The 57,671-nt window shown below is 66.2% G+C and carries 42 protein-coding genes and 2 pseudogenes (1 of these 44 running past the window's edge); 17 read left to right on the top strand and 27 right to left on the bottom strand.

Features of this window, described 5'->3' with window-relative positions; all coding sequences use genetic code 11:
* The 16 genes and pseudogenes from ACW2Q0_RS20335 to ACW2Q0_RS20260 form a co-directional block, all read right to left on the bottom strand.
* On the bottom strand, positions 1 to 16,004 hold the 5' portion of the coding sequence (locus ACW2Q0_RS20335) for an amino acid adenylation domain-containing protein (protein WP_457192434.1). It extends 3,259 nt beyond the left edge of the window; the window shows 16,004 of its 19,263 coding nt (coding positions 1-16,004); its start codon is at positions 16,002 to 16,004; its stop codon lies off the left edge, out of view.
* Positions 16,005 to 16,105: 101 nt separating this feature from the next.
* The gene (locus ACW2Q0_RS20330) at positions 16,106 to 16,513 is read right to left on the bottom strand and encodes a 3-hydroxyacyl-ACP dehydratase FabZ family protein (RefSeq protein WP_457192432.1); all 408 of its coding nucleotides are present in this window, start codon (positions 16,511 to 16,513) and stop codon (positions 16,106 to 16,108) included.
* Positions 16,513 to 16,866, bottom strand: a complete 354-nt coding sequence (locus ACW2Q0_RS20325; RefSeq protein WP_457192430.1) for an ApeI family dehydratase — start codon at positions 16,864 to 16,866, stop codon at positions 16,513 to 16,515. Before ACW2Q0_RS20325 ends, ACW2Q0_RS20330 begins: the two co-directional genes overlap by 1 nt.
* Positions 16,842 to 17,879, bottom strand: coding sequence for a beta-ketoacyl synthase N-terminal-like domain-containing protein (locus ACW2Q0_RS20320; protein ID WP_457192428.1), 1,038 nt, complete (start codon positions 17,877 to 17,879; stop codon positions 16,842 to 16,844). Before ACW2Q0_RS20320 ends, ACW2Q0_RS20325 begins: the two co-directional genes overlap by 25 nt.
* Positions 17,876 to 19,078 (bottom strand): beta-ketoacyl-[acyl-carrier-protein] synthase family protein, encoded by a 1,203-nt coding sequence (locus ACW2Q0_RS20315; RefSeq protein WP_457192529.1) that lies wholly within the window; start codon positions 19,076 to 19,078, stop codon positions 17,876 to 17,878. Before ACW2Q0_RS20315 ends, ACW2Q0_RS20320 begins: the two co-directional genes overlap by 4 nt.
* Complete coding sequence (locus tag ACW2Q0_RS20310; RefSeq protein ID WP_457192426.1) at positions 19,078 to 19,356, bottom strand: acyl carrier protein; 279 nt, start codon at positions 19,354 to 19,356, stop codon at positions 19,078 to 19,080. The genes ACW2Q0_RS20315 and ACW2Q0_RS20310 overlap by 1 nt, the downstream gene beginning before the upstream one ends.
* 433 nt (positions 19,357 to 19,789) lie before the next feature.
* Positions 19,790 to 19,989: pseudogene (locus ACW2Q0_RS20305) on the bottom strand (helix-turn-helix domain-containing protein); the annotation flags it as partial.
* Complete coding sequence (locus tag ACW2Q0_RS20300; RefSeq protein ID WP_457192528.1) at positions 19,932 to 20,183, bottom strand: group II intron maturase-specific domain-containing protein; 252 nt, start codon at positions 20,181 to 20,183, stop codon at positions 19,932 to 19,934. The pseudogene ACW2Q0_RS20305 and the gene ACW2Q0_RS20300, both read right to left, overlap by 58 nt.
* 729 nt (positions 20,184 to 20,912) lie before the next feature.
* Positions 20,913 to 21,650, bottom strand: a complete 738-nt coding sequence (locus ACW2Q0_RS20295; protein ID WP_457192424.1) for a hypothetical protein — start codon at positions 21,648 to 21,650, stop codon at positions 20,913 to 20,915.
* A gap of 208 nt (positions 21,651 to 21,858) precedes the next feature.
* Entirely contained in the window at positions 21,859 to 22,242 is a 384-nt protein-coding gene (locus ACW2Q0_RS20290) for a hypothetical protein (protein WP_457192422.1), read from the bottom strand.
* A gap of 166 nt (positions 22,243 to 22,408) precedes the next feature.
* Positions 22,409 to 23,458, bottom strand: coding sequence for an acyl-CoA dehydrogenase family protein (locus ACW2Q0_RS20285; protein WP_457192420.1), 1,050 nt, complete (start codon positions 23,456 to 23,458; stop codon positions 22,409 to 22,411).
* Entirely contained in the window at positions 23,458 to 24,606 is a 1,149-nt protein-coding gene (locus ACW2Q0_RS20280) for an acyl-CoA dehydrogenase family protein (RefSeq protein ID WP_457192418.1), read from the bottom strand. Before ACW2Q0_RS20280 ends, ACW2Q0_RS20285 begins: the two co-directional genes overlap by 1 nt.
* Positions 24,607 to 24,625: 19 nt before the next feature.
* A complete protein-coding gene (locus tag ACW2Q0_RS20275) occupies positions 24,626 to 25,780 on the bottom strand; it encodes an acyl-CoA dehydrogenase family protein (RefSeq protein WP_457192416.1) in 1,155 nt (384 codons plus the stop codon).
* A complete protein-coding gene (locus tag ACW2Q0_RS20270; RefSeq protein ID WP_457192527.1) occupies positions 25,777 to 26,592 on the bottom strand; it encodes a crotonase/enoyl-CoA hydratase family protein in 816 nt (271 codons plus the stop codon). Before ACW2Q0_RS20270 ends, ACW2Q0_RS20275 begins: the two co-directional genes overlap by 4 nt.
* Before the next feature lie 40 nt (positions 26,593 to 26,632).
* Entirely contained in the window at positions 26,633 to 28,126 is a 1,494-nt protein-coding gene (locus ACW2Q0_RS20265; RefSeq protein WP_457192414.1) for a carotenoid oxygenase family protein, read from the bottom strand.
* A gap of 39 nt (positions 28,127 to 28,165) precedes the next feature.
* Positions 28,166 to 30,097: a flavin-containing monooxygenase gene (locus tag ACW2Q0_RS20260; RefSeq protein WP_457192412.1), complete on the bottom strand. Its 1,932-nt coding sequence runs from the start codon at positions 30,095 to 30,097 to the stop codon at positions 28,166 to 28,168.
* A gap of 205 nt (positions 30,098 to 30,302) precedes the next feature.
* On the opposite strand from ACW2Q0_RS20260, the gene ACW2Q0_RS20255 reads away from it, so the two are divergent.
* From ACW2Q0_RS20255 to ACW2Q0_RS20240, 4 genes are all read left to right on the top strand, one after another.
* A complete protein-coding gene (locus ACW2Q0_RS20255) occupies positions 30,303 to 31,064 on the top strand; it encodes an enoyl-CoA hydratase/isomerase family protein (protein WP_457192410.1) in 762 nt (253 codons plus the stop codon).
* Positions 31,065 to 31,275: 211 nt separating this feature from the next.
* Complete coding sequence (locus tag ACW2Q0_RS20250) at positions 31,276 to 32,070, top strand: enoyl-CoA hydratase/isomerase family protein (protein ID WP_457192407.1); 795 nt, start codon at positions 31,276 to 31,278, stop codon at positions 32,068 to 32,070.
* A 1-nt stretch (position 32,071) separates the two neighbouring features.
* On the top strand, positions 32,072 to 33,217 hold the full coding sequence (locus ACW2Q0_RS20245; RefSeq protein ID WP_457192405.1) for an acyl-CoA dehydrogenase family protein: 1,146 nt from the start codon (positions 32,072 to 32,074) through the stop codon (positions 33,215 to 33,217).
* Positions 33,214 to 34,344 (top strand): hypothetical protein, encoded by a 1,131-nt coding sequence (locus ACW2Q0_RS20240; RefSeq protein WP_457192403.1) that lies wholly within the window; start codon positions 33,214 to 33,216, stop codon positions 34,342 to 34,344. The genes ACW2Q0_RS20245 and ACW2Q0_RS20240 overlap by 4 nt, the downstream gene beginning before the upstream one ends.
* Positions 34,345 to 34,377: 33 nt before the next feature.
* Here the strand turns inward: ACW2Q0_RS20240 and ACW2Q0_RS20235 are convergent, their stop codons facing one another.
* On the bottom strand, positions 34,378 to 35,121 hold the full coding sequence (locus ACW2Q0_RS20235; RefSeq protein ID WP_457192401.1) for a hypothetical protein: 744 nt from the start codon (positions 35,119 to 35,121) through the stop codon (positions 34,378 to 34,380).
* Between the two features lie 503 nt (positions 35,122 to 35,624).
* Entirely contained in the window at positions 35,625 to 36,113 is a 489-nt protein-coding gene (locus tag ACW2Q0_RS20230; RefSeq protein WP_457192399.1) for a PaaI family thioesterase, read from the bottom strand.
* Between the two features lie 230 nt (positions 36,114 to 36,343).
* Here ACW2Q0_RS20230 and ACW2Q0_RS20225 point away from each other — a divergent pair, with 230 nt between their 5' ends.
* From ACW2Q0_RS20225 to ACW2Q0_RS20195, 7 genes are all read left to right on the top strand, one after another.
* On the top strand, positions 36,344 to 37,543 hold the full coding sequence (locus ACW2Q0_RS20225) for a thiolase family protein (RefSeq protein WP_457192397.1): 1,200 nt from the start codon (positions 36,344 to 36,346) through the stop codon (positions 37,541 to 37,543).
* A 16-nt stretch (positions 37,544 to 37,559) separates the two neighbouring features.
* Positions 37,560 to 38,324 (top strand): SDR family NAD(P)-dependent oxidoreductase, encoded by a 765-nt coding sequence (locus ACW2Q0_RS20220; protein ID WP_457192395.1) that lies wholly within the window; start codon positions 37,560 to 37,562, stop codon positions 38,322 to 38,324.
* Positions 38,321 to 39,109: a crotonase/enoyl-CoA hydratase family protein gene (locus tag ACW2Q0_RS20215; RefSeq protein WP_457192393.1), complete on the top strand. Its 789-nt coding sequence runs from the start codon at positions 38,321 to 38,323 to the stop codon at positions 39,107 to 39,109. Before ACW2Q0_RS20220 ends, ACW2Q0_RS20215 begins: the two co-directional genes overlap by 4 nt.
* Positions 39,106 to 40,287, top strand: coding sequence for a CaiB/BaiF CoA transferase family protein (locus tag ACW2Q0_RS20210; protein ID WP_457192391.1), 1,182 nt, complete (start codon positions 39,106 to 39,108; stop codon positions 40,285 to 40,287). Before ACW2Q0_RS20215 ends, ACW2Q0_RS20210 begins: the two co-directional genes overlap by 4 nt.
* Entirely contained in the window at positions 40,281 to 41,102 is an 822-nt protein-coding gene (locus tag ACW2Q0_RS20205; protein WP_457192389.1) for an alpha/beta fold hydrolase, read from the top strand. The genes ACW2Q0_RS20210 and ACW2Q0_RS20205 overlap by 7 nt, the downstream gene beginning before the upstream one ends.
* Before the next feature lie 39 nt (positions 41,103 to 41,141).
* Positions 41,142 to 42,467 carry a phosphotransferase family protein gene (locus ACW2Q0_RS20200; RefSeq protein WP_457192387.1) on the top strand — a complete coding sequence of 442 codons (1,326 nt, stop codon included), beginning with the start codon at positions 41,142 to 41,144 and terminating at the stop codon, positions 42,465 to 42,467.
* 100 nt (positions 42,468 to 42,567) lie between these two features.
* The gene (locus tag ACW2Q0_RS20195; protein WP_457192385.1) at positions 42,568 to 42,780 is read left to right on the top strand and encodes a hypothetical protein; all 213 of its coding nucleotides are present in this window, start codon (positions 42,568 to 42,570) and stop codon (positions 42,778 to 42,780) included.
* A 99-nt stretch (positions 42,781 to 42,879) separates the two neighbouring features.
* Here the strand turns inward: ACW2Q0_RS20195 and ACW2Q0_RS20190 are convergent, their stop codons facing one another.
* The 7 genes from ACW2Q0_RS20190 to ACW2Q0_RS20160 form a co-directional block, all read right to left on the bottom strand.
* Positions 42,880 to 43,746 carry an SDR family NAD(P)-dependent oxidoreductase gene (locus tag ACW2Q0_RS20190; RefSeq protein WP_457192383.1) on the bottom strand — a complete coding sequence of 289 codons (867 nt, stop codon included), beginning with the start codon at positions 43,744 to 43,746 and terminating at the stop codon, positions 42,880 to 42,882.
* 19 nt (positions 43,747 to 43,765) lie between these two features.
* On the bottom strand, positions 43,766 to 45,187 hold the full coding sequence (locus tag ACW2Q0_RS20185; RefSeq protein ID WP_457192381.1) for an aldehyde dehydrogenase: 1,422 nt from the start codon (positions 45,185 to 45,187) through the stop codon (positions 43,766 to 43,768).
* Positions 45,188 to 45,218: 31 nt separating this feature from the next.
* Complete coding sequence (locus ACW2Q0_RS20180) at positions 45,219 to 46,430, bottom strand: cytochrome P450 (protein ID WP_457192379.1); 1,212 nt, start codon at positions 46,428 to 46,430, stop codon at positions 45,219 to 45,221.
* On the bottom strand, positions 46,427 to 46,624 hold the full coding sequence (locus ACW2Q0_RS20175; protein WP_445094118.1) for a 4Fe-4S domain-containing protein: 198 nt from the start codon (positions 46,622 to 46,624) through the stop codon (positions 46,427 to 46,429). The genes ACW2Q0_RS20180 and ACW2Q0_RS20175 overlap by 4 nt, the downstream gene beginning before the upstream one ends.
* Positions 46,625 to 46,727: 103 nt before the next feature.
* Entirely contained in the window at positions 46,728 to 47,600 is an 873-nt protein-coding gene (locus ACW2Q0_RS20170; protein WP_457192377.1) for an enoyl-CoA hydratase/isomerase family protein, read from the bottom strand.
* A complete protein-coding gene (locus ACW2Q0_RS20165; protein WP_457192375.1) occupies positions 47,597 to 49,240 on the bottom strand; it encodes an AMP-binding protein in 1,644 nt (547 codons plus the stop codon). Before ACW2Q0_RS20165 ends, ACW2Q0_RS20170 begins: the two co-directional genes overlap by 4 nt.
* A gap of 147 nt (positions 49,241 to 49,387) precedes the next feature.
* Positions 49,388 to 50,575: an NAD(P)/FAD-dependent oxidoreductase gene (locus ACW2Q0_RS20160; RefSeq protein ID WP_457192373.1), complete on the bottom strand. Its 1,188-nt coding sequence runs from the start codon at positions 50,573 to 50,575 to the stop codon at positions 49,388 to 49,390.
* 367 nt (positions 50,576 to 50,942) lie between these two features.
* Here ACW2Q0_RS20160 and ACW2Q0_RS20155 point away from each other — a divergent pair, with 367 nt between their 5' ends.
* The 3 genes from ACW2Q0_RS20155 (at position 50,943) to ACW2Q0_RS20145 (ending at position 54,831) form a co-directional block, all read left to right on the top strand.
* A complete protein-coding gene (locus tag ACW2Q0_RS20155) occupies positions 50,943 to 51,545 on the top strand; it encodes a TetR family transcriptional regulator (protein ID WP_445094122.1) in 603 nt (200 codons plus the stop codon).
* 486 nt (positions 51,546 to 52,031) lie between these two features.
* On the top strand, positions 52,032 to 53,072 hold the full coding sequence (locus ACW2Q0_RS20150) for a porin PorA family protein (RefSeq protein ID WP_457192370.1): 1,041 nt from the start codon (positions 52,032 to 52,034) through the stop codon (positions 53,070 to 53,072).
* A 556-nt stretch (positions 53,073 to 53,628) separates the two neighbouring features.
* Entirely contained in the window at positions 53,629 to 54,831 is a 1,203-nt protein-coding gene (locus tag ACW2Q0_RS20145; protein ID WP_457192368.1) for a hypothetical protein, read from the top strand.
* Between the two features lie 229 nt (positions 54,832 to 55,060).
* Here ACW2Q0_RS20145 and ACW2Q0_RS20140 read toward each other — a convergent pair whose 3' ends face one another.
* Positions 55,061 to 55,246: a hypothetical protein gene (locus ACW2Q0_RS20140; protein WP_457192366.1), complete on the bottom strand. Its 186-nt coding sequence runs from the start codon at positions 55,244 to 55,246 to the stop codon at positions 55,061 to 55,063.
* Positions 55,247 to 55,363: 117 nt separating this feature from the next.
* Here ACW2Q0_RS20140 and ACW2Q0_RS20135 point away from each other — a divergent pair, with 117 nt between their 5' ends.
* Positions 55,364 to 56,221 carry a hypothetical protein gene (locus tag ACW2Q0_RS20135; RefSeq protein ID WP_457192533.1) on the top strand — a complete coding sequence of 286 codons (858 nt, stop codon included), beginning with the start codon at positions 55,364 to 55,366 and terminating at the stop codon, positions 56,219 to 56,221.
* Positions 56,222 to 56,233: 12 nt separating this feature from the next.
* On the opposite strand, the pseudogene ACW2Q0_RS20130 reads toward ACW2Q0_RS20135, so the two are convergent.
* A pseudogene (locus ACW2Q0_RS20130) lies at positions 56,234 to 56,479 on the bottom strand (TY-Chap domain-containing protein); the annotation flags it as partial.
* Between the two features lie 225 nt (positions 56,480 to 56,704).
* Between ACW2Q0_RS20130 and ACW2Q0_RS20125 the strand changes: the two are divergent.
* Together ACW2Q0_RS20125 and ACW2Q0_RS20120 are read left to right on the top strand one after the other, a co-directional pair.
* Positions 56,705 to 57,130, top strand: coding sequence for a DUF6301 family protein (locus ACW2Q0_RS20125; RefSeq protein ID WP_457192364.1), 426 nt, complete (start codon positions 56,705 to 56,707; stop codon positions 57,128 to 57,130).
* A 49-nt stretch (positions 57,131 to 57,179) separates the two neighbouring features.
* Positions 57,180 to 57,611 carry a TY-Chap domain-containing protein gene (locus ACW2Q0_RS20120; RefSeq protein ID WP_457192362.1) on the top strand — a complete coding sequence of 144 codons (432 nt, stop codon included), beginning with the start codon at positions 57,180 to 57,182 and terminating at the stop codon, positions 57,609 to 57,611.
* Positions 57,612 to 57,671 lie beyond the last annotated feature (60 nt).

Here is a 57,671-nt window from a genome sequence, read left to right as displayed (position 1 = left end):
GGCCGCGCGGGCCGCGGCCGATCGACCGGCAGCGGCAGCTGATCGGGCAGTCCCGCCAGTTCGCTACGCCAGTAATCGAATTGCTGGGCCACCAGACTACCGGGATCCGACGGCTCACCAAGCAGTTCGCGCTGCCATAGCGCGTAGTCGGCGTACTGCACCGGCAACGGCCGCCACTGTGGTGCCCCGCCATGGGTGCGCGCCCGATAGGCCGTACCGAGGTCGCGCAGCAACGGCGCCAGCGACCAGCCGTCGCCCGCGATGTGATGAACAACCAGCATGAGCACGTGATCACCTGCGGCGCAACGAATCACCAATGCACGCACCGGCGCCTCGGCGGCGAGATCGAACTCGTGCCCCGCCTCGGCCGCCACCAGATCCGCGAGTTCGTTCTCGGAGGCCGCGGTCCGCACCGAGACCGGGACATCGACCTGCGCCGGGGGCAGGACCAGCTGCACCGGCGTGCCGTCGACCTCGTCGAAAACGGTGCGCAGCACCTCGTGCCGGTCGACGAGGTCACCGACCGCCGCGACCAGCGCCGGGATATCCAACTCGCCCGCCAGCCGCACCGCCATCGGCATGTTATAAGTGGCCGAGGGCCCGTCGAGCCGATGGATGAACCACAGCCGCTGCTGCGCGAACGACAGCGGGACGCGCTCGGGACGGGCCCGAGCTACCAACGCCGGCCGGGCGAGACCGGCATCGCCGACCCGCGCCGCCAGTTCCGCGACCGTGCGGTGGTCGAACACCGCCCGAATCCCGAGTTCGGCTGCCAGTTCCGCCCGGATCCGGCTCACCAGCCGCGTGGCCAGCAGGGAATGACCACCCAGCTCGAAGAAGTCGTCGTCGATACCGACGCGCGCGACGCCCAGCACACCGGCGAAAATCTCGGCCAGCTGCTGCTCGACGGGCGTGCGCGGGGCCCGGTAGGGCGCCGTGGCGTCGTACCCGGGAACCGGGAGCGCCCGCTTGTCGAGTTTTCCGTTGGTGGTCAGCGGAAGATCGTCCATGATCATGATCGCGGCCGGAACCATGAACTCCGGCAACCGCTCAGCCACGAATCGCCGCAGCTCGCTCGGTTCCACGGAGTGCCCTTGGGCCACAACGACATATCCGGCCAGCTGCCCGGATCCCGCCGGCGGGTGGGCGATCACCGCAGCCCGGGTGACCATCGGATGGCCGGCCAGCACCGACTCGACCTCGCCCGGCTCGACCCGGTGACCGCGAACCTTGACCTGCTCATCGGTGCGACCGCAGTACTCGAGCACACCGTCGCCGGTCCAGCGCACCAGATCGCCGGTGCGGTACAGCCGCTCACCCGGCACCCGCGCAAGCGGGTCGGCCACGAACCGCGAAGCGGTCAGCCCCGGGCGGCCCAGATATCCGCGCGCCAGCTGCGCACCGCCTATATACAGCTCGCCGAGCACACCGGGCGGCACCGGGCGCAGCAGGGGGTCGAGCACGAACAATCGGGTGTTGCCCAACGGTGTACCGATCGGCACGGTGGCCGCGCCGTCCGGGAACGCGACACCCCGCGGCAGCAGATGGGTGGTCGCGTAGAAGGTTTCGGTCGGTCCGTAGCCGTTGATCACCCGTGTGCCCGGCCAGACCCGAGCTACCCGATGCACCAGGCTCATCGGCAGCGCCTCACCGGCCAGCACGACGGTACCGGCCTCGACCCGATCGGCGATCCGATCGAGGATGGCCGCCAACGCCGAAGGCACCGTGGAGATCACGCTGCCCGCCCACCGGGTCCGCTCTCCCAGAGCCAGCACATCGGGGACGATCTCGACGCTGCCACCGGCGCACAGTGTCACGAAGATCTCGAACACCGAGACGTCGAACGAGACCGACGTACCGGCCAGCACATGCGGCGATGGGTCGTCTCCGTAGAGTTCGCGCATCACCACCACGGCATTCGACACGCTCGCGTGGGTCACCGCGACCCCCTTGGGCGTCCCCGTCGTGCCGGAGGTGTAGATCACGTATGCCAGGTTGTCCGGCCGCGGCGCGCGGGTCCGGGCCGGCAGGCGCTTCTCGGCGCCGCCGGCGATGTCGGCGAGGCGAACGCACCTCAGTCCGGTCGTGCGGACGGTGTCCGTGGCGGCGCTGTCATCCAGCAGCACACACACCGGCGCGGCGTCGGCGAGCAGGAACTCGATGCGGTCGGCCGGATACTCCGGATCGACCGGCAGATAGGCGCTTGCGGACTTCAGCACGCCCCAGAGCGCGGCGATCAGATCCGGCGAGCGCCGCACCATGACCGCGATCAGCGTGTCCGGCCCGGCCCCCTGGGCGATCAACGCGGCCGCGATCCGGTTCGCGCGGTCGCTCAGTTCCCGATATGTCCAGGTCTCCTCGCCGGACACCACTGCCGGCGCCTCCGGATTCGCCGCGGCTCGCTGCTCGAACAGGTTCACCACCGTCAGGTCCGCATCGACCGGTACGGGGTGCTCACTCCACATCTCCAGAATCCGCTGCCGCTCCCGCGGATCCAGCACGTCGATCGCACCGGTCGCGGGCGCCGAATCGGCCGCCAGCTGTTCCAGGACCCGGACAAGCCGGCCGGCGAGTTCGGCGATGGTCGCACGATCGAACAGGCCGGCGGCGTACTGGAAGGCCAGCCGCAGATGCGGAGTCGCCGCGGCGATGACCGCGAGCGGGTAGGAGGTGCCGTCCTCGACCTCCAGACCGGAGATGACCAGGCCGCTCGAGACCGCGGAGGCCTCGATGCCGGCGTCGTCGACCGGATACGACTCGAACACGATCACCGTGTCGAACAACGGGTTCAGGCCGGTCCGCTGGTGGGCGGCGCTCAACTCGTAGTGATGGTGCTCGAGCAGCGCGCTCTGGCTTTCCTGCACGCTTGTGAGAAGTTCTGCGACGGGCGTATTCGCGGCGATCGGCACCCGGACCGGGATGGTGTTGATGAAAGCCCCGACCATCGAATCGGATCCGTCGAGATCGGCCGGCCGGCCGGATACCGTCGCGCCGAACAGCACATCGCGTTGGCCGGTGAGATTCGCCAGCACGATCGCCCAGGCGCACTGGGCCATGGTGTTGAGCGTGACCCGGAGTTCGGCCGCACGCAGCGTCAAACGCCTCGCGACGTCCTCCGGAAGCTCCAGGTTCATGCGCCCGATCCCCTGCGCGGCGCCGGTCTCGATCTCCTGCGCCGCACGGTGATCGGCCGCACGCGCCCGCAGCACAGGTTCCAGCAGCGTCGGCTCCGTCACGCCCGCGAGGGCCTGTCCCCACGCCCGGTCGGCGGCGGCGCGGTCGCGCCGGGACAGCCACACCAGATAGTCACGATAGCCGGGAGCAAGCGAGGGCATCTCGGCGCCGGGCCCGGATGCGTACAGCCGCAGCAGGTCCCGTAGCATCAACGGCATCGACCAGCCGTCGAACAGCACGTGGTGGATGGTGAGTGCGACCTGCGCGCGATCGGGCGCGGTGATCGCGAGCGTCAGTCGCAGCAGCGGCGGCACACCGAGATCGAAATATTCCTCGCGATCTCGCTGTGCCAGCTTCCGCAGGGCGGCGTCCTGCTCGGCTTCCGGCAGACCGGTCAGATCGGCGAACCGCCATGGCAGTTCGGAATTTTCGACCACGATCGCGATGGGATCGCCGTGCGAGTCCGCCGCATAGGCGGTGCGCAGGTTCGAATAGCGGTGCAGCAGAGCCTGTCCGGCCGACCGCAGGCGTTGTGGATCGATCGCGCTGTTCACCTGCATCGCGAGGCGAATGTGATACGGGTCGAACTCCGAGTCGGCCATGCGGGCATGGAACAGCAGGCCGGCCTGCATCGGAGTGACGGGCCAGATGTCGGCGAGCCCAGGATAGCGGGCCTCGAACGCCTCGATCTCGGCCTGCCCCAGCGAAACCAGCGGCAGATCCGAGGGCGTCAGCCCGCCGGCGCCGGCGCTGCCGGCATATCGGGCGAGCCCGGCCAGTGCGGCACACCACCGCTCGGCGAGTTCGGCCACCGTTTCCCGGTCCAACACTCCGGTGGGGAATGCGAACGACGCCTGCAGGATCGGGCCCTCGGCGGTGTCGTGCGCGATGGCGTTGATGTCCAGGGCCGCGAGCACCGGCATCGCGGGATCCAGTGCCGCACTGTAACTCCGGTCCGACGCGGGCATCCACGCCTGCTCGCTGTCGTCTCGCTCGCCGGGGCCCGCGAGTCGGCCGAGATAGTTGAAGCTGATCTCGGCGTCCGGGAATTGCCCCAGGACCGCGGCGGTTTCGGGGTTGAGCTGGCGTAGCAGCCCGTATCCGATGCCCTCGTCCGGGACAGCGCGCAGTTGTTCCTTGATCCCCTTGAGCACCGCGGCGGCCGCGAGGCCACCGGCGAACGCGTCGTCCAGATCCGGTCCGGCGACATTCAGCCGCACCGGGAACACCGAGGTGAACCAGCCGATCGTGCGGGACAGCGCGGCGCCCGGGACGATGTCCTCGATGCGGCCATGACCCTCGAGCTGGATCAGCGTGGGCTCGGCGGCTTCACCGCGGTCTCGCCGCCAGGCGGCGACGGCCATGCCCAGCGCGGCCAGCAATCCATCGTTGACACCGGTTTTGAACAGGGCGGGCAATGCGGTCAGCACCGCTTCGGTCACCGGCGCCGCAATCTCGACCTCGACGCGATCGACCGTGGCCACGACATCCACCGCGGGATCCAAGCGGCGAGACCCCAGGCAGCGAGCCGGGGTATCCACGACCGAACCCCACCACGACAGCTCGGCCACCCGCACCGGGGTCGCCGCCTCGTCGAGCAGTGCGTGCGCCCACCGCCGCACCGAGGTGCCCGCGGCGGGCAGCGCCGGCTCGGCTCCCGACCGCACCTGCGACCACGCTGCGGCCAGATCCGGCAACAGGATCCGCCACGACACACCATCGATCACGAGATGATGGATGATGACCGCGAGCAGCCCGACCCGGTCGGCACCGTGGTCGAACCAGACGAACTGCAGCATGACACCCGCACGCGGGTCCAATCGCCCTGTGCCGGAGTCCAATTCGGTCTCGATCGCCGCGTCGGCGGTCGCCGTGCCGATAAGGTCGACCCGCCGCAGCATCGAGTCGACGTCGACCGTGCCCGCGGGCAGCATCTCCATGCCCGGTCCGCGCTCGTCCTCGACCAGGCGCGCCCTGAGACCGTCGTGGTGATCGATCACCGCGGTCAGCGTGGCCAGCAAACCGGCGTGGTCGACACCTACCGGCAGGTTCACCAGCACCGTCTGCGAGAACCGATCGAATCCGGACTCGTGCCGCCGCACCCACCTCGCGACCGGCAGCAGCGGCGCCCAGCCCACACCTCCGCCGGGCAGCTCCACGAGCACCGGACCAGTATCGTCCCGCCCGGCCGCCAGGGCACCCAGTGCGGCAATCGTGCGGTGCTGGAACACTTCCCGGGGCGTCACCAGCACACCGGCCGCCCGGGCGCGCGAGACGACCTGGATCGAACGGATGCTATCGCCGCCCATCTCGAAGAAGTCGTCGTCGATACCTATCCGATCCACGCCCAGGACACCGGCGAAGACGTCCGCGAGCACCTGCTCGGCTTGTCCGCGCGGCGCCCGATACGCCACCGCCGATACGAACTCCGGGTCCGGCAAGGCACGTTTGTCGAGTTTTCCGTTGGCGGTCAACGGGAATCGATCGACGACCATGACGACGGACGGAACCATGAACTCGGGCAGCCGCTGGCCGACGAACCGCCGCAACTCCCCCGCATCGATGGTCGCATCCGCCGACGCGGCAGTCACATACGCGATGAGCCGCTTCCCACCGCCGGAGTCGGAGCGGGCCAGGACCACCGCCCCCGAGACCGCCGGATCGGCGGTCAGCGCGGCCTCGACCTCGCCGGGCTCGATCCGGAAGCCCCGGACCTTGACCTGATCGTCAGCGCGGCCGGCGAATTCGAGCACCCCGGCCGCGGTCCAGCGAACCAGGTCGCCGGTCCGGTACAGCCTGCCGCCGCCGAACGGATCGGCGACGAACCGGGCCGCGGTCAACCCCGCGCGCCCCAGATAGCCACGGGCCAACTGACCTCCGGCCACATACAGTTCGCCGGCTACGCCCACCGGGACCGGTCGCAGCCGGTCGTCCAGCACGAATATCCGGGTGCCGGCCAACGGCCCACCGATCGGAACCGCCGCACCGCGGCTGGCTGCGACCGGGTACGAGGTGACGGCCACCGTCGCCTCGGTCGGACCGTAGAGATTCCTGACCTCGACCTCCGGCCTGGCCGAGGTGATCAGCTGGGCGGACCGGGCATCGAGCGCATCGCCGCCGGTGTGCAGGGCGGTCAGAGATTCGAGATCACCTGTCGCGGCGGCGGATACGATCTGCTCGGCCAGACCAGCCAGCAGTGACGGCGACACGAAGACCTTCGAGATGCGGTGCTCGCGGATCAGCGCGGCCATCTGCTCCGGGTCCAATCGGCCCGGGGCGGCGACGATGACGGGCGCACCCGAGGCCAGCGCCGGCCACAGCTCATAGGTCGACGCGTCGAACGCGGTCGTCGACTGCATCAACACCGGTTCCCCCGGCCCCGGCCGCCAGGCATTCGGCACCAAGCAGGCCACATTGCCCTGGGTGACGACCACGCCCTTGGGAGTACCGGTGGATCCGGAGGTATATATGACATAGGCCGGATGCGACGGCTCGAGCGGATGTGACCGCGGCCCGGCGGTGATCGGCGCATCATCGTGCGCAGCTGCCGCATTCACGATCTGCGGGTCGTCGATGACCAGGACCGGATCAGCGTCGCCGAGCATGAATTCGATGCGTTCGGCTGGGTAGTCCGGATCGATGGGCAGGTAGGCGCCACCGGCCTTCAGCACCGCGAGTACGGCGACGACGAACTCGACCGAACGCGGCAATGCCACCGCGACAATCGATTCCGGTCGCACTCCCCGTCCGGCGAGATCGCGCGCGAGCCGGTCGGCGCGGGCGTGCAGCTCGCCGTAGGTCAACCGCACCGGCCCGGAGATGATCGCAACGGCCTCCGGCGTCGCCGCGGCCCGGCGTTCGAGCAGCTCGGTGATCGTGGTGTGGCTGTCCGGACCCACCGATGTCGCCCGGCCGCTCCATACGTGGAGGATCCGGTGACGCTCGTATTCGGCGAGAATGTCCACCGCATCGACGGCAACGGCGGGGTCGGTGACCAGTGTGCCCAGCAGCCGGACGAATCGGTCCGCCAGCTGCTGCACGGTCGAGCGGTCGAACAGGTCCGTGGCGTACTCGATGGAGCCTGTCCAGCCCGCATCGCGGGCATCGGTCGCGGGGGTGTCGAGGATGGTGAAGGACAGGTCGAATCGGGACGTGCCGATGGACAGCGGGATCGCCCGCGTTCCCAGCCCGGCGAGCCCGATCTCGGACAGCGGGTTGTTCTGGAAGGCGAGAGCCACCTGGAACAGCGGGTGATGCGCGGGCGAGCGCACTGGATTCAGCAGTTCCACCAGCAGCTCGAACGGAACATCCTGATTCGCGTAGGCGGACAGGGCCTTCTCGCGCACCTGCGCCAGGACATCGGCGAACGACGACCCCGCCGCGATCGTGGCCCGCATGACCCACGTGTTGATGAAGATCCCGACCAGATTGTCGAGCGCCGAATCCGTGCGCCCCGCGATCGGAGATCCGATCGAGATGTCCTCGCCCGCGCCGAGTCTGAACAACAAGACCGCCAGCGCCGCCTGCAACACCATCGACGCGGTCGCGCCCGTACCACGAGCCAGATCCTCGACCGCTCGCCGCAGGTCCGATTCCACGACGAACTCGATCGTGTCACCGCGGTTGGATGCCGTCGGCGGCCTCGGCCGGTCGGCCGGCAGTCGAATCAGCTCGGGCAGGCCGGTCAATTCGCCTCGCCAGTAAGCGAATTGCCGCGACAGCACGCTGTCCGGATCCGATGTGTCGCCCAGCAGGTCGCGCTGCCACAGCGTGTAGTCGATGTATTGCACCGGCAGCGGTGTCCACTGCGGTACGCGTCCGCCACTTCGGGCCCGGTACGCGTATGCCAGATCGCCCAGTAGCGGGGCCAGCGACCAGCCGTCGCCGGCGATGTGATGCAACACGAGCACCAGTACGTGATCGTCGGCGGCGCAACGGATCACCGATCCACGCACCGGAATTTCGCGGGCCGGATCGAATTCGTGACCGGTTTCGCGGCGCACGAGTTCGGCGAGTTCGTCGTCCGATTGCGCCGACTGGACGGTGAAGACCGTTTCCGGGTCGGGAACCGATTGGACGACCTGGACGGGAATACCGTCGATGTCGTCGAAGGTCGTGCGCAATGCCTCGTGACGGCCGAGGACATCACCGAGCGCGGCGATCAGCGCCGGCAGGTCCAGCGCGCCGGACAATCGGACCGCCATCGGCATGTTGTAGGTGGCCGACGGGCCGTCGAGCTGGTGGATGAACCACAGCCGCCGCTGCGCGAAGGACAACGGCACCGCGGCCGGTCGCTCCCGCGCGATCAGCAGCGGGCGGGCGACGCCCGAATCGGTCAGCTGCCCAGCCAGTTCGGCGACCGTCGGGCAGTCGAACACGGTCCGGATCGCTAGTTCGGTACCCAGCTCGGAACGAATCCGGCTCACCAACCGGGTCGCCAGCAGCGAATGCCCGCCCAACTCGAAGAACGAATCGTCGATACCCACCCGGCCGACACCCAGCACCTCGGCGAACAACCCGGCCAGCAGCTCTTCGCGCTCATTACGAGGGCCTCGATAGCTCGCCGCGGCACCGAATTGCGGATCCGGCAGGGCACGCCGGTCCAGTTTCCCGTTGGGCGTCAACGGGAACCGATCGAGCACCACCACCGCGGCCGGAACCATGAACTCCGGCAATCGATTCGCCACATACCGCCGGATGTCGGCAGCCACCCCGTTCGGCCCGGCGTGCGGGTCCGCGGTCCGGTCCGTATCGCTGCCTGCGCCGGCGGGTGTGATGTATCCGACGAGTTGGTTGCCGTCACCGGTCGCACCGGGGCGGGCGACCACGACTGCCTGGTCGACCGCCGGGTGAGCCGCCAGGACGGACTCGACCTCACCGAGTTCGATCCGGAAACCTCGGATCTTCACCTGATCGTCGGCGCGGCCCACGTATTCCAGCGCACCGGTGGCGGTCCAGCGAACCGCGTCGCCGGTGCGATACAGGCGACCGCCACCGACCGGATCGAAGGGATCGGCCACGAATCGCGCGGCGGTCAAGCCGGCCCGCGCCAAATACCCGCGAGCCAACTGGTCTCCGGCAACATACAACTCACCGGCGACCCCGGCGGGCACCGGTCGCAACCACCCGTCGAGGACGAACAGCCGCACGGCCGCCAGCGGACGACCGATGCACACACCCGGCCCGCCTGGTTCGACGAGCGCGGTGGTGGTCAGGACGGTCGCCTCGGTCGGGCCGTACCCGTTGACGATGCGCGTGCCCGCGAGTTCCGCGCCGATCCGCTCGACGAGCGCATCGGTCAAGGGTTCGCCCGCGAAAATGATGGTATCGGTGCTGATCCGGATATCCGGGCTGCCGAGCAGTTCGGTGAACGCCGACGGAACGGTGCTGATCAGAGCGCCGTTCCAGCCGCCCCGCCCAATCAGGGCGAGAATGTCGTCGACCAGTTCCAGACTCGCGCCGATGCCTAGCGCGGCGAAAATCTCCAGCACCGACACATCGAACGCCACCGAGGTAGTCCCCAATATCCGGTCGCCACCGTTCATCCCGGTCCTGGCAGCCAGTTCACCCAGCGCCGCGGCGACATTGCGTTGGGTGACCACGACGCCCTTGGGCCGGCCGGTGGAGCCGGAGGTGTAGATGACGTACGCCGGGTGCGGAGGCCGCAGCGGTCCGCGGCGCTCGGCGTCGGTGACAGCCGCGTTGCCGAGAGTGGCGACCTGGGCGGCCGTGCCGGGTTCGTCCACGATCAGAAGTGGTGGCGGCGAGGCGATGTCGAGGTCGGTGAACCGCTCGGTCAGCGAACTCTCGGTGAGCACCAACACCGGTGCGGCATCGGTGAGCATGAAGCCGATGCGCTCGGGCGGGTATCTCCAGTCGACGGGCAGGTAGGCGCCGCCGGCCTTCAGCACCGCCAGCAGCGCGACGATCATCTCCGCCGAACGCGGCAACGCCACGGCGACAACCGTTTCCGGTCCCGCACCGCGCTCGATCAGCAGGCGCGCGAGCTGGTTGGCGCGCGCATGCAGCGCACGGTAGGTCAGCTCCACAGCGCCGGACACCACCGCGACCGCATAGGGTGTCGCGACTGCCTGACGCTCGAGCAGCTCGATCAGCGTGCCCCCGGCCGGCTGCGGCGGCTGCGCTGTGGAGCCGCTCCACACCTCGAGGATCCGGCGGCGCTCGTCGTCGGCCAGGATGTCCGCCGCACCGACGGCACCGGCCGGCGCGGTCACCATGATGCCGAGCACGCGCACGAACCGCTCCGCCAGCTGCTCGACGGTGGCCCGATCGAACAAATCGGTCGCGTACTCGATGAAGCCGACCCACCCGGCGGTCTCCGGCGCGTCCGCGACGCTGAAGAACAGGTCGAACCGGGACGTGCCGGTGGACACGAACGCCGGCGTCGCGGCGGTGTCACCGAGATCCAGGGTCGGCCAGGTGTTGTTCTGGAACGCGAGGGCGACCTGGAACAGCGGATGATGTCCGGGCGAACGGGCCGGGTTGAGCAGTTCGACCAGCAATTCGAAGGGCAGGTCCTGGTTTGCGTACGCGCCCAGTGCCTTATCGCGAACCTGGCTCAGGATGTCGGTGAACGATGCCGCCGGCGCGATCGTCGTGCGCAGCACCCAGGTGTTGATGAAGCATCCGACCAGCTCGTCGAGCGCCTCGTCGGTCCGTCCCGCGATCGGAGCGCCGATCGAAATATCCTCGCCGGCACCGAGTTTGAACAGCAGCACCGCCAGCGCGGCCTGCAACACCATGGATGGGGTCGCACTCGCCGTCCGGGCCAGGTCCTCGACTCCGCGGCGCAGCGGGCCGTCGACCACGAGTTCGATGGCGTCACCGCGCGAGGAAGCGACCCTCGGGCGAGGCCGGTCGGTGGGTAGCTGCAGCACGTCCGGCAGCCCGGCCAATTCCGCACGCCAGTAGGCGAATTGGCCGGCCGTGAGGCTACGGGGATCCGATGGCTGGCCCAGGAGTTCACGCTGCCACAGGGCGTAGTCGATGTATTGCACCGGCAGTGGCTGCCAGTCGGGTGCGGACCCACCGCGCCGCGCTCGATAGGCGACGCCGAGATCGCGCAGCAGCGGCGCCAGCGACCAGCCGTCCCCGGCGATGTGGTGCACCACCAGCACCAGAACGTGCTGCGTGACCGACGATGTGGCGGCTGGGCGGCTGCGCAGCAGGGACGCCCGCAGAGGGACCTCGCCGGCCAGGTCGAACCGATAGCGCGCGGCCTCGGCCACCGCCACGTCCACCGCATCGGCGTCGACATCGGCCACCGAGACCGGCACGGTGAGCGCGTCGACGTCGAGAACCTGCTGGGTGGCAACACCATCGGAGTCGGCCAGCACCGTGCGCAGGCTTTCGTGCCGCGCGAGCAGATCACCGATGGCGGCGGTCAGGACCTCGGGGTCCACCTCGGCCGGGAATCGCAACACCAGCGGCATGTTGTAGGTGGCCGAGGGACCCTCGAGCTGATGGAGGAACCACAGCCGCTGCTGCGCGAACGACAACGGCACCCGGCGCGGGCGCTCGGACTTGCTCACGCGTATGCGAACGGTCCCGGCCCGGGACAGTTCCGGCGCGAGCGAGGCGACCGTGGGGCAGTCGAACACGGTCCGGATCGGGACTTCCACACCAAGCTCGGAACGAATCCGGCTGACCAACCGGGTCGCCAGCAGCGAATGCCCGCCCAACTCGAAGAACGAATCATCGGCACCCACCCGCCCGACACCCAGCACCTCGGCGAACAACCCGGCCAGCAACTCTTCGGTGGGGTTCGCGGGTGCGCGGTACTGCGTGGTCGCACCGAACTGCGGATCCGGCAGTGCCCGCTTGTCCAGTTTTCCGTTCGGCGTCAACGGGAACCGATCGACCACAACTACCGCTGCTGGAACCATGAACTCCGGCAACCGGTCCGCCACGAATCGCCGGATATCGGCCGCGAGCAGCCCGCTGTTCGGGGTGTTCGCGTAGGTTACCGACTCCCGCATCGGCTGATTCGGCAGGTACAGATCGGTGAGCCGCCGGTCGCCGCGGACAGCCTCGTCGATGAACACCACGTCCATGCACTCCGGCCGCGACGACCAGGTCGCCGCGACGGCGAACCCGTGCTGCGCGCCGAGGACGTGGAAGTCCTCGGGCGCCAACCCGGCGCGGTCACGTGGGATTCCAACGATCCGCACGAACCCGGCGCGATGGGCGCTCAGCAGCCGCTCCAGGCCCGCCGGCTCATCCCCGACCAGGTCATCGAACCCGAGGCACGGCGCGTCCCGCAGCGACAACGCCTGCGCCGGCTGCTTTCCCAGGACGACGTCGTAACGGAACCGGGTCAGCTCGTTGACCGCTCGTCCCCGCTTGCGCTGCACATCGACCGACCCGATCTCGGGGTGTTCCTCTGCCAGTGCGGCGAAAAACTCAGGGGCCAGCAACAATTCCTGCTCACCCCACCGGCCGCCGCGAGCGATCTCCACCTCGGCGGTGAACTCGTCGAACAGCGCCAGATTCCGGATGTCGCCGAGGAACACCGCCCCGCCCGGAGCCAGCCGGTCGATCGCCACCTCGATAACGCGCCGGAGGTAGTCGGCGTTGGGGAAGTATTGAACGACCGAGTTCACCACGACGGTGTCGAAATAGCCCGCGGGAAAGTCATCGACCGCGTCGGCCGCCCGGGTCTCCAACCGTACCCGCGCCGGCCAGGCCGCGTCCAGGGCGCCCATATCCGCCCGCAAGACCTCGATGGTGGCCGGGGAGAGATCCACACCCCAGTACTCGTCGCAGTCCGGAGCCAGCTGCGACAGCAACAGTCCCGACCCGACACCGATTTCGAGGATGCGTCGGGGGTTCAGCGCCCGGATCCGGTCCACCGTCGCGTCGCGCCACTCCCGCATCTGCTCGAGCGGAATCGGCTCACCAGTGAAGCTGCTGTTCCAGCCGCTGAAATCGTGACCGAACTCGAATGACGAATCGGCCGAGTACAAGTCGTCGTACACGCGCTGCCACTGGTCGACCAGTTCGGCGTCCACGCGAGCGCCGTCGTCCGCCGAACCGTCGGCCCGCACGTAGCCGATCAGCTGCTTCCCGTCGCCGGTCGCGGTGTCGCGGGCAACCACCACCGCCTGCGCGACCGCGGGGTGAGCCGCCAGCGCCGCCTCGACCTCACCCGGCTCGATCCGAAAGCCTCGAATCTTCACCTGATCGTCGGCGCGGCCCACATACTCCAGCCCACCCTCGGCAGCCCACCGAACCACATCGCCGGTGCGATACAGCCGGCCCCCGCCCACCGGATCGAACGGATCGGCGACGAACCGCAACGCGGTCAATCCCGCACGCCCGAGATACCCGCGCGCCAATTGCGCACCGGCCACATACAATTCGCCCGGCACGCCGACCGGCACCGGGCGCAACCAGCCGTCCAGCACGAACGTCCGCAGGCCAGCCAGCGGGCCACCGATCGGGCTGGCGTTCGACATCGCGTGCGCAGAGGCCAGTTCGAGGTGGGTGACGTGCACGGTCGTCTCGGTGATCCCGTACATATTGATCAGCGCCGGGGCATCCTGGTGCGCCCAGAAGTCTTGCCAGGGCGTCAATTTGGACGGGTCGAGCGCCTCGCCGCCGAACACGACCATACGCAACCGCACGGTCGCCGGGCCCTGCGCGGGCAGCGCCGACATCAGCGCGTAGAAGGCGGCCGGCGTCTGGTTGAGGATCGTCACCTGCTCGGCGACAAGATGTTTCCACAGCTCACGCGGAGACCTGGCATCCTCGCGAGACAGCACCACCAATTGGCAACCGTGCGCCAGCGCACCCCAGATCTCCCAGACCGAGAAGTCGAATGCCTGCGAGTGACACCATGCCCAGACATCGTCCCGGTCGAAGCGACACCAGAACTGAGTGGCCGAGAACAGCGACGAGACATTGCGATGGCTGACCACCACACCCTTCGGAGCGCCGGTCGACCCGGAGGTGTAGATGACGTACGCCGGGTGCTCCGGACGCAGCCAGCCGCGGCGTTCGCTGTCATCGATCGCCGAATCATCCAGTGCAGCAAGCTCGTCGACGAACTCGGCCGCATCGGCCAGCAGCATCGGCGGCGTCGACTCGCCCGTCACCTCGGCGATGGTGGAGGCCAGTTCACTGTCGGTGACCATCAGCGCCGGAGCGGCGTCACTCACGATGTAACCGATGCGGTCGAGCGGATAGACGGTATCGATCGGCAGATAGGCAGCGCCGGTCTTCGACACCGCGAGCAGGGCGACGATCAGCTCGACCGATCGCGGCAACGCCACGGCCACAATCGATTCCGGGCCCGCGCCGCGACCGATGAGCGCGCGCGCCAGCCGGTTCGCGCGCGCGTGCACCGCACGGTAGGTCAGGCGCTGCGGCCCCGCCACCAGTGCCACCACGTCCGGGACAGCCGTCGCCTGCTGCTCGAGCAGATCGACCAGGGTGGACTCGCTGACCGGATGATCGCGCACCGCACCGCCCCACGCGAGGATCCGGTCCCGCTCGGCGTCGTCGAGCAACTGCACCGCACCCACCGGTGTGGCCGGATCGAGCGCGGCCCGCTCCAGATACGCAACGATGACGGTCAGGAACAACTCGAGATCGGCGTCGGTGTAATACCGGGAGTTGGCCTCGAGGGTCACGAAGCCGTCGGACGACAACCCGGTCGGATACTGGAAGAAGATCGACAGATCGCCGGCGATGCCGGTGGAACCGATATGCGGTGCGGCGGTGTCGGCCGATGGCAGCATCGTGTCGGAATAGGGGATGACGTTCACCGAGGGCCCGAAAGGATTCCGCCCGGAGTCGGGAAGGCCCAGATCGCGGCGAATATTCGTCAGCCCGTACCGAGAATGACGGCGGGCGCCGGCCAAACCCGCTTGGATCTGCGCGGCGACCGCGGCGAGGGAATCGTCGAAGGCCATCTCGACGGACACCGGCACCGAATCGGCCAGCATGCAGGGGGTATTCTTCACGGCCCCCCGGCGATTCGAGACGGGAACCTGCAGGCAGAATCGATCCCGTTGCGAGAGCGACCAGGACAGCGCGGCGCCTGCGGAGATCAGCAGGCAGGACAAGGCCAATCGCTGCGACGACGCTGCCTTGGCGAGCTGGTCCAGCAGATGGACCGGGATCGGCGCCCTCCGGAAAAGCCACGATCCGGCTGCGGACGGTTCGCCGCTTCCGGGCAGCACCAGCGGCTCGACGGTCTGGGGCAGATATCCCGCCCAGTAGTCGCGCGCCCGGCTGCGCAGCGCGTCATCGAAACCGCGCTCATGCTCGACGACTTCCTGCTGACCGGTGAACTCGCTTTCCGGAATGCTCGCACCGCAGGCCATGGCGGCGTATACGTCCATGACGCGCTGCGTCCAGATCATGACGCTGAAGCCATCCATGATCAGATGGTGGAAGGTCACGTACAGGAAGTGGCGATTCTCGTCGAGCCGCAGGACGTGCGCCCGCAGCAACCGATCACGTCCTGGATCGAACTCCACCGCCGCGTCGGCCGCCATGAACGACGTGGCGGTGGCCGCGGCGTCGGCGCCGTGGTGCGCGAAATCACGGTAGCCGATATCCAATTCGTCGTCGGCGCGTTCGGCGAACCAGACCTCGTCGTTATCGCGCACCACGTTCACGCGCAGGGTCCGCGACTCGCGCCAGACTTGGCGCAAGGCGTCGAACAGCACCTTCAGATCGACATCCGCAACCAGGTCGACATGCCCGAACTGATTACCGACCAGACCACGATTCAGGTCCTGAGCCAGCATGAGTTCACGCTGGAACGCTGTCAATTCGAACCGGGAGCGATCAGGATGCATAATACTCAATCCCCAGGGTGCAATCACAATCGGAAGTCTGTGTGTGTGTTTTCCGGGCACTTACCCGCGGATGCGGTGCGCGGTCCTGGCATGCGGCGCCGTCAGCGGGACCCGCGGTCGACGCTGACCACGACTTGACCGATTTCGAGAATCGGCTCTCCCGCAACGGTGCTCACCCCGGTGCAGATCGCCGCACCGGCGATGGCCTTCACTATGTCCACCCGATGTTCCACCGTCTCGCCGGCGAACGCCGGGCGGATGAACCTGATGTTCCGAAGCCGACCGACCAGGACCGCCGAGTCGGAGCGGCCCTCGTCCCAGCGCGCCAGGGCCGCCGCTGCCTGCAACCAGGACTCCAGGATCAGGTAGGACGGAAAGCAATCCGCGTACCAGGGCGCGTCTGCGTCGATCGTCACGAATCCGCGGAGATTGTCCCCCGGATTCACGTCGGAGACTCGATCGAGCAGCAGGACCGGCCTGCGGTGCGGGATGAGTTCGGTCAGATCCATCAGGATGCCTCGTACCGCAAGACCATTCGGCAGCTCTCGCCGCGAGCCGTGGACACGACGACGGTGACCGTGGCCCCGCCACCGGACAGCCGAACGGTCAGCTGATCCCCTGGCAGCACGGCGTCGGCGAACTTCGCCGACTCCACGCCGACGAGTTCGGACTCCGCCATCGCGCTGCCGCGGACCGCGCGATGGGCCATATCGATCAGGCACACCCCGGGCACCACCGGCCTGCCCGGAAAGTGACCATCGAACACGGCCGATCCGGCATCCACGGTTGTCGTCAGCACAGCGGGCGAGAGTTCGGTGAAGTGCCAGTCGAACGGAGTCACCAGATTCGCAACAGTGCGCATGCCACCCGCCCTTCGTCATCGCAGGTGGTTACCATCGCGATCCGGCCGCGATCGCCCGGGGCGACAAGCAGTTCCAGGATCTGGAATCCAGCCGACGCCGCCCGGGTGTCACCGAACAGGTCCAGGCCGGCAGTCGCCAGCCGTACGTCACCGAGGACGTCGCAGATCGCCGACGACTCGGCGGCACCACGCTCGCCGACACTCGGAGACGGGGCCACGACCTCGACCTGATCAGCACGAATATCGCTGCGGTGCAATGCGCTTGTGATGCAGTCGGACAGAGCGGAGTCCAGCTCGCTGACATCGAAATACGCACCGAACTCCACGGCGAGCAACTCGGCCAGTGGCTCGGTGCCCGCAGGTCGCGATTCGAATGTCTCGAGCGCAAAGACGACACAGCCCTCACCGGCGGGCCGAGTGGAGCCGGTCTCATTCTCCGCTGCCTCGTAGGCAGCACGGGCCGCGCTGTACTCCTCCACCCCACCACACAGGATGGTGTGCGCATGTCCGCCCAGCTGTAGCCGGCGAGCGTAGTTGAGCGCCAGCAGACTTCCCGCGTGGCTGCCACAGATGGTGGTGTTCGGGCCTTTCAGCTGATGCCAGATGGCGGACTGCCCGGCATGAAAGTTCATGAGACTGGCGGGAATCTTGCCGGGCTCCACCTGATAGGGCTTGGCATAGCTCCAGGTGTCGCGGGCGAAGTCGACGACCGCCTGCATGTTGTCGCTCACGCTGAGGACGAGCCCGATCTCGTTGCTCGACAGCGGCTCATCGGTGCCGTGCCCGAGCCGGCGGGCCAGTTGCCCGACCACGGATACCGCGAGCCCGGTCGCCCGTTCCATCGACCGGGTTCCCTTCCTGCCCAGCGCCTTCTGGATGTCGAAGTCCTGGATCAGCCGCGGCCCCGGGGCGGCCGAAGCGGCCGCAGCGCCGGCGCCCATCGCCTGCACGTGCGCGTCCGCTCTGAGACCCAGTGGAGAGTGGGCCTCCCAGGCGGTGATGACGGTTCTCATCGGTGCCTCCCCAGAATGAGGACAGAATTGTTGCCACCGAAGGCGAGTGCGTTGTTCTGAACGATGCGTAGCTCGGCGGTCCTCGCGACGTTGGGGACACAATCGATCTCGATATCGGGATCGGGCTCGGAAAAGTTGATCGTCGGCGGGATGAATCCGTCGGTCAGCGCTAGCGCGCAGGCTGCCGCGGCGAGGGCGCTGGCGGCGCCCATCGCATGACCGAGCATCGATTTGATCGAGATCGTCGGCGGTGGGACGGCTCCGAAAACGTCCCGGATGGCGGAGGTCTCGGTCAGGTCGTTGGCCTTGGTGCCCGTGCCGTGCGCGGAGATGAAATCAACTTGGTCCGGTGTGATTCCGGCGTTGGCGTGGGCTCGTGTCATGCATCGGGCCAGGCTGTCGCGGTCCGGGGCCACCGGATGGCTGGCGTCGCAGGATAATCCGTAACCGAGGACTTCGGCGTAGATGCGCGCACCGCGGGCCAGCGCCGAGTCGAGGCTCTCGAGAACCAGGATGGCACCACCTTCGCCGGTGAGTATGCCCTTGCGGTCGCGGTCGAACGGCTGGCAGACCTCCGGTGCGATGGTGCCCAGCCGATAGAAGCCCGCGAACGTATTCCGCACGAGCGCATCGGCACCGCCGCAGAGGGCGATATCCGCCTCGCCGGCAGCGACGGCCTGGAAGCCGTAGCCGATGGCATAGTTGCCGGCCGCGCAGGCGGTGGGAATCGTCACCGCCTCGGTGATCGAAAAGCCCAGTTCCCGTGCAATATCCGCCGATATCCGGCTCGACCGGTGTCGTCGCGCGACCTGCGGGTCGATATCCTCGGAACCGGTGGCCTGCTGGCGTTCGACCTGGAATTCCACCTCCCGGCTTTCGCCGTTCGTGGTGCCGACGGCGATGAGCGAGCGTCGTTGCCGAGCGTCGTCCAGCGGAATTCCGGCGTCGTCCATGGCCATTCGAGCGCATCCGACGGCGAAGCCGGTGGCTCGGCCCATGTCGTCGGGCGCGAGTTGCCGAATCCATTGGCCAGCAGTGAAATCCGTGACCTCACAGGCGTTCGTGTTTTCGAAACCTGCCGTAGCGAAGCCGGTAATCGGCTTGGCCCCCGACCGGCCCGCACGCAGGGCCTCGGAGAACTCCGCCGGCCCGATGCCGATGCTGCTCGCGATGCCCAGGCCGCTGATGACGACACGCATCACCGGGTGCCGCTCCCCGCCTCCGCTTGTGCCTCGACGACGAGCGCGTACGTCCTTCCGAGGTTCACCATCTCGGTCAGGCGTTCCGGGTCGATGGTGATACCGAATCGGCGTTCCAGCGCGGAAAGAATCTCGATGCCCAGCAGCGAATCCGCGTCGTAATCGTCGCGGTAGTCGCCGTCCCAGGAAAGGTCGGCCGGGTCGAGTTCCAGAACCCCGGAAACGATATCGACGACCTCAGCGTAGAGATCGGCGTCTATATCGATACCGTGCGTCATTGCCGTGCTCCGTCTCGTATACGTCAATTGAGGAATTGCGCCGCGACTTCCGCGACGTCAGGATCACATCATCCGCGGCAGCCGTGGCGCCCGCGAACAGGTGCCCGGTCGGTTATCGCCAGGTCCATGCCCTGGAAATAGTCCTACCGGTGACGGATCCGCCGTGTCGCCGATGGAGCCGACCTGATATGAGCCGAGTATTACTTCACGCCGCGAGTAGAGCATCGTTTCCGAGCCGACGTCAACCAACCGGACGACCCGGATCGGTCGGCTGCGGAATTTACAGAACTCGACCGCCGGCGATCCTCTCGAATCCTGCACAAGGTCGGGACTGGCGTATACAAATCGATTTATTCACTGCTGATACGCCAGGACTTTCCCGATGGTTTCCTACGGGAATGTAGGCCAGCGACCGCAGATCCGTGGTCGCGGCATATTCTTGTTCGGGGCGGCCTGTGCTGCCATATCGCAACTGCGTGCGCAGGGTCCCGGCCGCGACCAAGTGGGCTAGGTAGCGCTGGGCAGTGGCCGCGACACGCCGGTGGCCGCCGAGACCTCCAATGCGGACAGCGGCGTCACTGATTCCCGCACCGCGCGCAGCACCAGATCCCTCGTCGGCGAAGCCGGGGGTGCGCGGCTCGTGCCCACCGATAGGTCAGCTTCCACATGTAGTCGTCGAGCGCGGAGAATACCTCGCTCGACACCTCGGTCCGGTAATAGGCGGCCCACCCGCGAATGATCGGGGTGAGCTTTTTGGGCACCGCGCCCGCGTTTCCGCCACGCAGGGCACGTATTTCGGTGCGCAGCCTTTCCCGGATCCGTCTCACTGCATCCCGGCTGGGCTTGATCAACACGGTTGTGCCGTGATAGCGGCGGACGTTGAATCCGAGAAAATCGAATCCGGTCTCATCGAGGTGGACGATGCGGGTCTTGTCCTCGTTGAAGACCAGACCCCTCGGCGCCAGCCACTCGCCCAGCTGGGCCTTGACCTGCTCTGCTTGTTCTCGACTGCGGCACAAAGCCACAAGGTCGTCGGGCCTTCGCCCTGCGGCCGCCTCTCGCGGCCTCCGCGGCGGGCACGTCACCGCCCGCGACTACTACGAAGCCTCCGCCCCACCCACACGGTCCTCGACCGGACACAGTCTCCACACCCCACCCGGACCGGCTGCCGGGCGAAATGAACGGTCCCGCAGGATGGTTCGCACGTTCACCAGGTGATCGATCGGTCAGGGAGGCACCCAGCTCTACTCCGGCAGCCTCGCCGCGTCTACGCCGCAGACCTTCGACACGGCCTCCGCACCGTCGGAGAAATACGGTTACGGAGTCGGAACCCTCGGAACTATAGGATCCCGCGCACTGCATCCCGGCCCATATCCACCAGATTGGAGCCGGTTTCGCGGTTACGGAGCTTCCGCCACTGGTTCGCTCACGCTGCACCTTCTGACCTCGCTCGACAAACCCGCACCGTCTGGCAGTTCCGGCACGTCTCGCCTTTATCGGGGCCGCTTGCCCCCCCGGGACGGTGTCCTCCGCCCGAGAGCTGCCCCCAGCTTCCCTCAGGCCGCTGCGACGGCCCGAGGGAGACGACGATCGACGAGAAGCGCAGCGCATGCGTCACCCTGGCTGGCTTGCTCGAGGAACGCCGCGCCCTGCTGAAGCAGGAACTGTTCAAAGCCGACGAGGGCGATCTCTTCCTGATCGCCAACAAGTTCGGCATCCGTCACCGAGATGCCAAACAGAAAATCGACTACAACGCCGCCGACCTCGACTGGATCTTCTGGTGGTACCTCGCAACCAACGAACTGACCGACAGACTCCTCGCCAGATAATCCGGCGACCACCCGGCGGCACGTAACAGCTGACTGGAATGGCGAGACATCGCCGAACCGACTCCACCACAGTCGAATTGAGAGCGACAACGCCACCGAGAAGCGCACGAACTCACCCGCGCCGAGGCCCGTCGCGGCATCGCGGGTGCCACAACGATCACGCGACGGCGCGCGTCCGCACAGAGTCCGGATTGAAGTAGGCACCGCTATTTGCCGATTACCAGCAGTTTTCGGTGTTGCAGCAGGTTGGCATAGTGGTCGATTCCCCCTCCGGACACAGACACTACGCAAACGGGTGGTTGTGGAGCATTTTCTGCCACGACCCCCCGTTTTTCCATGGTCGTAGGTCAGCTTCAGACCGAGCCGCCGGTAAACCTCGAGTTTATCGGTGGGGGCAGCCGCCTTCAGTATGTGGACCAGCCCGCCCACCGAGGTTACAAGCTGGTGGATCTCCTCCGGTGTCATGGGGGTGATTCCCACGTTGCTCGGCTTCCAGCGTGGCGAGCTTGGCCGCGGTGGCCTGGCGTTCGCGTTGAACTCTCGGAGTACACCCACTCCTTCTTCGGGTTCCACGCCAGTCGGGTGCGATGGCATTCATCGTGTGGGGCTTGGCAGGGCGCGCAGACACGTGAGACGTCTGGGCATCCGACGGCGGGCTCGGACCCGGCCATACTCATTTGCTGACGCGGGTCCGCTTCGTGTGCACCAGCAATGTGCTGATCGCGACCGCGCCGTAGCCGCCCGCCAGGGCAGCCGCTGCGATGTCGATCACGAAGGCGATCAGCAGCAACGGCGTTGACAGGGGGATTCCTCCAATAGTGTCGTACGGTTCGCTCGATGCGATGGATGCCCGGTCCTGGTCGAGCCGACCGGCCGTCGGGGTGAAAATCCAGGACTCGACGACGGTGAACAGAGCGGGAAGGCGGGGCGCGTTCGTGATGGCCGAAGCGCCGTGTTCGGCAGAAGGCACGCTGCGTAAGTACGGTCGAATGCCGGGGTCAAGGACCGAGGAAAAGACTTTCGCACGGCAGACGCGGCAGGCGTGCACGATCAGCAAGGTGGATCGAATCAGTTCGAGAGTGTGCCGCTGGGTTCGGCGCCAATCCTGGACGCAGGTCCGGACCGCGACCGCGCTGACGACGTAGTCGAGTGCGACCCCGCCCATCCAGATTCGCAGGTGTACGTCACCCCGTCGGGCGGAATCCATTTCTCGATGAGCGTCATCACGAGCGTCTGCCTGTGATCAGCGGCCAGAGCCCGCGTGAACCCGCAGCGATTGCCGCAGCGGTCAGCTTTTCGTCCCAGTATCGGGTGTTGCCGTATTCGCGGCGCCAAGACAGCAGTCGGTTGGTGTAGAGGTGGAGTTCGTGTTCTTCGGTGAACCCGATGGCACCCAAGCATTGGTGTGCGTTGCGGACCACGACCGAGGCGGCGTGTCCGACGCAGGACTTCGCAGCGGCCACCGCGAACCGTGCATCGTCGGTGTCGAGTCCATCGGCGACAGCCGAGACCGCGGCAGCGGTGGCGGCCTGCGCGAGCGCGGTCTCCGCGGCGATGTCGGCGACCAGATGTTGGACGGCCTGGAAGCGACCGAGCGGGCGACCGAATTGAATTCGTGTGCCGGTGTGCTCGACTGCCAGGTCGAGAACACGTGTCATGGCACCGGTCATGGCGATCGCGCGAGCGAGCGCACCTCGGTACAGCAGTTCCGCTACGGATTCGGGGCGAACCTGGGCACCGGGCACAGCGTGGAGATCGTGGACGGCGATGTGGTCGCGGGGTTCGAAGGCGAGGTTGCTCGCGGCGGTTACCCGAAGATCGGCGTGCGGGACATCAGCGACCCGCCATGTCCCGCCGTCGTCCCAGAGCACGACGACGGCGTCGGCGCTGCGTGCCCACGGCACATGGCGGGCGGTGCCGTCGCGGTCCAGCACTGCCGCGGTGCGTACCGCTACCGGATCGATGACGGCGCGCGGGCATCCGGACAGCTCCAGCAACCAGCCGGCGAGCAGGTCGTTCTCAGCGAGCGGGACCGCGGCCGCCGCGCCGGCGGCGGAACTCAACAACACAGCGGCGGCGTCCCAGTCCGCACCGCTGCCTCCGTCGCTTTCGGCACCGGTCAACCGGACGAGCCCCAGCTCGGCGAGGCTGGACCACAGCTCGCGGTCCAACTGCACCGGGCGTTCACCGACCAGGTCGGCACGCCGTTTGGTGAACAACTGCTCCAGCATCCGGGCGAGATCGCGCAGGTCGGTGTCGGTGGTGAGGGTCATCAGCGCATCCCCAGTCCTCGCGCGATCACGCCGCGCAGAATTTCGCTCGTTCCGCCCCGGAGAGTGAATCCGGGCCGTTGCGTGACACCGGCGCGTACGAGGTCGGCAAAGGATTCCGCGTCGGTGAAATGCTCCGGGGCGAGTTCGTCGGCCAGATCAGCGATGTCGCCCTCGGTCGCGGTGCCGAGAAGTTTGACCACGGCGGCGGCGACATCGGTCGGGACGTGTGCCTGCAAGGCTTCCGAGACCCCGCGCGACATGTGGTGCAGGCCGAAGAGCCTGCCGGTGAACGCGCCCACACGCGGATCCGTTGGCAGTCTGCGGGCACTCATCTCCTCGACCATTCCGGCGAGCACGCCGAGGGTGGACAGGAACCGTTCCGGGCCGCTGCGTTCGTAGCCGAGTTCGGAAGTGACCTGGCTCCAGCCGGACCCGATTGTGCCCAGCACCAGATCGTCGGGTACGAAGACGTCGTCGAGCACGACTTCGTTGAAGTGGTGCTCGCCCGACATCGACAGGATGGGGCGGATCTGCACACCCGGTGAGTCGAGCAGCACGATGAACTGGCTGAGTCCGGCGTGGCGGTGCTGTGGGTCCAGCGGAGCCGAGCGCGCCAACGCGAAGAAAGCGTGAGCGTGGTGGGCGCCGGAGGTCCATACTTTGGTACCGTTCAGGAGCCAGCCGCCATCGGTTCTGATCGCCTTGGTTCTCACTCCGGCCAGATCGGATCCCGAGTCGGGTTCGCTCATGCCGATAGCCCAGCTGATTTCACCGCGGGCGATTCCGGGCAGGAACCGGAGTTTCTGTTCCTCGGTGCCGTATTGCAGCAGTGCCGGGGCGGCCTGCCGGTCGGCGACCCACTGTGCGGCGACGGGTGCGCCCGCGGCGAGCAGCTCTTCGGTGATGACGAAGCGCTCCATGTAGGTGCGGCCCTGTCCGCCGTACTCGACGGGAATAGTGACTCCGAGCCAGCCGCGGGCGGCGAGTTCTTTGCTGAAGGCACCGTCCCAGCGGGCCAGCCAGGTGTCGACTCCCGGTGTGAACGTGCCCGCGGCGATCTGGGAATCCAGGAACGCACGAACCTCTCGGCGTAGTTCGGACAGGGCGGGATCGGGTCTGCCGGCGGGCGGGACGAGTGGTGTGGGCATGTCGTTTCTCCCGCCGGGCTCAGAGGCCCAGATCCCTGGCGATGATCGTTTTCATGACTTCACTTGTCCCTCCGTAGATTCGAGTGACGCGGGAGTCGGCATAGAGGCGAGCGATCGGGTATTCGGTGATATAGCCATATCCGCCGTGCAGTTGCAGGCATTTGTCGATCACTCGGCCCGCGACCTCGGTGCAGTACAGCTTCGCGCGTGCGGCGTCGGGCACGCTGAGTTCCCCGCGGTCGAGCAGTTCCAGGCAGCGATCGGCGTAGATTCGGGCGGCCTGCACCTCAGCCGAGCATTCGGCGAGCACGAACTTGGTGTTCTGGAACGCCGACACCGGTTGACCGAACACTTTCCGGTCACGGGTGTAGGCGATGGCATGGCCGATCGCCGCCTCGGCGTGGGCCACGGAGTTGAGCGCGATACTCAACCGCTCCTGTGGCAGATTGTGGGCGAGGTAGCCGAATGCCTCGCCTTCGGCTCCCAGCAGGTTCTGCACCGGTACCCGCACGTCCTGGTAGGACAGTTCGGCGGTGTCCTGCTGGTGCAGACCGAGTTTGTGCAGGGTGCGCCCGACGGTGAAACCGTCGCTGTCGGTGGGTATGCCGATGATCGACAACCCACTGCGTCGGTTGTCAGGATCGTAGGGAGAAGTCCGGCAAACCGTGAGTACCAGATCGGCGGTGACGCCACCGGTGATGAAGGTCTTCGCGCCGTTGACCAGGTAGTGCCCGTCGGGAGTGCGCTCGGCCCTGGTCGCGATGCCGGCCAGGTCAGAGCCTGTGCCCGGTTCGGTCATCGCGATCGCGGTCATCAATCGGCCAGCGACAAAATCCGGAAGCCAGCGCTTCTTCTGCTCCTCGCTGGCGTACTCGAGCAAATACGGCAGGATGACGCAGGAGTGCACGGTGTAGGAGCCGAACGATACCCCCGCCCGCGCGACTTCCTCGAATACGATCGAGGGATAGACGAAACTGGTCTCACCTCCGCCGCCGAACTCCTCGGGGGCCTGCAATCCGAGGATGCCCAACTCGCCGAGGCGCAGGAAGAACTCCCGTGGCGGGCGGCCCGCCTCGTCCCAGTCCGCCCGGTGCGGAGCGACCTCTTTGGCTATGAAATCCCTTACCATCGAACGGAATTCGTCGTGTTCGGGTGCCAGGATCGCACGCTTCATCGACGGCCCCTGTTCTCTGCGTGGAAGTTTCCCGGACGTCGTTGCAGGAACGCCGCGAGCGCTTCGTCGTGGTCGGCGCTGTGATGGGCGATGCTCTGGAAGGCCGCGGACAGTTCGAGTAGCCCCTCCAGATCCTGGCGCTCGGATTCCCGCATCAATTTCTTGGTCATGCGCAGTGCGTGTGGTGGATTGACCGCCACACGCAGCGCGAGTTCGGTCGCGGCGTCCAGCAGATCGGCGGGTTCGACGACGCGCGAGACCAGTCCCCACTCCAACGCGATATCGGCGGAGATCCTGTCTCCGGTGTAGGCCATCTCGGCGGCACGGGCCGGACCGACCGCGCGCGGCAGCAGCCAGGCGCCTCCGTCGCCGGGGACCAGTCCGAGTTTGACGAAGCTCTCGGCGAAGAAGGCGGTGCTCGCGGCGATCCGCATATCGCACATCAGGGCCAGGTCACAGCCCGCTCCGACAGCGGGTCCGTTCACCGCGGCGATGATCGGGACCTCACAATGGTAGAGCGCTCGCGGAATTCGCTGGATGCCACGCCGATAGCCGCGGCGCAGCTGATCGGGTGTACCACCGAACATTCCGGCACGCTCGGCCATGTCCTTGACGTTGCCGCCCGCCGAGAACGCGCTCCCCGCTCCGGTCAGGATCACCACCCGCGTGTCGAGATCGTTGTTCGCCTCGGCGACCAGGCTCACCAATCGCTCGATCACCGCGTCGTCCGAGATCGGGTTGCGGGATTCGGGACGATTGATGGTCCAGGTGGTGACGTGGCCGTCGTGTGTGCACAGCACGGCGTCGTCGATGACGCTCACGGGCGTGATCCTTTCGGTACCGGGTGCGGGTTCAGCGGAAATCCATCCAGTGCCCGTGCGGGGTCCATCCCATGAAGAACGGGATATCGATCCGGCAGATGGGGCCCTTGGTGATGTCGTAGGTGTCGAAGATGAGGAATTCCCCGCGCTTGTCCGCCCACCAGGACACCGGCACGATGACATATCCGTCACCTTCCGGAGCGTTCGGGCTGCGGGGCGCGAAGGTCGATTCGAGAATCGCGGCGGGCTCGTCGTGGCGAATCTCGAAGACCTGCTCGGACAGGGTCCTCATGTTGGTCGTCACCAGGCTGTTCATCTTCATGCCGGAGCGTTTGACGATGCCGCCGACCTGGCATCCCCACTCGTAGCCCTTGCCGTAGAAGCGTTCGTCGACCTTGGGCAGTTCGGAGGGACGGTCGGAGAGTTGCTCGGTGCGGGCTTTGCCGGTCTCGAGGTCGATACTCCAGCGGCCCAGGTTGCTCTTGGCGATGGAGAAGAACAGCGCGACGTCGTCGCCGACGGCGAAATCCTGTTCGAAGGGGAACGGGGGTCGGTTGAAGATCGGGCCGTCGAGTTGCAGTTCGGTGCCGACAACATTTGCCGACATGGTGTGCATGATGTATTGCGCGGGAAGGTCGGTGCGGATCCAACGGATCTCACCGTGCAGGTCGTGGCGCGGGATGAGAGCCAGCGTGATCGGCAACTCCGGGTTCCACTCCCAGATGTTGAGATTCTTGCGGAAGCGCTTCTTGTCCACCAGGAACGGCTGGAAGGGCATCACGACCCATTCCGGGGTCAGCCAGATGTCGTGGGCCACGGTGTTGTAGGGCGCATCCCACAGTTCTCGGCTGTCGACGGTGCCGTCCGGGCTGACGTAGTGCATCACCACGTAGGGCGCTTCGTCGCTGTAGGTCCATCCGTAGAGGGTGCCGGTGTCGGGATCCCATTTCGGGTGGGCGGTGAAGGTCGCGTCACCGTAGGCCGCCGGTTGGTGCAGGCCCGAACTCAGTCGCGGCGACCAGCTGACGATTCCTTTGGTCTCGAGTGTCATCGGGTCGATCGCGATCGGCGGGCCGCCCTGCTCACTCGAGGCCAGCATCTGGCCAGCGAACGGGAAGACGTTGATATTGGCGACGCCGCGGGAGACGCCCTGGTTTCCGAGGTCTCGTTTGACTTCGCCGTAGGCATTGTCGCGCCAGTCCCCGAAGCCCGCGTCCTCCCATTCGAACATGCCCTGCCGGCGCGCTTCCTCGAGCAGGTATTTCGGTGTGCGCACCCAACGGTTGCGGAAGCTGGCCTCACCGTTGTCGAAGGTGATGGCCTGGACCATGCCGTCCATGCTCAGCAATGGGTTGGTTCCCTGCTTGGTCGGCCGTTTCCAGGTCGGTCCGACACGGTAGAACCCGCCGGCGAGATCCTTGGGGATCTCACCGTGGGTGACGATGCATTCGTCGACGGTCGCTTCGAACCGCATCGGTTGGAAGGGTCCGCGCAACGAGTTCTCGGTAGGCAGGCTGTAGCTCATCACCGCTCCTGATGGTTCATCGAATTGACTCCACTCTTGTCAGGCGTCGGCGGCGGCGAGGTAGTCGCCGGGGTCCAGTCGACGCGTCCGATCCCAGTAGTCCAGGTAGGTCCAGGGGCTGCTGACAACCACTCGGCCTGCCCCGTTGCGGTACCAGGTCGTCATTCCGGGATGCGACCAGATGCAGCGTTCGAGTGCCGCGTCGAGCTCGTTGTTGTAGTCCCAGAAAACTTCCGGGCGTACTTCCAACGTTCTCGTCGTCCCGGAGGCCAGTAGCGCGATCGCCTGCATGATGTAGCGCACCTGGAATTCGCAGGCCAGGAACGCGCTGCCACCGTGCCCGGCGTTGGTATTGGGGCCATTGAGGATGAACATGTTCGGGAAGTCCGGGACCGTGACGCCGAGATAGGCGCGCGCGTCCTGATGACCCCATTGCTCTGCCAGGGTCTTGCCCGAGGCGCCGACGATATCCATCGGCCACAGGAATTGCAGGGCTTTGAACCCGGTCGCCCACACCAGCACATCGGCCTCGTGGGTGGCCCCGGAGGCTGTGAGCACACCCTGCGCGTGGATCCCGGTAACCGGATCGGTGATCAGTTCGACATCCTCGCGCTGGATCGTGGCGAACCAGCCGTTGTCCAGCAGTGGGCGCTTTCCGTAGGGCGGATAGTCCGGGATGCAGGCGTCGTAGAGATCCTCGCGCTCGCCGAGTTGGGTCTTGATGTAGTTGGTCAAGAAGATCCGGTGGCGTTCGTTCTGGGCGTTGATCGACCGCTGCGGTTCGCTCCACTCCGGATCGATCTGCAGCGACGCGTGGAGTCGATCGCTGAAATTCCAAAAGGCGCGCAGCCGGTACCAGCGCGCGTAGGCCGGAACGCGCTGCATCAGATATCGGACCCCATCGGGCACCGCTCTGCCGTAATTCGGGTGTGGTACCGCCCATTGCTTGGAGCGCTGGAACACCAGGACCTTCTCAGCGGTCCCGGCGATCGATGGCACCAGTTGCATAGCGCTGGCACCGGTACCGATGACCGCCACCCGCTTGCCCGTGTAGTCGACATCCGCACGCCAGTCCGCAGTATGCATGGCCGGGCCCGCGAAGCTGTCCGCGCCGGCAATCGCGGGCACGGCAGGTCTGTTCACCATGCCGACCGCACTGACCAGCACCGGCGTGGAGCGTACCGATTCGCGACCGGCGCTGTCGATCGTGCACACGCTCCATCCGGTGGCCGGATCGTATTCGGCACGCCGGACCTCGACCCCGAACTCGATGAACTCACCGAGGCCGTGTTCATCGACCAGCTTGCGCAGATAGCTGTAGACCTCGGGGCGCTTGGCGAAGAACCGGGTCCACTCCGCGTTGGGCGCGAACGAGAACGAGTACAGGTGGCTGGGAGTGTCGACCCCGCATCCGGGATAGGTGTTCTCCAACCAGGTACCGCCGATGTCGTGGTTCTTCTCCACGATGGTGAACGGCACCCCGGCGGCCTTGAGCTTGATTCCCAGCGCGATACCCGACAGGCCGGCGCCAATGATCAGGACCTTGAATCCCGCAGGCAGCGCGGCGGGAACCTCGACATCACGCGACAGCACCCCGAGTTCCTCGGCTAACAGCGGCCCGTACTCCGTCGGCACATCCTCGACGAGGGCGATACCAAGCATCTCGGAAATCCTATCCGGGCTCGGTGTCGAGGGCACCAGTGTGCTCTCTTCCGATGCGAGAATCGCGCCCAGCGCGGCCTGACGGATCTCGCGCCGTCGCTGCTCGGGTAGACCACCGTCGTCGTTGTCGTCGAGCACCGGTCCGCACACCGGCCGATACGGTTCGCTCAGCCACTTGTCGTCACCGGTGAGCTGCGTCAGAACGAGAAGCAGGGTCGGAATGTTGGCCTGCTCGAGCGCTGCGGCGAGCCGGTCGACATCGACGGCATCGGGGACATCGGCGACGAGTTCGTCGGACAGTTCACTCACGAGTTCCTCCGATAGAGCACCACACCCGCGGGCGAAGGTTCGAATCCCTCTGCGGGTCTATTATTGAGCCTGTATATCTCAATAATAGACACGGGTTGTCCATCCGAGTCAACCCGCCGGACTCGACCACGTTCGAGCCGCGCAGTCTCCGACAACAGGTCGCGGCCGGTTCGCCGCGGCCACGCTCGTCAAGAAAGGACCCGCCATGTCCGACGCTCACCTGCGGTGCGAGGCCAGAGACGGCTACGCCGTCCTGACACTCGAGCGCCCACAGCAGTACAACGCTCTGAGCCACGCACTGGTCGAAGATCTCCGCGCGCAGTTCGCACGCCTCGATGCCGATCCGCGAGCACGGGCGATAGTCCTCACCGGTGCGGGAAAGGCGTTCTGCGCGGGCGCCGATCTGAGCGGCGGCCCCAGCGACGCCGAGGACGTCGTGCGACGGCTCTATATCCCCCTGATCCAGCAGTTGACCTCGATGGGCACGCCGGTCGTCGCGGCGATCAACGGTGTCGCTGCCGGTGCCGGGCTCTCGATCGCTCTGGCAACCGACATTCGTATCGCCTCCGAATCGGCGGGTTTCGCATTGTCCTTCGTCAAGGTCGGACTCGTGCCCGACGCGGGTGCGACATGGTTGCTGCCTCGCGCGATCGGCTCGGCACGCGCCGCGGAGCTGGCCCTGACCGGCCGCAAGATCACCGCTCACACGGCTTTGGAATGGAATCTGGTCAACGAGGTCGTGGCGGCAGAGTCGGTGCTGACACGCGCCGAGCAGGTCGCGGCCGAGATCGCGACATTGGCGGCCTCGGTCGGACAGACACGCAAGCTCCTCCACGCCAGTTTCGAGGTGGATCTGTCCACCCAACTCGACGCCGAGGCCACCGCACAGGGATTGGCCCAACACCATCCCCACTACGCCGAAGGCCGACAAGCGTTCCGGGACAAGCGAACGCCGCGGTTCCACTGACACCGAGCCGCCAGCCGCCTCGGGATCTCCGCCCACACCCCGTGTCGACGACTCGTGAGTCGATTCGTCGGTCACGGCCGCTCCCGGCGGTTTCGGACAAGGGGCGCCGCGACCCGGCCTTGACCCACCACACACCCATCACTACTTTAGAGATTGCTCGTATCATAATTGCCGTATGGCTGCGGCCGCGTTCTCGGCGCAAGGAGGCCCAATGGTCAGCCAGTTCGACACTCTCACCGTCGACCGCGACCCCGAGATATGGGAAATCACCCTGGATCGTCCCGATCTGCTGAATCGGTTCGACGCGGTGCAGGAAACCGAGCTGACCAGGGCTCTGGAAGAACTCGCCCGCGACGACAGGGCTCGGGCCGCTGTTCTGCTCGCGAACGGTCGCGTGTTCTCCGCAGGCGGTGATTTCGAATTGATGCTCGAAGCGCGTTCCGATATCGGGATACGGCGCGCGACACTCGATCGCGCCCGCGGACTGCTCGACGCCTTGACCGGTCTCCCCCAACCTCTGGTCGTCGGTGTCCAGGGCGCGGCAGTCGGTCTGGGCGCGACCATCGCGGTGGGCGGTGACGTCGTCGTCGCCTCGAAGAACGCTCGCCTCGGCGACACCCACATCGCGATCGGACTGGTGGCCGGCGACGGTGGAGCGCTGTTCTGGCCGCAGTCGATCGGCATGCTCCGAGCGCGGCGGTATCTGCTCACCGGCGACCTGCTCTCCGCCGAGCAGGCGCACGATTTCGGGCTGGTCACCGATCTCGTGGAAACCGCAGCCGAGGTGGCGCCCGCCGCGCGCGCGATCGCGGCGCGTATCGCCGCGTTGCCGCCGCTGGCGGTGCGTGGCACGAAGAAGGCACTCAACCAGGTGACGCGACAGCGTGCCGGCGAAGTGGTCGAAACAGCACTGTTGGCAGAGGGAGAGACCTTGACGACCGAAGACATGGTCGAAGCGATCGCGGCGTTCCGCGACAAGCGCGACGGAAAGTTCGTGGGGCGCTGACATGGAACTCACCCAGGAACAACACGGTCTCGTCGAAGCGCTGCGCGCGTTCTGCGACAGAGAGTTCGGCACCCGAGCCGAGCTCGCCGCGCTGACCGACAACGGTCGTCAGGCTCATCTGCCCTCGATCTACGCCAAACTCGCCGAGCTGGGGTATCTCGGCATCGCGATCCCCGAAGAGTACGGCGGTAGCGGCGGCGACCTGTTCGATCAATGCCTGCTGCACGAACAGCTCTACCGTGGGTTGGCTCCGGTCCACGCCATCGGCTCCACCCACACAGTGGCCGGTATCTACAAGAAATTCGCGTCCGAACAGCAAAAGAAGGACATGCTCGGCGCGATAGCGAGTGGCAAGCCGATGTCGATCAGCATCTCCGAACCGGAGGCAGGCTCCGACGCGGCCAATATCTCCTGCCGCGCCGAGCGCGTTCCCGGCGGATTCGTGGTCAACGGGCAGAAGACGTGGTGCTCGGCGGCTCAGCACGCGGATTCGGTGCTGCTGGTGGCGCGGACCGAACGAGGGTCCGGACGCCACCGCGGCCTCAGTATGCTGCGCGTCCCCGCCGACGTCGATGGGTTGACCATCCGCCCGATCGACACGATGGCCGGTGAGCTGGTCAGCGATCTGTACTTCACCGATGTGTTCGTCCCCGAGTCGGAGCTGGTCGGAGGCGAGGGCCAGGGCTGGCACCAATTGATGGCCGGGCTCAACGGCGAGCGCTTGGTCGCGGCCGCGCAATCGCTGGGACTGGCGCAACGAACATTCGATGATCTGGTCGCCTACCTCAAGCAGCGCAAGCAGTTCGGGCAGTCGATCGGATCGTTCCAGGCGATCCGGCACCGAGTCGCCGATCTCGCGGTCGAGATCGAGGCGTCGCGGGCGCTGATGTACTCCACCATCGAGAAGGTACGCACCGAGTCGGCCCCGGCGGGGGAACTGGTCAAGCTGACATCGATCACGAAGGTCAAGTCCACCGAAACGGCCAAACGCACCGCCCTCGAAGGCGTGCAGTTGATGGGCGGCTACGGCTACGCGGTCGAATACGGTATGGAGAAGAACTTGCGCGACGCCGTCGCACCGACGATCTACGCCGGAACCAACGAGATCCAGCGCGAGGTGATCTCCGCGGCGCTGGGATTGAAATGACCACCGCCGACGGAAGGAACACCGGCATGTCGCTGCTCGGACCCCTGGACGAGCATCTGAATCATCAAACCTCTCGACCCTTTCGGGTGCCCGCCACCACCGACCACCGCTTCTACGACCGACATTGGTTCGAGGCGATAGCGCCCGACGGCCAGACGTTGCTGATCGCAGGTCTGGGTATCTACAAGAACATGGGAGTGTGTGACGGATTCGCCGTCGTACAACGAGACCTCCAGCAGACCAATGTGCGATTCAGTCGCCCACTCGGCGACCGAATCGAGGCAGAGGTCGGAGCACTGCGCGTAGATGTCGTGCAGCCTTACGAGAAGATCCGGCTCACCTTGGCCCCCGGCGACTACCCGTTGGCCTGCGATTTGACCTGGCGATCCTCGTTTCCGCCCTACCTGGAGGCCCCCCACTTCAGCTTCAGTGAGGGCCGCGTCGTTCAGGACACCAGTCGCTACGACCAACTCGGGCGCTGGACCGGGTGGATCGAGGTCGCCGGCACGCGCCACGAGTCGGACGACTGGTGGGGTATTCGCGATCACTCCTGGGGAGTGCGCCAGGACGTCGGCGGATTCGAGCCCTCGCACGGACACACCGCTCGAAGCCCGATGCTGTGGTTGTGGACCTACGCCAACACCCCCGACGCGGCCTGCCACTTCCAGCTGCGTGAGGACGGTACCGGCCGGGTCCAACACTTCGACGGCGAGATCACCTGGCGCGATCCGGACCGGGATCCGGTACGGATTACCGGAGTCGACCACGATATCGAGTTCATCCCGGGAACGCGCGACTGGAAGAGACTGACCTACCGACTGCACCTGGCCGACGACACGGAGATGGTCATGGAGGCCGAGGCACTGCAAGGCGCGTGGGCCTATCGTGGCACCGGATACGAGAACGGATTCGACGACAGCCGCGGCGTCGGTGTGCCCCGCGGCGACCTCGTCGAATCCGATGTCCTGGACCTGTCTGTTCCCGGCAAGGTCACTCGCGACGGGGTGAAGTATCTACCCGGCCACCGCGAGCAACCCGCTCGTATCACCCTCGACGGTGCCGCGGGTACCGGGCATCTGCCGGTCATGAGCGTCGGGCGCATTCCTCGCTACGGACTGGGGAGATAGGTCTTCGGCACCTCGGTGCCGAAGACCTCTCGGTCACCAGATCGGACGCTTCTCGCCCGCCACCCGCGCCTTGGCGGGGTAGCGGGCGACCGTCCAGACGTAGAACAGGGCCAGCCCGGAGAAGATCACGCCGGTGAGATAGAACCACGCGGTGTCGAAGACTTCGGGCAAGGCGAGGACGAACATGCTGGTCGGAAGGAATGTATTGACCGTCCCGCCGAGGATCACCAGCGCGATCCCCATACCACCGCCGTCTCGGGAACCGCGGCGCAGCCACAGCAGACCCGGCCCCGCGGCCATGACCATGTTGGTGAGCACCGTCCACTGGAAGAAGCTGCCCTCCCCCATGAACTGGATCAACAAATTCACCACACCGTAGAACACCAGGATCTGGGCGACGATCACCGCGATCGCCGTTCTCGCAGAGACGTTCTCACCGAAATAGCCGGAGAAGATCTCCACCCGCTCCACCCGTACCGCGAGAGTGAGGTTGTAGAGCTCGAACAGAGTCCACACCACCAGCGCGATCGAGGCACCCAACAGGAACCAGTGCCAGTGGTGCCGGGAAGCGGCCAGGAACAGAATCACCGCCCATGAACTGTCGTGCGCGAAGTAGAACGTGTGCATCCACAGCGGAAACGGCGCGCGCCGCTCACGGCGCACCAGCCGGAAACTGTAGATGTACTCCCAGAAGCCGAAGCCGAAGGTGATCGCCGAAGCGATCAGCAGCGAGATGTTGCCGAAATTGTAGGCTTCGACCAAGCGGTCAATGAACATGAATTCCTCCACGCGTCGCCCCGTTTCGCGACACGGGACGGGAGCGATGATCGGTACGGAGTGCGCGAGACCCGGCCGGATAATTTAGCAATGAGCTGTCTCACAATAAATTTGGCGTGGCGGCGAGTCAACTCCCCATATCCGACCAGAAAGGGCCGCGACCCATGACAGCCCGATCGCCTCTGCTCTACGCCGAAGACCTGTAGGTCGGCGCGATCTTTCCCGTCGAAAGCTATCCCGTTTCCGAGTAGGAGGTCCTGGAGTTCGCTACGCGCTGGGACATCCTGGCGATCCACACCGATCCCAGCTCCGCGAGCGCCGCAGCCTTCGGCGGGATCATCCCTAGCGGGATACACACGTCGCGGTCGAGGAGCGCGGCGAACGCGCAGATCTCACCACTCGAATCCTGATGCGCAATCAACTCGACCAGCCGGTGCTCGATATGACCGGGGTGTCGGTGATCCGTCGCCGCCCGACTCGTTGAGGGGCTCGGCGCCCGCCGACTATGCCGTGGCCGAGTCCGCGGGGACATCGGCGAGGACATCGGGACCGGGCTCACGCGTGGCGCTCAGGGCCATGGTCCCGCCCACTCGAGCACAGACTCGCCCGTCGGCGGAGCGCACCATGACCGTGATGAAGACCAAGGTTCTGCCGCGCCGATCGACGGTAGCCTCGAACGTCAGGGGTGCGAACCCTGGGCGCAGGTAGTCCACCGACAACGTGGCCGTCGCGGGAGTGGCGCTGCCGTCGAGCGCGTTGACGGCCACGATGCCGAAACAGTGGTCCGCTCCAGCAGCGATCAACCCCCCGTGAACAGCGCCGTTGGGATTCAGCGGCCACGGCGAGGATGCCAGGGTCGCGATCAGTTCACCCGCTTCGAGCCGCACGCAACGCAACCCCAGTTGTTGCGAGACCGGCAACGCCTCGGCCCATTGCTTCCACCGCGTTTCGTCTCCGCCGATCGGCGGCAGAGAGGGGATGCCGTTGTCCATGTAGTCCCTTTCGACTCTATCCGAGGAGCAAACGGTGGTTCACCGAACGCGACCGTCTGCCCAGGCAGACCTACCTTCCGAAACCGGAGAGGACAAGAACGGTCGTTGACCGCACCGAGGCCGGTAACTATTATGAGACTAACATGTCAAAAAAACGGGAGCCTTGTGCGCCTGCTGGATCGCATCGCCGGCGCCTGCACCGTTGTTCATCGACGAGGAATGGCAGGCCAATGACCACAGCAGTGATTGTCGACGCGATCCGCTCGCCCATGGCGAAGGGCAAGAAAGCCAAGGACGGCAAACCCGGCGGTGCGTTGTCTACGGTGCACCCCGTCGACCTGCTCGCCGACCTGCTCGGACAGATCTTCGCCCGCAACGACGTCGACCCCGCCTCGGTCGATGACGTGTTCGCCGGATGCGTGAGCCAGGTCGGGGAACAGTCGGCGGGGGTGGGTCGGATGGCGTGGCTGGGTGCCGGGCTGCCCGAGTCGGTGCCGTCGGTGGTCATCAACCGTGCCTGCGGGTCCAGCCAGCAGGCGGCGGACTTCGCCGCTCAGACGATCGCGGCGGGGGTCAACGACATCGTCGTCGCCTGTGGCGTAGAGTCCATGAGCCGCATACCGATGTTCTCCTCCCGAATCGGTCAAGATCCCTTCGGCACCGCGATCGCGACCCGTTACGCACCGGGACTGATCGCCCAGGGGGTATCCGCGGAGCTCGTCGCCGCGCGCGCGAAGATCACCCGCGACGAACTCGACGAATACTCCGCACGCTCGCACCACCGGGCTCACGCGGCCGACTTCACGCGCGAGATCGCGCCGGTAGCGGCGCTCGACGCCGCCGGCGAGCGGGTCGTCGTCGATGCCGACGAGACCGTGCGTCCCTCGACCTCCGTCGAAGGTCTGGCAACACTGAAGCCGTCGTTCTACGACGCCGATCTCGCCGCCCGATTCCCGGAGATCACCTGGCAGGTCACTCCCGGCAACTCCTCGCAGATCACCGACGGCGCCAGCGCGATTCTGATCATGAGCGAGCAGCGCGCCGCGGAACTCGGTCTGCGGGCCCGCGCCCGCTTCCACTCCTTCGCGGTGGCCGCCGCCGATCCCATCACCATGCTCACCGGCCCCATCCCCGCGACCGAAAAGGTGCTGGCCCGTAGTGGATTGACCCTGGATGAGATCGACCACTACGAGGTCAACGAAGCCTTCGCCTCGGTTCCGCTGGCCTGGCAACGACATTTCGACGCGGACCCGGCCAAACTCAACCCCCGCGGCGGCGCCATCGCGCTCGGACATCCGCTCGGCGCCTCCGGCGGTCGGCTGCTGACCACCATGCTGCACGCCCTCGAGGACACCGGCGCCCGCTACGGATTGCAGACCATGTGCGAAGCAGGCGGGATGTCCAACGCCACCATCATCGAACGACTCTGAGAGAAAGCCGAAATTCATGAACTTGCAAGGTGTTTCAGCGGTAGTCACCGGCGGCGCGTCCGGCTTGGGGCGAGCGACTGCCGAAGACCTGGTACGGCGCGGAGCGCACGTGGTGATCGTCGACCTGGAGACATCCAACGGTGCCCTCGTGGCCAAGGAACTCGGCGAAAACGTCACCTTCGCCCCAGCCGATGTCCGCGACCCGGACGCGGTCGGCCGCGCACTGGACACCGCGCAAGCCCAGGCGCCGCTGCGTGTTCTGGTGCACTGCGCCGGACGTGGCGGTGCGTTACGACTGGTCGGGCGCGACGGCGAGCCCGGATCGCTGGATCTGTACACCGAGGTCGTCACCATCAACCTCATCGGCACCTTCAATGTCCTGCGCTTGGCCGCGGCACGAATGGCCACTAACGAACCGATCGACGGGGAACGCGGCGTCGCGGTGCTCACCGCGTCGGTCGCGGCATTCGAAGGCCAGATCGGCCAGGTTCCCTACGCCTCGGCCAAAGCAGGCATTGTCGGGATGACCATCGTCGCGGCCCGTGATCTGGCCAGCAAACTGATTCGGGTGTGCACCATCGCGCCCGGCACCTTCGACACCCCCATCCTGGCCCGACTCTCCGAGGAGGTCCGCTCCTCGCTGGCCGCGACGGTCCCGCATCCCAGCCGTCTCGGGCACCCCGAGGAATTCGCCCGCCTCGCGTTGTCGATCGTGGACAACCCGATGCTCAACGGCGAAACCATCCGCCTCGACGGCGCCATTCGGATGGCGCCGCGATGACCGGCACCGAAACTTCGGAATCCACACCGGTCCGGCTGTCGGTCACCGAAGCCATCGCGACCATCACCATCGACCGACCGCACGTGCGCAACGCCGTGGACAGGACGACAGCGATGGCGATCGAGCAGGCCCTGGACGAGGTCGACAGCCGAGACGACATACGAGTCTGCGTCGTCACCGGTGCCGGCGGCATCTTCAGCGCTGGTATGGATCTCAAGGCATTCAACGAATCCGGTGAACGCCCGATCGGTACCACTCGCGGCGGCTTCGGCCTGGTCGAGCGTCCCTCGGTCAAGCCGATGATCGCCGCAGTGGAAGGCAAGGCACTGGGCGGCGGATTCGAAATCGCCCTCGCCTGCGATCTCGTCGTCGCGGGGTCGAGCGCGCAGTTCGGGCTACCGGAGGTCAAACGCGGACTCGTCGCCTCCGCGGGCGGGGTCCTACGACTGCCACAGCGGGTCTCTCGGGCGGTGGCCCTGGGCATCCTGTTCACCGGCGACCCCATTTCCGCGGCTCGCGCGGCCGAACTCGGACTGGTCAACGAGGTCGTCGCCGACGGCGCGGCGCTGGCCGGAGCACTGGCTTGGGCCGAGCGGATCGCCGCGAACGCCCCGCTCGCGCTGCGGGCAGTCAAGCAGATCGCCGACAGCTCCCCGGAATGGGCGAGCGGCGAGTCCTTCACTCGGCAACGTCCGATCGCCGACGCCGTGCGCGCCTCACAGGACGCGGCCGAGGGCGCCCAAGCGTTCGTGCAGAAACGCGCACCGGTTTGGCAGGGTCGATGACCGACACCGATTCCGCGACCGGCCACGGACCGCTGCACGGCACCATCGTCGTCGAACTCGCCTCCATCGGCCCCGGCCCCTGGGCGGCGATGATGTTGGCCGACATGGGCGCCGAGGTGATCCGCATCGACCGCCCCGCCTACCGCGGCAACTACGTGCCCGCACGCTTCGACATCACCCGTCGCGGGCGTAAGTCGATCGTGCTCGATCTGCGTACCGAGCAAGGCCGCGAGAGCGCACTGCGGATCATCGAACGCGCCGACATCCTTCTGGAAGGCAACCGCCCGGGAGTGACCGAGCGGCTCGGCGTCGGCCCCGTGGACTGCTTACACCGCAACCCCCGCTTGGTCTACGGACGGATGACAGGATGGGGACAGGACGGGCCACTGGCCCAGACCGCCGGGCACGATGCCACCTATCTCGCGCTCAGCGGCGCCCTACACGCCATCGGCAGAGCGGGCGGGCCGCCTGTGCTGCCGGTCAACCTGCTCGGCGACTACGGCGGCGGCGGCGCGTTCCTGGTGATCGGGGTTCTCGCCGCTCATATCAGCGCCCGCAGCACCGGGCGCGGGCAAGTGGTCGACGCGGCGATCCTCGACGGTGCGCTCGCGCTGTCGGCGGCACTGCACGGCATGCGGGCCGCGGGGCTCTGGCGCGACGAGCGCGGTGTGAACCTGCTCGATTCCGGCAGGCCGTGGTATGACGTCTACGCAACCGCCGACGGAGGACACCTCGCCGTGGGCCCGCTCGAACCACAGTTCTTCGACGAATTCGCCCGACGCATCGGCAGCACCGTCACTTCCTCCTCCCGCGATGACGAATCGGGCTGGGCCGCGCTGCGCGAGGAGTGGCGCACCATCTTCGCCTCCAAGACTCGCGAACAATGGCAGGCCATCTTCGCAGACTCGGACGCTTGCGTGGCTCCCGTGCTCAGCCTCGACGAGGCCCCCGACCACCCCCATCTCCGCGCTCGTGACAACTTCATCGAAATCGCCGGGGTGCGCCAACCCGCCCCCGCTCCCCGATTCGCCGCCACCCCCTCCCGTGTCCGCAGCGCGCCGGTGCCCTCCGGCACCCACACCACCGAAGTCCTCGAACAATTCGGATTCACCGGCCCGGAGATCGAGGCGCTGCTGCGATCCGAGGTCGCGCATCAGTACCAGGCATCGCCATGCTGAGCCATGTCACGACCGCTTCCGGCGTGCGCATCGCCGTGCAGGACCTCGGAACCGGGCCCGCGATCGTGATGCTGGCCGGATTCGGACTCGATCACACGGTCTGGGACGGCCAAGTCGCCACGCTCGCCGCGACACATCGCACACTGTGCATCGACCTGCGCGGCACCGGAGAGTCGGACAAACCGCTCAACGGGTATCGCCTCGAGCAGTTCGTCGACGACGTCATCGATGTCGTCGATCAACTGGCGGCGGATTCCTTCGACCTGATCGGTTGGTCATTCGGCGGACAGGTCGGTTTCGAGATCGCGCGCCGATATCCCGAACGGGTCACACAACTCGTGCTCATCGGCAGCAACGGCGTCCGCGCTTGCCGCGACGACCGCTTCCCCTTCGGCGGCAGCCGCGAACGACTCGAACCCGCACTACTGGCGGGCGAACACGGCAATCGTCCGCTCGTACGGCGCGATACGATCGCCAATGGGTTCGCTCACCCCCCGGCCTCCGCGGTCCTGGACTTCCTTACCGGGATATTCCTGCGCATGCCGCCGTGGGCAGCGATCGAGACCTACCGCACCATGTTCGACATCGACCTGATCGCCGCCGCCGATTCCCTGTCGCTACCGGTCCGGATCATCACCGGTAGCCACGACCGCGTGCACCCCATCGCCGGCGCCCGATGGCTGGTCGAGCAGCTGCCCGACGCCGAACTCCACGAGATACCCGACTGCGGCCACTACCCGATGTTCGAGAATCCGCCAGAGCTCGACCGACTCCTACACGACACACTCGGCATCGCGCTCCCCGGCGCGCGATGACGGCATTTCGCACAACCAGAACCCCTCGAGGAGGAACACATGTCCGCCACCGACACGTCGACACCTTCGGGCGTCGCCGCGACGGCGCCGCTCGACCGGGATCTGCACGACCGGTTGCTCACCGCGATCGCGCACGAACTCGCCGAGGTGGGCTCGGCGATCCCGGACCGCGAAGCGGCGACGAAACTGTCGCACGCGCATGCACTCCTACAGTGGGTCCAGCAGTCGGCAGCAGCGGATGCGGAGTCGATTGCGTGTCTGGAAACCGAGGTGCGTGCCCTTCTCACCTCCGGCACAGCCGGCAGCTCCCACCCGCAGCTGCGTCGAACGCTGCGTCTGCTGAGCCTGGCGCGCACCGCCCACGGCCCCACCCTCGGTGAGCGGGCCGAGGACAATCCCACCGAGTCCGAGCCCACGCCCGAACTGATCACCGAATACCTGCGAACCCGCCCCGGCGGTGAACACGACGAGGCCCACCAGGTGCGCACCGTACACGGCGGCTTCTCCAAGAGAACCCTGTTGATCGGAGCCACCCTCGCGGGCCGACCCACCGAGTTCGTCATCCGCCAGATCCCCCTCGGCCGCTCCGCTCGCGCCTTGGCTCCCGAATTCGATATCGTGCGAACAACTTTCGCCGCCGGCCTGCCCGTACCCGAACCACTGTGGATCGAGCCGGAACACAACCCGCTCGGCGGGCCGTTCTTCGTCACCCGAAAAGCATTCGGGGAGAACCTTGGAGACGTCTGGGGGCCGGCGGGTGTGACACGCCAGATCTGTGAGCAGGTCGCCACCATCTACGCTCGACTGCACGCTCTGCCGGTTGCCGACCTGCACCCGCCGATCTCCCCGCGCGCCACCCCCGAGGATCTGCAGACGATGCTCGACTGGCAGGAGAACACCCTCGCCAAACGAAACATCGCCCCTGCGGCCGAACTGGAAGCCCTGTTCTGCTGGCTGCGGGAGCACCTCCCGCCCCCGACACGCCGACAGGCACTGATCCACGGCGACGCCGCGTTCTCCAACATCCTCGTCCACGACAACCACGTCAGCGCCGTCCTGGACTGGGAGGCGTCACACCTCGGGGATCCCGCCGAGGAACTGGCCTACCTGCGCCCCTCGATCACTCCGGTGCTGCCGTGGGAGGAGTTCCTCGACGCCTACCGTGCCGCGGGCGGCGCCACGCCTCACCCGGATTCCCTGCGCTTCTTCGAGGTATGGCAACACGTTTGGCGGCATATCGGCTGCCTGTGGATGGCGCAGAACTTCGACGCGGGCAACCGCTATGCGGCCGCGGTCGCGGGATACGTACACGGACCGCGCTTCCTGGCGGCCGGTTTGGAAGCCGCGTTCGGCCCCTTCGACTGAACCAGAAGAACACCGATCAGGACGAGACGAACCCTTCGCCGCGGTATGTCGAGACGGCCGGAATCGACTCGTCGCCGAGGACGCTCTCCGCTCGGCGGCCGTGGACGACACCGTGATCTGGGGAATACTCGCGGCTCTTCGCTTCGATACCGAGACCGGCCTCGAGCTCCACGTGTCCCCGGCGGTAACTGCCCAGCAAGAAGGGGTCGTCGAGAAATTGCGGATCGGCCTCTCGAGGGATTCGAGTTCGGCCGCGCTTGTGACCGCCGTCATCAAAGTGCTGCCGACCTTGATGGCGCTGGCATCGCCGTGACCGTGATTCCGGCGACCTCTGCGGAGCCACTGCCAGTCGGCTGCGGAAACGTCAAACGGATCCAGGTCGTGAGACCTGGATCCGTTGACCGTCTCCTGCTCAGGCAGTCGTGGTTTCCGTTGCGCCGGACTTCGACTCGACGAACCGCTGCGCGGCCGCGTAGAGGGCGGGACCGAACTGGTTGTGGGTGATCGCGGTGGCGCCACCGTCTACGGGGAGTGAGACCCCGTTGACGAACCGCGAAGCGTCACTGGCCAAGAACGCGGCGACTTCGGCCACGTCCTCTGGCAGACCCGGCCGTCCCAGCGTCGCGAAGACCTTCTCCTCTTCGACGTAGCGGGTGAAATCGTCGGCGTAGTCGCCGGGCACACCCAGGGCCGCGGAGACGAACGGGGTCAGGATCACCCCGGGGGCGATGGCGTTGGATCGGATGCCTTGGGCGCCGTATTCGGCGACCGTCTGCCGCACGATGCTCATGACCGCGGCCTTGGACGCCGCGTAGCCGACCGGCAGCCAGCCTCCTTCCAAGCCCGCGACGCTGGCCGTGGACACGATCGTCCCGGGCGTGCCCTGTGCGAGGAAGGTACGGATCGCGAACTTGTGTCCCAGGAACACCGAACGGGCCAACAGCGCCACGACCCCGTCGAATCCGTCGGCGGTCAGGTCGGCGATCGTGCTGGGGTCACCGACCGCGCCCGCGTTGTTGAACATCACATCGAGCTTGCCGTACCGGGTCGTGGCCAACGCGACCAGCGACTCGATCGCCTCCGGATCGGTCACATCGGTCATTTGGAAACCGACCTTCCCGTCGAACCGCTCCTCGAGCAGCTTGCCCGCGTCCGCGGCGATATCGCCCACGACGACCTGGGCCCCGCGTTCGACGAACAGTTCGACCGAACGCAGGCCGATGCCGCTGGTTCCGCCCGTGACGACCGCGACTTTGCCTTCGAGGTCTCTGGTACCCATCTTCTGTTTTCCTCTCAGCTCAGACGAAGATCGACTTGACGGTGACGTAGGCATCGAGGCTTTCGGGCCCGAGCTCGCGTCCCACACCGCTGCCTTTGACACCGCCGAAGGGGGCATCGTGCACGACGTTGTACCGGTTGACGCCGATCGTGCCGGTCTCCACTCGGCGAGCCAGTGCCAGCCCGCGTTCGGCGTCAGCGGTGAACACGCTTCCCGCCAGGCCGTAGTCGGAATCGTTGGCGATCGCGACCGCCTCGTCCTCGGTGTCGAACGGGATCACGACCAGCACCGGACCGAAGATCTCTTCCCTGGCGATGGACATCGAGTTGTCCACATCCCGGAAGACGGTCGGCTGCACGTAGTAGCCGGTGGCCTTCTCGACGAGTCCACCGTGCGCGACGACCGCGCCTTCTTCGATGCCGCGCCGCAGGTAGCCGGTCACCTTCTCGTACTGGCGCACGCTCGAGACCGGGCCGAAAGCGGTGTTCGGGTCGAACGGGTCACCGACCGAATACTGGTCGATGGCCTTGGACAGGGCCGCGATCACCTCTTCGTAGCGGGACCGCGCGGCGAGGATACGAGTCTGGGAATAGCAGACCTGCCCGGAGATCGGCAGGATGAACGACAGCAGATTGGCGGTGAACGCCTCGATATCGGCGTCTTCGAGCAGGATCGCCGCGGACTTGCCGCCGAGCTCGAGTGTGACGGACTTGAACGCCTCGCCCGCGACTCGTCCGATTGCCCTGCCCGCTGCCGTGGAGCCCGTGAACGCGATCTTGCGGACCAGCGGATGCGCCACGAGCGCTTCGCCCGTTTCCCGTCCGCCGGTCACGATGTTGACGACCCCGGGCGGGATTCCTGCCTCGGTGACGGCCTCGGCGAGGTAGACCATGTCCAGGGAGGTCTCCGGCGCCGGTTTGATCACCACCGTGCAGCCCGCCGCCAACGCCGGGCCCAACTTCCAGCTCAGCAACGCCAGCGGTCCGTTCCACGGGACGATGAGCGCCGCGACGCCGACCGGCTCGCGGCGGACCAGAGTGGTGGTGCCGTCGGCCGACGGGTAGTCGACTTCGGCTTCGAATTCACGGGCCAGTCCTGCGAAATACCGGTAGGCCGAGACCGGGACGATGTCGCTGGCGTACTTGGAGAACGAGATCGGCGTGCCGTTCTGTTCGGTCACCAACGCCGTGATCGCCTCGCCGCGGCGCTCCAAGGCGTCGGCGAGCGCGTCGATCAGCTCGCCGCGGCGTTGCGCAGTGGTGGCGGCCCAGCCAGGCAATGCGTCGTGAGCGGCGCGCGCGGCCGCGTCGACGTCGGCGGCATTGCTGTCGGAAACGGTGCCGATGACCTGTTCGGTGGCTGGATTGACCACCTCGATCACCCCGGTGCCGGTGGCGGCGACCGATTCACCACCGATGAAGTTCTGGGTGGTTCTGCTCAACGTACTCTCCTGGTGTTCACACCTGGCGCGGTCATGCTCGACCGACAGGCAGGGACGACAACTGATTGGTGAAAAGGCTGGCCGGACGTACCGGATCACCGGCGAGTTTCAAACTCACGTTCCGCTCGTGCAGTTCTTCGAACAGGATCTGCGTTTCCAGCCGAGCGATGTGGTTGCCGAGACAGTGGTGCACACCTCCGCCGCCGAACGCCATGTGCGGGTTGGGGCTTCGATCCACGAGGTAGCGATCGGGATCGTGGAACACGTCCTCGTCACGATTGGCGGAGGTGAACCACTGCAGTACGGTCTGGCCTTCGCGGATGAGCTGTCCACCGACTTCGACGTCTTCGAGCGCGGTGCGCGCGGTGTAGTTGATCGGAGTGACCATGCGCAGGAACTCCTCGACCGCGAGCCTGGTCTGTCCGGCTCCGATCGCGGTGTGCACGCTCTGGGCGACGGTGGGGTCCTCGACCATCATCCGCATGGCCTGCGACATCAGCGTGCCGGTCGTCTCGAAACCGGCCAAGGTGATGACGGAGACGAACTTCATGTACTCCTCGTCGGTGAGCAGCACACCGTGGTCGTCGGTGGCGGTGTTGAGCGCCGACATCAGATCGTCGCCGGGCTCGCGGCGCTTGACCTCACGCCGTTCGAACACGAACGCGGCCAACGATTGCAAGCCACGGTAGTGGCGTTGCATGCCGTCTTCGGCGTCCATCGAGAAGACATCGATGGCGGAGGAGAGGATGGCTTCCCGGCCGGCCTGATCGTCGACGCCCAGGATCGCGGCGATGACCAATCCGGGAATCCTGATCGCGACGTCCTGAGCGAAATCGAACTCGTCCTTGTCCTGCACTTCGTTCAGCACGTCGCGTACGACCTCCCTGATCCACCCGTCGAATCGCTTCACCACCCGCGGGGTGAAGCTTTTCGACACCAGTTTCCGCAGCCGCGTGTGCTGAGGCGGATCGGTGACGGTGAGCATGTTGCGCTGCGCCTCCAGGGTTTCCGGCGGCGGCGGCGGATAGAGGTCACCGCGTTCGACGGTGAATCGCGCGTAGTCTTGCGAGATCTGGGCGATGTCGCGGTGCTTGGTCAGCGCCCAGTACCCGCCGGTCTCCGGCTCGTGCCAGGAAATGGGAGCGTTGGCCCGCAGATCGGCGAACGTACCGTGCGGCACTCCGGCGATCCACGCCCGCGGATCGACGAGATCGCTCACCTCGATGGTGTGGATGGTGCTCATTGGGACTCGCTTTCGATCCGGATGGCCAGTACGGGGCAGATGTTGGCGGCGTGTTCGACGTGGGCGCGCTGGGCCTCCCCTGGCGCCTGGTCCCATACGAGGGTGTCCTCGTCGTCGAAGTCGAAGACCTCCGGCGCGGCCAGGACGCACTGGCCGTGGTCCTCGCACTTGTCCAGGTCGACAATTACTTTCATCGTTTCTTCCTTGGGTGTTCGATGCGCACTATGCACACCGGGCGTGGCCGGGTGCGGGCGTGACGCTCTGCCGCCGGCGGGGGTGATCGGTGCCGGCACAGTGCTAGGCCCCGGTCTTGGTTTCCTTGCCGCCGATCTGGCCCGCGAGCTGATCGAGCAGACGCTGGGTGCTCGGCGCGAGGAACAGTTTGTTCTGTGCCGCCCACTCGCGTTCGAGCTGATCGGCGAAGGAACTCGACGAAGACGCGAGCAGGAGGCGCTTGACCGCGCGCAGGGTCTGATCGGCGCCTCCGTGCAGGGCTTCGGCGCGGGTGTGCGCGGCTTCCATCAGTTCCTGCGGCTCCACCACTTGCTGCACCAGTCCCAGTTCCAGCGCCTCCTCGGCACCGATACTCGTTGTCCTGGTCAGGATCTCGTAGGCGCGGGTGGCTCCCACGATGCGTGGGAGCACCCAGGTGAGGCCGAATTCGGGTGCGACACCGATACGTTGGAAATTCGGAGCGAATTTGGCGGTGGAGGCCATGATGCGGATGTCGTGCAACATCGCCACGGCGAACCCGCCGCCGGCGGCGGCGCCGTTGATCGCCGCGATCGTGGGCACACCGATGGAGCTGAACCTGAGTGCCCAGCGTCCGACACCGAGATGATCGTCGCGGATCTGACCGACCGATGACCGGTCGATGCCGGTTCGTCCGCCGAGTGCTTCGGTGCCGAGTTCGCCGAGGTCGATGACCGATCCCTCGCCACCGCGACGCAGTGATTGCAGATCACCGCCCGCGCAGTAGACCCGTCCCGCGCCGGTGGTGATGATCGAGCGCGTCGCCCCGTCGCCGTCGGCATGCTCGGCGTATTCCAACAGCAGCGCGAGCAGTTCCCCGCCGATCGCGTTGTGACGATCAGGACGGTCGAGGGTTAGCACGACCGAATCGCGCGCGTAGGTGCGTTTGACGTCCCTGTCGTGGTCGGTTTCGCTCATCGTCGAGGCCTCCGTGACTCCAGTCCATGCGCGCGAGCGTCCCATGTCGACTCGGTGACGCCGATCGCGCGAAGTTTGTTCTTCTGCAGTTTTCCGTTGGTGGTTCGTTCCAATTCCGCGCGGAACTCGATGTAGCGCGGCACCGCGAAATAGGGCAGATTCTGCTGTGCCCACTCCCAGATCTGGCGTTCGGTGCACGCCGATCCCGATGCGCGAACGGCGGTGAGTTTGATGCTGTCCTCCGTGATCCCGACGTCCACCGCGTGGACGGCGACCTCGGCCAATTCCGGATGGCGCGTGAAGACCGATTCGACCTCGAACGAGGAGATGTTCTCACCCTTGTTTCGCAGGTAGTCCTGTTTGCGGTCGACGAAATACAGGCACCCGTCGCGCACATAGCCGAGGTCGCCGGTGTGCATCCACAGATTCCGCCACGCCTCGACCGTCGCGTCGGGCCGGTTCCAGTAGCCCTCGAACATCACGTGCGCGATCTTCGGGCGGTAGGCGATCTCACCGACCTCGCCGTCTTGGAGGGGGTTGTCCTCGTCATCGAGAATCGCCACGTCGAAAGCCTGGGATTCGATGCGGCCGTTGGAGTCCGCGGGTGGAAGCGGCTGATCGATGCGCGCGGTGGCCAGGCGGCTTCCTTCGGTCTGGCCGTAGGCGAAGGAGTTGAGAAACCCAACCCCGAATCGCTCGGTCCACACCCTCTGCACCTCCGTCGGCAGCTTCGTGCCGGTCACACTGCGCAGTTGGCCGCGACACCGCTTCTCCTCCTCCGTCTCCGGCTGCGCGGCGAGCAGCGGAAAGATCGTGGAGAACAGCAAGGCACTCGTCGCACCGGAGCGTTCTATCTGCGACCAGAATTTCGAGACCGAGAATCGCGGATAGATCGCGATCCGGCAGCCGGACAGCAGCGCACTGGTCACCTCGGCCAGGGCGCTGGTATGGAACAGCGGCAAGCAGGTGTACTTGACCTCATCGGCGGCCGGCGGAATGGCCAGGTTGGTCTGGTGACCGACGTGCAGGATGAAGTTGTGACTGATCATGCAGCCCTTGGAAGGGCCGGTGGTCCCGGAGGTGTAGCACAGCATCGACAGATCACCGGGACGGACCGCGGCAGCGGCCTCGGGCCGAGCCGGATTCGCTCCGCGCTGATCGTCCAGCGAGGCCACACGCAACGAGGTTTCATGCCCTGTTCCGGTGTCGCCACGGACGAGTACCGTCCGCAGAGAGATCAGTTCCTCGTCGAGCGCGGTGAGATTGCCCAGATACTGCGCGTCCACGATAGCCAGCCGCGCCATGCTGTCGTTGACCTGGTGCTGGAGGAAGCCCCCGCGGTAGGAGGTGTTCAGAGGTACCCAGATGGCCCCGAGTTTGTTGATCGCGAACCACGCGATCAACAGGTCCGCGGAGTTGTCCAACACCGTGACGACGGTGTCACCCGAGGTGATCCCCCACTGCGTCGCGAGATCGTTGGCCATCAGGTTCGACAGTTGTTCGGCCTGCGCGAACGTCGTCGTCTGCCCATCGAAGTCGAGATACACCCGATCCGGCATCGACGTCGCGGCCCGCTCGAGGGCGGCAACCACGGTGTCCGGCTGCCATTCGCGAACGACAAGAGGGGTCTGTGAAGTCATCGACATCACCTTTGCGCTGACCCTTTCGATAACGGTGACCTAAGCCACACTGCGTTCTGGTACTCATCGTCTCAAAAATAATTCGGCATGTAAAGACGAAGTTTCCGATCAGCTTTTCTTCGCCGTAGCAACCATCGAGCATCGGGCTCAAACGCCCACTTCCGCCGCCAGCTCGCGCTGGTATCGCACGATCGCGCGGTTCATGTTGAACGCGACCGCGGCGATCGGGGTGCCCCGGCGACGCGCTTCGATCAGGATCGCCCGTTTGGAGGGTCGATCCTCGATGACCGTGAATTCATCGGCCGCCCGCAGCAGGCCGACGGACTTAATCTTGAGGTCGTATTGATCCGACCAGAACGAGGGCACCGACCGGATCGCCGCCCGAGACACTCCTCGCGGACGGAGGAGGTTGCCCGCGACGACGTCAGCCATGTCCCGGGCGTTGGACCAGTGTTCGATACATACCGCGTCCTGGGCGTGCGGATGCGGCCAGGACGCGACGTCACCGACCGCGAACACGGAGTCGATCGGATCGCCGGCGGAGTTCAACACCGCGCCGGTGTCGTCGCATACCAGCGTGCCGCCACGCAACATCAGACCGGAACCCTCGAGCCATTCGGTGTTGGCGATCGATCCGATCGCCACCAGGACCACGTCGGCGGGCAACCGCGTACCGTCATCGAGTTCGACGGCGCGCACGCGTTCGTCTCCCACGATCCTGTCCACGCCACGCTCCAGGAAGAAGCGGACGCCATGTTCCTCGTGAGCTGCGCGAGCGTACGCCGCGGCTTGCGGGCCGAGCACCGTCATCGGCGCCGAGGCGACATCCACCACGTCGACCGCGATGTCGGCCCCGCGCAGCGTCGCGGCGGCCTCACAGCCGATGAACCCGGCCCCGATCACCACGACCCGCTTCGCTCCTACGAGATCGCGGCGCAGATCGGCCACGTCGTCGAGGGAGCGAATGGTGTGCACTCCACGGCTGGGTACGGCACCGCGCCAGCCGCGCGAACGCCTGCCGGTCGCCACGACCAATGACTCGCAATCGAGCGTTGACCCATCCGTGAGAGCAACAGTCCGCGCCCCTACATCCAGTCCGCGCGCCGCCACCCCTAGACGCCACTGCACGTCTTCGATCTCGCCGGCGAGCATGCACTGCTCGGCGGAGTAACTGCCACCAAGCAACTGCTTGGACAACGGCGGACGGTCGTAGGGCCGATGAAGTTCGTCTCCGATCACCGTGATCGTTCCGGGGAAACCTCCCCTCCTCAGCGACTGGGCGCACCGAAAACCGCCGAGACCTGCGCCGACGATGACCACATCACGTGGAAACATGACTTATCTCCGATTTGTCCGGCCTCCGCGATCGCACGCGACACCCTGGGCGAACGACGCACCGAACACACGGAGAAATAGTTTTGACACGTATCGTCTTAATATTCCTCGTAGCGTTGATCCGGTGTCAACACCCCGAGGACCAGGCGCCCATAGTGCGCACCCGGCGCCACAGCGACGGACGAGGCGAACTACGACCCGAGAGTCAGCAGTCTTCGGCACCGGACATCGAGCGTCGATGATCAGTCTGTGCCGGGCTGGGTATTCTGAGACGGATTGGATGTAATCCTTGACCACTAGTCGGACGAAGAGGGACAGCGTGCGGGATGAGGACGGCGACGCTTCAGCAGCAGGGACGATCGAAGCAGTGAAGGTCGAGTCGCGGGGTCGAGGGCGTCCCCGCAAACAGATCGATCTGAGCGCGGTGGCCGACGCAGCGGCGCTACTGTTCAACGAGGAGGGATATGACGCGGTCTCCATCGAGGCCGTCGCCGAAGAACTTTCCGTATCCCGCGCAACGCTGTACCGCGCGGTGTCCACTAAGGAAGGCCTTCTCGGACTTCTGTTCGAACGCAGTACCGACGACCTCTACCGGACCGCATCGGACGTGCTGTCCTCCACGAAGGATCCCAGCGAGGCACTGTTCGGGCTTATCCGGGTGCAGGTCCATGCCGCCATCCGTATGCGCAGCTACCTTTCGGTGTTCTTCGGCGGGGCCGGGCTCCCCCCTGACGCGTACGCGCGGTGGCGCAAGTGGTCCCGCAAATACGAGGCGGTATGGGCGAAAGCGGTACGCCAAGCAATGGACGCCGGGGTCCTCGAGCCGGGTGATCCGAAAGTCACCACCCGCCTCCTGCTCGGCATGGTCATATGGGTCAGTCGATGGTACAATCCGGCCCTGGACACCACTCCCGATCAGATCGCCGACGAAGCCATCCGCCTCATCCGCCGCAACCAGAACCTCGGCTGAAGCGACGAACGCGCCGACACCTCTACCGCCACACCTGATGCTCGGGCACCTTCGCCGACCCCGCATTCAGTAGGTGCCATCGGCCGACGGGTCACCTACCGGCGATCGCTTCATCACCGGTAGAACAGCGAGCATCTGCCGCTCCTGCGATGAGTTGTGATGCCACCGCACTGTCATCCGGACAGCGAGAATCTCGCCCGATGACTGCCGCCTCACTCGTGCCGTCGCCGCTTCCCAGCGCAGACCAGCGCCGACGGGTACGGCGACAGCTCCCATCTAAAAGACACAAACAATCTCAAAAATATTTTCCGAATCACCCACACAGTTCCCTTAGTCCGATACCGTGTGACATGTCACATACAATCCTCGCATCCGCCGACTGCCTCCACGTGGACGTCCGACTCACCTTCACCCGAGGCGAGGGAAAACTACTCGCGCGCCCTTCAGATCGGTTGCGCACCATCAGCATTCAAGGGAGTGTTCTCGATGTCTGTCCGAAAGTCCTCTGTGGTGATGTTGCTGCTGGGGACGCTACTGGTCGTCGGGGCCGTGGTCGTCAGATTCGCGGTCTTACCTTTGATCACCAAGCTGCCCGATGACCTCAGCCAGTCTCAAAAATACGAGGGAACGATGCAGGCGCTCAACGCCCGAGCCTTCGCTTCAGGGGACCTGGCCAACCTGCTGACTCCCGTGGTGCCGATCACCGCTGATCGCTCGCTGACAGTGGACGCGGTCGACGGCGACACAGCGATCGTCACCAGCAAGGCCGTGATAACCCTGCCCGATTCCTCGACACAGAACGATGTGCACACCTACGCAGTCAGCCGGATCGACTATTCCCCTGTCCAACTCTCCGATGATCAGCGCACCGCTCTGATTCCGACGGACAAACAGTCCAGCTTCGAAGCGCATTCCGGCCTGGCCTTCAGCTGGCCGATGGACCCGCCCAAGAACGGCACCGCACTCTACGACTCGGTTACCCGTACCGCCCAGCCCGCGATCTACCTCGACGAGACCGAGCTGCAGGGCAGGCAGGTCTACAACTACCGCATCGACGCCGCGGGCCCGATCACCAGCCCGATCGTGCTGGCCCAGTTCAAGGACTTCCCGACCCAGTTGCCCAAGACGTTGCTGACAGGCCTGCTGCAAGTCGGCGTGGTCCCCGAGCAATCGCGTGCGACGCTCGCCGAGGCACTGCCCACACTGCCCGACCTGGTACCGATCGGATTCGGTAGCACCAACCAGATCCAGGCGGCCGTGGACTCGGAGTTCGGTGCGCCGCTACAGGTCAACCAAACCCAAGGCATGTACGTCACAGTATCCACCGGTGGCCGCGATCTGCCGGCCCTGCCGTTGTCGATCGTTTCATTGCATACTGCCGATTCCGAAGTCTCCGCATCCGCCGACACCTTGTCCAAGAACTCCACCATGCTCTCCCTGCTCGGACTGTGGTTACCTGTTGTCGCAGCCGTCGCCGGTGTCGGGCTCCTCACATTCGGCTTCCTTCGCCGCAAGCCTTCTGTCTGACCGTGGATGTGCGGGCAAGGTGAGGGTGACTTCGAGGCAGAATTCGACCACCGTTATAGAGCGTCCCGGTCGGCGGCGCACAACGACCTGCTGCTGCCGCGGCGGCTGATGCTGGCCCGACCCGGGATCCAGCTTGTCGCGCAGGAGGTTTGGCGCACATCGGGGTGAACCCGGAATTCTTCCGCTCAGGCATCCTGATTCGCGGTGAGTGCCGCGGCGAAGGTCGAAGAAACGCGCCCGGCTGCTATAGTTTCCGGCCCGTGTCGTGGAATTGGTTCCCGCCCAAGGAGATTGACACCCTGGTTTCCGGATGATCGGGCCCGCATCTGTCTGCGGTTCGGCTCATACTGCGAGGAGCTGGTGGGGTTGGGGCCAGGGAGGGATCCGGGTGGCTGGAAGTACTCGAACGCCCCGATCCCGGATAGCCCTGTACGGCTACCGCTCCCGCCCACCGGGGGTGCTGGTGTCGATGCCCTGTGGTTTGCTGGTCGGAGGACCGAACCATATAGTGCGGCGGTCGTATTGCTTGTCTGGTTCGTAGAAGTGGGGGTGGGGTATGACGACCGAGCATCCGGTGGCCGACCCGGCAGAGAATCCGGTGGCCGAAGCGGCTCCGGACACTGTGACCGTGGTCGCGGGCCGGCGGCGCTGGTGGCCCTGGGTCACCCTGCTGGTGGTGGTTGCGCTGGCCGTGGCCGCCGTCGCGGCGTGGCTGGTGAGACCCGAGGCGAAGTCCCCCGAGGCCGCCGCCCGCGACGACCTGAAGTCCGCACAACTGGCCCTGATCAACGCGCCGGGCGTGCACTACACCGGCAGCCTCACCGGGAAGAACGGCAAGAGCGCGCGTTTGGACCTGCGGATCACGAACGACGGTGTCGTGTCCGGGACTTTCGACTATGGCTCCGGGAAGACGCTGACCTACCTGGTGGTCGACGGGAAAGCCTTCCTGCAGGGCGGTCGCGACGCGTGGCTCGCAAACGGCTTCATCCTGGAGAGCGCGGACTGGTACCAAAACGAGCAGGTGCTGTGGACGACGGACTTCCTGGACGTGGACGTGCCCGCGAAACTGAAGCCCGACCGGCTCGGGCGGCGGCTGGGTCCCGGCCCGGACCGCTCGGATCCGGTGACCCTCGGCGCGAGCACCCTCATCGACGGACAGTCCGCCGACGGAGTCACCAGCGGTGGCGTCACCACTTATCTGGTCGCCGGCCACGCCCGGCGCATCACCGATCCGAATTTCGATGTCCTGGTGACGCCGATGAGCGCCGACGAGGTCGCGCAGTTCTACCTCGAGCTGCGACCCACGGTCACCGCGCTCGACCGCGCAGACGACTCCGAGACCCGGGTCAGCGCCGAAACCTCCTGGAGTACCCCCTGCGGCCCGGCCTGTTCCGCCCTCGCCACGCTGACCAGTACCCCACAACCGTCCGTGTCCGTCACCATCCCGGGCGTCCCACCGCACGTCGACGATATTTTCGTGTCGTACCAGATGACCCTCGCGATCGGCGGTGTCGAGACCTCGCGCCCCGACTGCTCCGGCGTCCTGCAAATGCCCGGCAATGGGACCGCCTCCCTGTCCTGCGGATTCACCGCCAGCCCGGGTCAGACCATCAGTTCCACACTGACCGCCCGACCGATCCTGGGCCGGGCTCGCGCCGACGCACTGGTCGCCGCGTTCGACACCGCGGCCAAACAGGGCCAGGAACGGGCGAAATGCCGGATCACCTCGCTGTCGAACGTGGCGACGCCGCACTGCTGATTCGCTAGATGTGCCCTCCCTGCTCATGGTGGTGTCATCGGCCCCGGAACAACTCGCCTTCGAGATCGCCATCGTGGAACCAACGTCCTGAAACACCACATCTAGGAGGGAGCGGTCTCGACGCCATCCGCAATTCCTCTCTGCGCGTGATCGTTCGGCCGAGGCTATACGGATCTGCCGACAACTGCGCCGAGTGCACCGGCTTCGACGCCATCGCCGCTGCGGAGACTCACTGTGGCATCGAGTATCCGCTATAGCCGCATACCGCGGTGTCTGAACCGGCCAGCGCGGGTCGGCGGAAGATCAACTGGCCGTGCGCATCCGGCGCCGGCCGAACGACACCGTAATGCCGATGAGCGAGCGGTCTCATGGTCTGGTCGGCCTTCTTGCCCCAATCAGCCGACTGGCCAGTCATGGGGGTCTCCATTTCTAGCGACAGCCGGTATCGGATGGGTGCGATGCGCTCTGATCAGCAGTGGCACAACCTATCTCGGGCGCAGGATCACGATCAAGCAGGAAGTAGCCTTCGCCTATGCTTCGGCAACAGACCGAACGAATCGCTCGATCCGCTGGCAGCGGCGTGATCCTGACATCGCAGTTCGGACAGCACGCGGTGGATATCCAATACGTCGGCCACCACGTCTGGATCAGCTATGCACGGATTCATCGGATACTCGTGGAACCCGAGGTCATCGTCGTGCACCACGGCAGGGCATTCACGGCTTTCCCGCGAGAGTTGTTCCCCGACTTCACGATCTCCTACATCCAGCGAACACGCCCGCAGAGGTTCAGTCGCCGGGCGAGCATCGGAGCGCTCGCGTTGGCGTCGACGCCTGCGTTGGCACCGATTCCGGCGATGTCGGATCCTTCCGTTGTCGTCGAGGCCGACCCGGAGACGGCGGGCAAGCTCGCGCGGGCATATATGGGACGACCAGCCCGCGAACTGGGCGTCGCCATGGCGATCCTGAGCCCGCTTCTCATGACGGCACTATGGCTGTCGAACGGGGTCCGGGCCGTGGGTCCGGGCGTGCTGTCTCTCATCGTGACGGCACTCGCTTACACGGTCTGGATCTCGGCGAGGACCCGACGGGTGCGGACAGTCCTGGCCGGCTACGCCGGTGCTGGGCAATCGCTGTCGGCACGCCTCGCCGATACCGAGCTGGAAGTCCAGAACGCGCCTTTCCGAATCACGTGGCCCCACACCGCTATCGAGGAATTGGAGTGCCGGGATGCCGCGGTCCTGATAAAGGTCAGCGGCAACACTTTCGTGCTTCCCCGAGAGTTGTTTCCGGATCAGGAAATCGGACGCATCCAGGCAGCCCTGGATCCAGGCATCGATGTCGAGCTCGGTCGGCTCACCCACCTGCAGACCCTGACACAGCGCTGCTGATACATGGTCTGCGATCATTTCGTAGGCGCGGAAGGGCACAGGCCAGCCGACCAATCGATGCCAGTTGACCGACTGCCCGTCTACCGGTGCGGCCCAACCATGTTCCTGCAGAAGGGTTTCGACTCGCTCGGGCATCCGCCACTTCTCGGCGAGTTGCTCATTGTGAACGATTTCGCACCACAACACCGGCGTATCCACATAGAAGCGGGCATACCGGCCCTCAGCGGCGTTGAGCACCCAGTACGCCTCGGCGGGCATACACGACAAGGCCAACGCCAACCCCGCCTATGCCGCGTCCCGTGCTGCTGACCGAACCGGCCAGCCCGGCGCATCGGAAGATCAACTGGCCGCGCCGATCCGAGGCCGGCCGAACGTCCGCAACTGCCGCGACCCGCGCGTTCTGCTCTGGCGGTTCGACGGGACCGCTGCATCGTGAAGGATGGCTACCTCTCCCGATCCCGATGTCACCATTAGGATTCGTGCGTGCTCGACGAGATGGACAAGGTCGCATACGCGGTGGATGTGGCAGCGCGATTCGACTGGACTTGGGCCAGTACCGATCTGGAGAGGTTCTGCACAGTCCAGGGTTGGACGATCTCGGAACACACGATGCCCGGTGCCGTCCTCACTACCAACCTGCCCCTGGCCCGGCCCGAAGCACGCTGGCACGGTGAAGACGGGCGCGTCGAGCAGGTGATCATTTTCGTCACCGAGAACACCGGTACCGACGACGTCGAGATAGCACGTCGGGGATATGACCAATTCGCCGACATCAGCGAGGCGATCGTCTCGACCGTGGGAGTGCCGACCCAGCGAAAAGCTGGGTCCGACGGAGAGGTTCGTTGGGACCTTCCCCGCATCGTGATCCGGCTTCGACTTGTCACAACGAGTCCTTCCTCCGGTTCGTGAACCCCGAATACCAGGCATGGCTCGACGCACCTGATGAGGAGCGGTACTGATGATCACTGGTGTTCGAGACTGGCCAGCCTTCGCTGTCGCCCTGGCCCTGACCCTGGCGCGCATCCTCGGGGACGGATGTCTGATCGTCGGCGCTCCCGGCAATCGGTTCGCACAGTTCCTCATGGCCCCCGACGGATTGTGGGCCGAGATCGTGGCCAACTCCGCTATCACCGACCCGGATCACCACATCTGCCCAGCCGAGGAAGCCCTGCTGATCGCAGACGGCTGGAATCGGCCGTCGGACAACGGATCACTGAACTGGCACCGCCAACTGTCTTGGCCCACCCGCTACGCCGACTACGAGACCCTCGCCGACCGCGTAGCAGCGATACTCCGCGATCTTCTGCAGGTCCCCGCGCCCTCGGAACTGACCGTGCAATCGTGGGTGAACTACTCCAACGACGACTTCGACACCAGCGCACTGGCCTGAGCTCCACCCAATATTCGGTCATGCCGCTTGCGGGGCGCTTCGGATCGGCCGAGCCGTGGC

It is taken from the genome of Nocardia citri (assembly GCF_054065835.1).
Note: the sequence above shows the minus strand (reverse complement) of the source record. Positions and strands in the feature narration are given on the sequence as shown.

What these genes read in the sequence shown, in the direction of transcription:
- ACW2Q0_RS20330 (WP_457192432.1), bottom strand. Translation starts at nt 16,513, where the DNA reads ATGGATCTGACCGAACTCATCCCGCACCGCAGGCCGGTCCTGCTGCTC.
- ACW2Q0_RS20325 (WP_457192430.1), bottom strand. Translation starts at nt 16,866, where the DNA reads ATGCGCACTGTTGCGAATCTGGTGACTCCGTTCGACTGGCACTTCACC.
- ACW2Q0_RS20320 (WP_457192428.1), bottom strand. Translation starts at nt 17,879, where the DNA reads ATGAGAACCGTCATCACCGCCTGGGAGGCCCACTCTCCACTGGGTCTC.
- ACW2Q0_RS20315 (WP_457192529.1), bottom strand. Translation starts at nt 19,078, where the DNA reads ATGCGTGTCGTCATCAGCGGCCTGGGCATCGCGAGCAGCATCGGCATC.
- ACW2Q0_RS20310 (WP_457192426.1), bottom strand. Translation starts at nt 19,356, where the DNA reads ATGACGCACGGTATCGATATAGACGCCGATCTCTACGCTGAGGTCGTC.
- ACW2Q0_RS20295 (WP_457192424.1), bottom strand. Translation starts at nt 21,650, where the DNA reads ATGACACCGGAGGAGATCCACCAGCTTGTAACCTCGGTGGGCGGGCTG.
- ACW2Q0_RS20285 (WP_457192420.1), bottom strand. Translation starts at nt 23,458, where the DNA reads ATGACCCTCACCACCGACACCGACCTGCGCGATCTCGCCCGGATGCTG.
- ACW2Q0_RS20280 (WP_457192418.1), bottom strand. Translation starts at nt 24,606, where the DNA reads ATGCCCACACCACTCGTCCCGCCCGCCGGCAGACCCGATCCCGCCCTG.
- ACW2Q0_RS20275 (WP_457192416.1), bottom strand. Translation starts at nt 25,780, where the DNA reads ATGAAGCGTGCGATCCTGGCACCCGAACACGACGAATTCCGTTCGATG.
- ACW2Q0_RS20265 (WP_457192414.1), bottom strand. Translation starts at nt 28,126, where the DNA reads ATGAGCTACAGCCTGCCTACCGAGAACTCGTTGCGCGGACCCTTCCAA.
- ACW2Q0_RS20255 (WP_457192410.1), top strand. Translation starts at nt 30,303, where the DNA reads ATGTCCGACGCTCACCTGCGGTGCGAGGCCAGAGACGGCTACGCCGTC.
- ACW2Q0_RS20250 (WP_457192407.1), top strand. Translation starts at nt 31,276, where the DNA reads ATGGTCAGCCAGTTCGACACTCTCACCGTCGACCGCGACCCCGAGATA.
- ACW2Q0_RS20245 (WP_457192405.1), top strand. Translation starts at nt 32,072, where the DNA reads ATGGAACTCACCCAGGAACAACACGGTCTCGTCGAAGCGCTGCGCGCG.
- ACW2Q0_RS20240 (WP_457192403.1), top strand. Translation starts at nt 33,214, where the DNA reads ATGACCACCGCCGACGGAAGGAACACCGGCATGTCGCTGCTCGGACCC.
- ACW2Q0_RS20235 (WP_457192401.1), bottom strand. Translation starts at nt 35,121, where the DNA reads ATGTTCATTGACCGCTTGGTCGAAGCCTACAATTTCGGCAACATCTCG.
- ACW2Q0_RS20230 (WP_457192399.1), bottom strand. Translation starts at nt 36,113, where the DNA reads ATGGACAACGGCATCCCCTCTCTGCCGCCGATCGGCGGAGACGAAACG.
- ACW2Q0_RS20225 (WP_457192397.1), top strand. Translation starts at nt 36,344, where the DNA reads ATGACCACAGCAGTGATTGTCGACGCGATCCGCTCGCCCATGGCGAAG.
- ACW2Q0_RS20220 (WP_457192395.1), top strand. Translation starts at nt 37,560, where the DNA reads ATGAACTTGCAAGGTGTTTCAGCGGTAGTCACCGGCGGCGCGTCCGGC.
- ACW2Q0_RS20215 (WP_457192393.1), top strand. Translation starts at nt 38,321, where the DNA reads ATGACCGGCACCGAAACTTCGGAATCCACACCGGTCCGGCTGTCGGTC.
- ACW2Q0_RS20210 (WP_457192391.1), top strand. Translation starts at nt 39,106, where the DNA reads ATGACCGACACCGATTCCGCGACCGGCCACGGACCGCTGCACGGCACC.
- ACW2Q0_RS20205 (WP_457192389.1), top strand. Translation starts at nt 40,281, where the DNA reads ATGCTGAGCCATGTCACGACCGCTTCCGGCGTGCGCATCGCCGTGCAG.
- ACW2Q0_RS20200 (WP_457192387.1), top strand. Translation starts at nt 41,142, where the DNA reads ATGTCCGCCACCGACACGTCGACACCTTCGGGCGTCGCCGCGACGGCG.
- ACW2Q0_RS20190 (WP_457192383.1), bottom strand. Translation starts at nt 43,746, where the DNA reads ATGGGTACCAGAGACCTCGAAGGCAAAGTCGCGGTCGTCACGGGCGGA.
- ACW2Q0_RS20180 (WP_457192379.1), bottom strand. Translation starts at nt 46,430, where the DNA reads ATGAGCACCATCCACACCATCGAGGTGAGCGATCTCGTCGATCCGCGG.
- ACW2Q0_RS20175 (WP_445094118.1), bottom strand. Translation starts at nt 46,624, where the DNA reads ATGAAAGTAATTGTCGACCTGGACAAGTGCGAGGACCACGGCCAGTGC.
- ACW2Q0_RS20170 (WP_457192377.1), bottom strand. Translation starts at nt 47,600, where the DNA reads ATGAGCGAAACCGACCACGACAGGGACGTCAAACGCACCTACGCGCGC.
- ACW2Q0_RS20165 (WP_457192375.1), bottom strand. Translation starts at nt 49,240, where the DNA reads ATGACTTCACAGACCCCTCTTGTCGTTCGCGAATGGCAGCCGGACACC.
- ACW2Q0_RS20160 (WP_457192373.1), bottom strand. Translation starts at nt 50,575, where the DNA reads ATGTTTCCACGTGATGTGGTCATCGTCGGCGCAGGTCTCGGCGGTTTT.
- ACW2Q0_RS20150 (WP_457192370.1), top strand. Translation starts at nt 52,032, where the DNA reads ATGTCTGTCCGAAAGTCCTCTGTGGTGATGTTGCTGCTGGGGACGCTA.
- ACW2Q0_RS20145 (WP_457192368.1), top strand. Translation starts at nt 53,629, where the DNA reads ATGACGACCGAGCATCCGGTGGCCGACCCGGCAGAGAATCCGGTGGCC.
- ACW2Q0_RS20140 (WP_457192366.1), bottom strand. Translation starts at nt 55,246, where the DNA reads ATGACTGGCCAGTCGGCTGATTGGGGCAAGAAGGCCGACCAGACCATG.
- ACW2Q0_RS20135 (WP_457192533.1), top strand. Translation starts at nt 55,364, where the DNA reads ATGCTTCGGCAACAGACCGAACGAATCGCTCGATCCGCTGGCAGCGGC.
- ACW2Q0_RS20120 (WP_457192362.1), top strand. Translation starts at nt 57,180, where the DNA reads ATGATCACTGGTGTTCGAGACTGGCCAGCCTTCGCTGTCGCCCTGGCC.